Source organism: Plasticicumulans acidivorans, from assembly GCF_003182095.1.
GTDB lineage: Bacteria > Pseudomonadota > Gammaproteobacteria > Competibacterales > Competibacteraceae > Plasticicumulans > Plasticicumulans acidivorans.
The window spans coordinates 225,280-282,950 of record NZ_QGTJ01000006.1 but is presented as its reverse complement, the minus strand read 5'-3'; the positions used below and the strand labels follow the sequence as shown (position 1 = coordinate 282,950).

General features: G+C 70.7%; 47 protein-coding genes (1 of these 47 running past the window's edge). 36 read left to right on the top strand and 11 right to left on the bottom strand.

Translation table 11 applies throughout. The features are described from left to right. Positions 1-70: 70 nt before the first annotated feature. Complete coding sequence (locus tag C7443_RS12260) at positions 71-1,030, top strand: LysR family transcriptional regulator (RefSeq protein ID WP_110018907.1); 960 nt, start codon at positions 71-73, stop codon at positions 1,028-1,030. A gap of 28 nt (positions 1,031-1,058) precedes the next feature. Here C7443_RS12260 and paaK read toward each other — a convergent pair whose 3' ends face one another. From paaK to paaF, 6 genes are all read right to left on the bottom strand, one after another. Next, entirely contained in the window at positions 1,059-2,378 is a 1,320-nt protein-coding gene (paaK, locus tag C7443_RS12255) for a phenylacetate--CoA ligase PaaK (protein WP_110018906.1), read from the bottom strand. Between the two features lie 67 nt (positions 2,379-2,445). Further along, positions 2,446-3,651 carry a 3-oxoadipyl-CoA thiolase gene (gene pcaF / locus C7443_RS12250; protein ID WP_110018905.1) on the bottom strand — a complete coding sequence of 402 codons (1,206 nt, stop codon included), beginning with the start codon at positions 3,649-3,651 and terminating at the stop codon, positions 2,446-2,448. 67 nt (positions 3,652-3,718) lie between these two features. Continuing rightward, positions 3,719-4,195 carry a hydroxyphenylacetyl-CoA thioesterase PaaI gene (gene paaI / locus C7443_RS12245; RefSeq protein WP_110018904.1) on the bottom strand — a complete coding sequence of 159 codons (477 nt, stop codon included), beginning with the start codon at positions 4,193-4,195 and terminating at the stop codon, positions 3,719-3,721. After that, a complete protein-coding gene (paaH, locus tag C7443_RS12240) occupies positions 4,188-5,705 on the bottom strand; it encodes a 3-hydroxyacyl-CoA dehydrogenase PaaH (RefSeq protein ID WP_110018903.1) in 1,518 nt (505 codons plus the stop codon). The genes paaI and paaH overlap by 8 nt, the downstream gene beginning before the upstream one ends. Position 5,706: 1 nt before the next feature. Next, entirely contained in the window at positions 5,707-6,498 is a 792-nt protein-coding gene (gene paaG, locus C7443_RS12235) for a 2-(1,2-epoxy-1,2-dihydrophenyl)acetyl-CoA isomerase PaaG (RefSeq protein WP_110018902.1), read from the bottom strand. Between the two features lie 3 nt (positions 6,499-6,501). Beyond that, the gene (gene paaF, locus C7443_RS12230; RefSeq protein WP_110018901.1) at positions 6,502-7,323 is read right to left on the bottom strand and encodes a 2,3-dehydroadipyl-CoA hydratase PaaF; all 822 of its coding nucleotides are present in this window, start codon (positions 7,321-7,323) and stop codon (positions 6,502-6,504) included. Between the two features lie 274 nt (positions 7,324-7,597). On the opposite strand from paaF, the gene paaN reads away from it, so the two are divergent. The 8 genes from paaN to paaE all read left to right on the top strand — a co-directional run bounded on the left by paaN (position 7,598) and on the right by paaE (position 14,806). Then, positions 7,598-9,253 (top strand): phenylacetic acid degradation protein PaaN, encoded by a 1,656-nt coding sequence (paaN, locus tag C7443_RS12225; RefSeq protein ID WP_110018900.1) that lies wholly within the window; start codon positions 7,598-7,600, stop codon positions 9,251-9,253. 30 nt (positions 9,254-9,283) lie between these two features. After that, positions 9,284-9,913 carry a phenylacetic acid degradation protein PaaY gene (gene paaY, locus C7443_RS12220; RefSeq protein ID WP_110018899.1) on the top strand — a complete coding sequence of 210 codons (630 nt, stop codon included), beginning with the start codon at positions 9,284-9,286 and terminating at the stop codon, positions 9,911-9,913. 29 nt (positions 9,914-9,942) lie between these two features. Beyond that, positions 9,943-10,731: an enoyl-CoA hydratase-related protein gene (locus tag C7443_RS12215; RefSeq protein WP_281279407.1), complete on the top strand. Its 789-nt coding sequence runs from the start codon at positions 9,943-9,945 to the stop codon at positions 10,729-10,731. A gap of 223 nt (positions 10,732-10,954) precedes the next feature. Then, positions 10,955-11,953 (top strand): 1,2-phenylacetyl-CoA epoxidase subunit PaaA, encoded by a 999-nt coding sequence (gene paaA / locus C7443_RS12210; RefSeq protein WP_110018897.1) that lies wholly within the window; start codon positions 10,955-10,957, stop codon positions 11,951-11,953. Positions 11,954-11,993: 40 nt separating this feature from the next. Beyond that, complete coding sequence (paaB, locus tag C7443_RS12205; protein WP_110018896.1) at positions 11,994-12,275, top strand: 1,2-phenylacetyl-CoA epoxidase subunit PaaB; 282 nt, start codon at positions 11,994-11,996, stop codon at positions 12,273-12,275. 10 nt (positions 12,276-12,285) lie between these two features. Then, positions 12,286-13,041 (top strand): 1,2-phenylacetyl-CoA epoxidase subunit PaaC, encoded by a 756-nt coding sequence (gene paaC / locus C7443_RS12200; RefSeq protein WP_110018895.1) that lies wholly within the window; start codon positions 12,286-12,288, stop codon positions 13,039-13,041. 10 nt (positions 13,042-13,051) lie between these two features. After that, positions 13,052-13,567 carry a 1,2-phenylacetyl-CoA epoxidase subunit PaaD gene (paaD, locus tag C7443_RS12195; RefSeq protein WP_110018894.1) on the top strand — a complete coding sequence of 172 codons (516 nt, stop codon included), beginning with the start codon at positions 13,052-13,054 and terminating at the stop codon, positions 13,565-13,567. A 162-nt stretch (positions 13,568-13,729) separates the two neighbouring features. Beyond that, positions 13,730-14,806: a 1,2-phenylacetyl-CoA epoxidase subunit PaaE gene (gene paaE, locus C7443_RS12190; RefSeq protein WP_110018893.1), complete on the top strand. Its 1,077-nt coding sequence runs from the start codon at positions 13,730-13,732 to the stop codon at positions 14,804-14,806. Positions 14,807-14,813: 7 nt separating this feature from the next. Here paaE and paaX read toward each other — a convergent pair whose 3' ends face one another. Next, positions 14,814-15,758 carry a phenylacetic acid degradation operon negative regulatory protein PaaX gene (gene paaX / locus C7443_RS12185; protein WP_110018892.1) on the bottom strand — a complete coding sequence of 315 codons (945 nt, stop codon included), beginning with the start codon at positions 15,756-15,758 and terminating at the stop codon, positions 14,814-14,816. A 322-nt stretch (positions 15,759-16,080) separates the two neighbouring features. Between paaX and C7443_RS12180 the strand changes: the two genes are divergently transcribed. Genes C7443_RS12180 through C7443_RS12160 form a run of 5 tightly spaced genes read left to right on the top strand, consistent with a single transcriptional unit; the run spans position 16,081 to position 21,146 of the window. Continuing rightward, positions 16,081-17,220 carry an ABC transporter substrate-binding protein gene (locus C7443_RS12180; RefSeq protein WP_110018891.1) on the top strand — a complete coding sequence of 380 codons (1,140 nt, stop codon included), beginning with the start codon at positions 16,081-16,083 and terminating at the stop codon, positions 17,218-17,220. A gap of 35 nt (positions 17,221-17,255) precedes the next feature. Further along, complete coding sequence (locus C7443_RS12175; RefSeq protein WP_110018890.1) at positions 17,256-18,128, top strand: branched-chain amino acid ABC transporter permease; 873 nt, start codon at positions 17,256-17,258, stop codon at positions 18,126-18,128. Positions 18,129-18,130: 2 nt separating this feature from the next. Further along, the gene (locus C7443_RS12170) at positions 18,131-19,075 is read left to right on the top strand and encodes a branched-chain amino acid ABC transporter permease (RefSeq protein ID WP_110018889.1); all 945 of its coding nucleotides are present in this window, start codon (positions 18,131-18,133) and stop codon (positions 19,073-19,075) included. Further along, positions 19,075-19,836: an ABC transporter ATP-binding protein gene (locus C7443_RS12165; protein ID WP_110018888.1), complete on the top strand. Its 762-nt coding sequence runs from the start codon at positions 19,075-19,077 to the stop codon at positions 19,834-19,836. The genes C7443_RS12170 and C7443_RS12165 overlap by 1 nt, the downstream gene beginning before the upstream one ends. Then, positions 19,836-21,146, top strand: a complete 1,311-nt coding sequence (locus C7443_RS12160) for an ATP-binding cassette domain-containing protein (RefSeq protein WP_110018887.1) — start codon at positions 19,836-19,838, stop codon at positions 21,144-21,146. Before C7443_RS12165 ends, C7443_RS12160 begins: the two co-directional genes overlap by 1 nt. Here C7443_RS12160 and C7443_RS12155 read toward each other — a convergent pair. Then, positions 21,131-21,799 carry a TetR/AcrR family transcriptional regulator gene (locus C7443_RS12155; RefSeq protein ID WP_110018886.1) on the bottom strand — a complete coding sequence of 223 codons (669 nt, stop codon included), beginning with the start codon at positions 21,797-21,799 and terminating at the stop codon, positions 21,131-21,133. The two genes, C7443_RS12160 and C7443_RS12155, sit on opposite strands and share 16 nt — an antisense overlap. Before the next feature lie 216 nt (positions 21,800-22,015). On the opposite strand from C7443_RS12155, the gene C7443_RS12150 reads away from it, so the two are divergent. The 5 genes from C7443_RS12150 (at position 22,016) to C7443_RS12130 (ending at position 28,782) form a co-directional block, all read left to right on the top strand. Beyond that, on the top strand, positions 22,016-23,080 hold the full coding sequence (locus C7443_RS12150) for an HlyD family secretion protein (RefSeq protein WP_110018936.1): 1,065 nt from the start codon (positions 22,016-22,018) through the stop codon (positions 23,078-23,080). Then, on the top strand, positions 23,077-25,803 hold the full coding sequence (rbbA, locus tag C7443_RS12145; RefSeq protein WP_110018885.1) for a ribosome-associated ATPase/putative transporter RbbA: 2,727 nt from the start codon (positions 23,077-23,079) through the stop codon (positions 25,801-25,803). Before C7443_RS12150 ends, rbbA begins: the two co-directional genes overlap by 4 nt. A 13-nt stretch (positions 25,804-25,816) precedes the next feature. Next, a complete protein-coding gene (locus C7443_RS12140; RefSeq protein ID WP_110018884.1) occupies positions 25,817-26,953 on the top strand; it encodes an ABC transporter permease in 1,137 nt (378 codons plus the stop codon). A 67-nt stretch (positions 26,954-27,020) separates the two neighbouring features. Further along, on the top strand, positions 27,021-27,407 hold the full coding sequence (locus C7443_RS12135) for a hypothetical protein (protein ID WP_146213298.1): 387 nt from the start codon (positions 27,021-27,023) through the stop codon (positions 27,405-27,407). Between the two features lie 148 nt (positions 27,408-27,555). After that, positions 27,556-28,782, top strand: coding sequence for a Bcr/CflA family multidrug efflux MFS transporter (locus C7443_RS12130; RefSeq protein ID WP_110018935.1), 1,227 nt, complete (start codon positions 27,556-27,558; stop codon positions 28,780-28,782). A gap of 173 nt (positions 28,783-28,955) precedes the next feature. Here the strand turns inward: C7443_RS12130 and C7443_RS12125 are convergent, their stop codons facing one another. From C7443_RS12125 to C7443_RS20530, 3 genes are all read right to left on the bottom strand, one after another. Continuing rightward, positions 28,956-30,704, bottom strand: a complete 1,749-nt coding sequence (locus C7443_RS12125) for an asparagine synthetase B family protein (protein WP_246004642.1) — start codon at positions 30,702-30,704, stop codon at positions 28,956-28,958. A 350-nt stretch (positions 30,705-31,054) separates the two neighbouring features. Continuing rightward, complete coding sequence (locus C7443_RS12120) at positions 31,055-32,212, bottom strand: tyrosine-type recombinase/integrase (protein WP_110018881.1); 1,158 nt, start codon at positions 32,210-32,212, stop codon at positions 31,055-31,057. Next, on the bottom strand, positions 32,209-33,300 hold the full coding sequence (locus C7443_RS20530; RefSeq protein WP_110018880.1) for a coiled-coil domain-containing protein: 1,092 nt from the start codon (positions 33,298-33,300) through the stop codon (positions 32,209-32,211). The genes C7443_RS12120 and C7443_RS20530 overlap by 4 nt, the downstream gene beginning before the upstream one ends. 272 nt (positions 33,301-33,572) lie before the next feature. Between C7443_RS20530 and C7443_RS20575 the strand changes: the two genes are divergently transcribed. The 17 genes from C7443_RS20575 to C7443_RS12030 all read left to right on the top strand — a co-directional run. Continuing rightward, entirely contained in the window at positions 33,573-35,981 is a 2,409-nt protein-coding gene (locus tag C7443_RS20575) for a phage tail sheath family protein (RefSeq protein WP_110018879.1), read from the top strand. A 30-nt stretch (positions 35,982-36,011) separates the two neighbouring features. Continuing rightward, entirely contained in the window at positions 36,012-36,536 is a 525-nt protein-coding gene (locus C7443_RS12105) for a phage tail protein (RefSeq protein ID WP_110018878.1), read from the top strand. Positions 36,537-36,603: 67 nt separating this feature from the next. After that, a complete protein-coding gene (locus tag C7443_RS12100; protein WP_110018877.1) occupies positions 36,604-37,401 on the top strand; it encodes a hypothetical protein in 798 nt (265 codons plus the stop codon). Further along, complete coding sequence (locus C7443_RS12095) at positions 37,398-38,246, top strand: hypothetical protein (protein ID WP_110018876.1); 849 nt, start codon at positions 37,398-37,400, stop codon at positions 38,244-38,246. Before C7443_RS12100 ends, C7443_RS12095 begins: the two co-directional genes overlap by 4 nt. Positions 38,247-38,261: 15 nt before the next feature. Continuing rightward, positions 38,262-39,476: a Pvc16 family protein gene (locus tag C7443_RS12090; protein WP_110018875.1), complete on the top strand. Its 1,215-nt coding sequence runs from the start codon at positions 38,262-38,264 to the stop codon at positions 39,474-39,476. Further along, positions 39,473-41,581 (top strand): AAA family ATPase, encoded by a 2,109-nt coding sequence (locus C7443_RS12085; RefSeq protein WP_246004641.1) that lies wholly within the window; start codon positions 39,473-39,475, stop codon positions 41,579-41,581. The genes C7443_RS12090 and C7443_RS12085 overlap by 4 nt, the downstream gene beginning before the upstream one ends. Positions 41,582-41,590: 9 nt before the next feature. Then, positions 41,591-41,893 (top strand): hypothetical protein, encoded by a 303-nt coding sequence (locus C7443_RS12080; protein WP_110018873.1) that lies wholly within the window; start codon positions 41,591-41,593, stop codon positions 41,891-41,893. 4 nt (positions 41,894-41,897) lie between these two features. Next, entirely contained in the window at positions 41,898-42,563 is a 666-nt protein-coding gene (locus C7443_RS12075) for a hypothetical protein (protein ID WP_110018872.1), read from the top strand. A 34-nt stretch (positions 42,564-42,597) separates the two neighbouring features. After that, positions 42,598-42,876 carry a hypothetical protein gene (locus C7443_RS12070; RefSeq protein WP_110018871.1) on the top strand — a complete coding sequence of 93 codons (279 nt, stop codon included), beginning with the start codon at positions 42,598-42,600 and terminating at the stop codon, positions 42,874-42,876. Beyond that, a complete protein-coding gene (locus C7443_RS12065) occupies positions 42,876-44,015 on the top strand; it encodes a hypothetical protein (protein ID WP_110018870.1) in 1,140 nt (379 codons plus the stop codon). The genes C7443_RS12070 and C7443_RS12065 overlap by 1 nt, the downstream gene beginning before the upstream one ends. Positions 44,016-44,032: 17 nt before the next feature. Next, a complete protein-coding gene (locus tag C7443_RS12060; protein ID WP_246004640.1) occupies positions 44,033-44,608 on the top strand; it encodes a phage baseplate assembly protein V in 576 nt (191 codons plus the stop codon). A gap of 30 nt (positions 44,609-44,638) precedes the next feature. Then, positions 44,639-45,019, top strand: a complete 381-nt coding sequence (locus C7443_RS12055) for a GPW/gp25 family protein (RefSeq protein ID WP_110018869.1) — start codon at positions 44,639-44,641, stop codon at positions 45,017-45,019. Positions 45,020-45,028: 9 nt separating this feature from the next. Beyond that, positions 45,029-47,548 (top strand): baseplate J/gp47 family protein, encoded by a 2,520-nt coding sequence (locus C7443_RS12050; protein WP_110018868.1) that lies wholly within the window; start codon positions 45,029-45,031, stop codon positions 47,546-47,548. Positions 47,549-47,572: 24 nt separating this feature from the next. Further along, a complete protein-coding gene (locus C7443_RS12045; RefSeq protein WP_110018867.1) occupies positions 47,573-50,236 on the top strand; it encodes a baseplate J/gp47 family protein in 2,664 nt (887 codons plus the stop codon). Positions 50,237-50,270: 34 nt separating this feature from the next. Further along, the gene (locus tag C7443_RS12040; protein ID WP_110018866.1) at positions 50,271-52,655 is read left to right on the top strand and encodes a phage tail protein; all 2,385 of its coding nucleotides are present in this window, start codon (positions 50,271-50,273) and stop codon (positions 52,653-52,655) included. A gap of 91 nt (positions 52,656-52,746) precedes the next feature. Further along, positions 52,747-57,348, top strand: a complete 4,602-nt coding sequence (locus C7443_RS12035; RefSeq protein WP_110018865.1) for a helix-hairpin-helix domain-containing protein — start codon at positions 52,747-52,749, stop codon at positions 57,346-57,348. 31 nt (positions 57,349-57,379) lie between these two features. After that, on the top strand, positions 57,380-57,671 hold the 5' portion of the coding sequence (locus C7443_RS12030) for an eCIS core domain-containing protein (protein WP_170123601.1). Its footprint extends 1,184 nt past the window's final position; only the first 292 of its 1,476 coding nucleotides appear in the window; its start codon is at positions 57,380-57,382; its stop codon lies beyond the right edge, outside the window.

Sequence of the window (57,671 nt, the reverse complement as noted above, 5' to 3'; positions counted from 1 at the left end):
CGTATGCGGTATGAATCAGTGTCGTCGGTGCAGGCAGCATGAGTGATCGCCAACCTGACGGAGATCAAAGATGGACAAACTGGCTGCGATGGCGGCTTTCGTGCGTGTGGTCGAACGCGGCAGCTTTTCAGCGGTGGCGCGCGAGCTCAACACCAGTCAGCCCAATATCAGCCGCCAGGTGCGGGCACTGGAGCAGGATCTGGGCGGGCATCTGATCGAGCGCAGCACCCGGCAGCTGTCACTGACCGATGAGGGTCAGCGCTATTACCGCGAATGCCGGCGCATCCTCGAAGCGATCGACATCGCCGAGAACAGTTTCAAGACCGGGCAGGAGGTGGTCGCCGGCGTGCTGCGCGTGGCCGCGCCGGTGAGCTTCGGCCACCTGCAGATCGCGCCGCGGCTGGGACGCTTTCTGGCGCTGTTTCCGCAGCTGCGCGTCGAGCTGCACCTGAACAACGGCATCGAGGATCTGGTCGCCGCCGGCGTCGACGTGGCGCTGCGCCTCGGCGCGCTCGCCGACAGCGGCCTGATCGCCCGCCCGGTCGGCAGCACGCATCTGCTCACCGTGGCCGCCCCCGAATACCTGCGCCGCTGCGGCGAGCCGCACACGCCACAGGAGCTCAGCCAGCACAACTGCCTGGTGTTCGCCCCGGCCAGCGTGCACGACACCTGGACTTATCACCGCAACGGCGAGCGCCTGGCGGTGCCGGTCGCCGGCAATGTGCGCACCGACAACCTCGAAGCGATCCGTTCGATGGCGCTGAGCGGGCTCGGCGTCGCCCGCTCGGCGATCTGGCATTTCGGCGACGACGTGCGCAACGGCCGCCTGGTGCGGCTGCTGCGCGAATACGAAACCGACGCCGTGCCGATCCACGCGGTGTTTCCGGTCAGCCGCCGGCAGTCGGCGCGGGTGCGCGCCTTCGTCGATTTTCTCAGCAGCGAACTGGCGAACGATCCGGCGATGCTCTGTGACGGGCCCTGCTGCGCCGCGGCCGACACCCGCGCCGGCACGCTGCTGCTGCACACCTGAGCCGCACGGCCGCTGCGGCTCAGGCCACTCAGGACTTCGGCCGGCGGTCGACGACGCGCCGGGCCTTGCCGATCGAGCGCTCCAGCCGTCCCGGTTCGAGCAGGTGCACGCGCGTCGAGATGCCGATGTAGGTCTTGATCGCGTGCACCAGCTGCCGGGTGATGTCGGCAGCGGCCCGGTCGCCGATGCTGGCGGCGAGATCGGCGCGCGGCTCGACCAGCACATCGAGGCAGTCCATGTGGCCGTCGCGCGAAATCTCCAGCTGGTAGGTCGGCGCCAGCTGCGGGATCTTCAGGATCAGCTCCTCGACCTGCGACGGGAAGACGTTGACGCCGCGGATGATCAGCATGTCGTCGGAACGGCCGGTGATCTTGTCGATGCGGCGCATCGGCCGCGCCGTGCCCGGCAGCAGGCGGGTGAGGTCGCGCGTGCGATAGCGCACGATCGGCAGCGCCTCCTTGCTCAGCGAGGTGAACACCAGCTCGCCGTATTCACCGTCCGCCAGCGGCTCGCCGCTCTGCGGGTCGATGATCTCCGGGTAGAAATGATCCTCCCAGACGTGCGGGCCGTCCTTGTGCTCGATGCACTCGCTGGCCACGCCCGGGCCCATGACTTCCGACAGGCCGTAGATGTCGACGGCGTCGATGCCGAAGCGCGCCTCGATGTCGGCGCGCATCGCCCCGGTCCACGGCTCGGCGCCGAAGATGCCCAGGCGCAGCGAGGTCTCGGCCGGGTCGATGCCCTGGCGGATGAACTCCTCGGCGATGGTCAGCATGTACGAAGGCGTGACCATGATGATGTCGGGGCGGAAGTCCTGGATCAGCTGCACCTGCTTCTCGGTCTGGCCGCCGGACATCGGGATCACCGTGCAGCCCAGGCGCTCGGCGCCGTAATGCGCGCCGAGGCCGCCGGTGAACAGACCGTAGCCGTAGGCGATGTGGCATTTGTCGCCGGGGCGGCCACCGCCGGCGCGGATCGAGCGCGCCACCAGCCCGGCCCAGGTGTCGATGTCATTTTTGGTGTAGCCGACCACCGTCGGCTTGCCGGTGGTGCCGCTGGAGGCGTGGATGCGCGCCAGCTGCTCCTGCGGCACGGCGAACATGCCGAACGGATAGGTGTCGCGCAGATCCTTCTTCGAGGTGAAGGGGAAGCGGGCGAGATCGGCCAGCGTGTGCAGATCGTCCGGGTGGACGTGAGCGGCTTCGAACTGCGCGCGGTAGTGGGGCACGTTGTCGTAGGCGTGGCGCAGCGACCAGCGCAGGCGTTCGAGCTGGTGTGCGCGCAGCTCGTCGATGCTGGCGCGTTCGAGCGGATCGAGGCTTTCGGGACGGGGCGGCGTGTTGCGCATGACGGGCCTCCTCAGGCGGGTACGGCTTTTATCGGTATCGGTGCGGGGGAAAGCGAGTCGCGACGCTTCAGACGCGCTCGATGATCATCGCGATGCCCTGGCCGACGCCGATGCACATCGTGCACAGCGCGTAGCGGCCGCCGCGGCGCTGCAGCTCGTAGAGCGCCGTGGTCACCAGCCGCGCGCCGCTCATGCCGAGCGGGTGGCCGAGCGCGATCGCGCCACCGTTCGGGTTGACGTGGGCGGCATCGTCGGGCAAGCCGAGCTCGCGCAGCACGGCGAGTGCCTGTGCCGCGAAAGCTTCGTTGAGTTCGATGACGTCCATGTCCGCCAGGCGCAGCCCGGCCAGCGCCAGCACCTTGCGCGTTGCCGGCAGCGGGCCGATGCCCATGATGCGCGGCGCCACCCCGGCGGTCGCCATCGCCACGACGCGCGCCCGCGGCGTCAGGCCGTGGCGCGCCGCGGCCGCCTCGCTGGCCAGCAGCAGCGCGCAGGCGCCGTCGTTGACGCCGGAGGCATTGCCGGCGGTGACGCTCTTGTCGGCGCCGTTGACGCCGCGCAGCCGGGCCAGCTGCGCCAGCGTGGTGTCGGGGCGCGGGTGCTCGTCGACGCTGACACGGTGCGGCTCGCCTTTCTTCTGCGCGATCTCGACCGTCACCAGCTCATCGGCGAAGCGCCCGGCTTCCTGCGCCGCCGCCCAGCGCTGCTGTGAGCGCACGGCGAAGGCGTCCTGATCGGCGCGGGCAATGCCGAACTGCTCGGCGACGTTATCCGCGGTTTCCGGCATCGAATGCGTGTCGTACATCGCCTTCATGGCCGGGTTGACGAAGCGCCAGCCGATGGTGGTGTCGAAGATCTGCGCGTTGCGCGCATAGGCGCTGTCGGCCTTGCCGAGCACGAAGGGCGCGCGGCTCATGCTCTCGACGCCGCCGGCCAGCATCAGCTGCGCCTCGCCGGCGCGGATCGCGCGGGCCGCCAGGCCGACGGCGTCCATACCCGAGCCGCACAGGCGGTTGACGGTGGTGCCCGGCAGCTCGACCGGCAGCCCGGCGAGCAGCGCCGACATGCGCGCGACGTTGCGGTTGTCCTCGCCGGCCTGGTTGGCGCAGCCGTAGATGACGTCGTCGACGGCGCTGAAGTCGAGCTGCGGCTGGCGCTGGCGCAGCGCCCGCAGCGGCACGGCACCGAGATCGTCGGCGCGCAGCGCGGCGAGCGCGCCGCCGTAACGGCCGATCGGCGTGCGCACGGCGTCGCAGATGAAAGCATCGATCATGATGAATCTCCTCACGGGACTCTGCGGTCCCTGTCAGTGGCGGAAGTCTGGTGAATAGGGGGGCGGCTCAGTCGTCGGCCGCGACCAGGCCGGGCACGACCTCGCCCTGGATGCGATAGGCATTGCCGCGGAACAGCGCGATCAGCGTGCCGTCCTGGCGGCGCACGGTGATGTCGTAGACGCCGGTGCGCCCGGCCTGCGCGCGCTCCTCGGCCTCGGCGCTCAGCGTGTCGCCGAGGCGCGCCGGGGCGGCGAAGTCGATGCGGCAGCCGGAGGCGACGGTGACGCGATTGCCGCCGTTGCAGGCGTAGGCAAACGCGGTGTCGGCGAGCGTGAAGATCATGCCGCCGTGGCAAATGTCGTGGCCGTTGACCATGTCGCGGCGCACCGGCATGGTCATCCGCGCCCGGCCGGGCGCGACCTCGACCAGGCGGATGTCATGGGCCTGTGCGCACCAGTCGCGGGCGTACATCGCCTCGGCGCAGGCTTCGGCGAGCGCCTGGCGGTCGAGCGCGCGCACGCTCAGGGGCTTGGGATCAGTCATGGCAGGGTCTCCCGGCAAGGCAGAGGCGGCGCAGCAGCGGCGAGACGCGATAGCGGTCTTCGCCGTAGCCGGCTGCAAGGTGATCGAGCAGCGCGACGACCCAGGGCAGGCCGAGCGCATCGGCCCAGGCCAGCGGGCCGCGCGGGTAGTTGGTGCCAAGGCACATCGCGGTGTCGGCGTCGGCGGCGCTGCACACGCCCTGATTGACGGCATCGGCGGCCTCGTTGGCGAGCATCGCCACGCTGCGGGCAACGGCCAGCCCCGGCACGTCGGCGAGCGCCGAGCACTGGATGCCGGCGGCGGCGAACAGCCCGGCGGCGTCCGCCAGCGCCGTCGGCGCGGCCTGCGCCGCAGCCGCCAGCGCCAGGCGCGGCGTGCTGGCGTAGTCGCCGGCCAGATCGAACAGCACGTAGTCCGGCCGCTGCTCGGCGGCGGCCCGCGCGGTCGCCGTGCGGCCGTCGCTGAGCGCCAGCGTCAGCTCACCGCAGACCAGGCGGCCGGGGCCGGCGTCGCGCGTCAGGCTGATGCCGGCCGCTGCCAGCCGCGCCAGCAGCGGCTCGGCCGGACCGAGATCTCCTTCGACCCGCAGCGCGGCCGGGGCCGGCGCGGCCGCCAGCGTCTGTGGCTGCGGCCGGGTGGCGCCGGCGCGGTAGTCATAGAAGCCGATGCCGCTCTTGCGACCGAGGCGGCCGGCGTCGACCAGCTCCTTCTGCAGCAGGCTCGGCAGGAAGCGCGGATCGTTGTAGTAGGCGCTGAATACCGAGCAGGTCACCGCGTAGTTGACGTCGTGGCCGATCAGATCCATCAGCTCGAACGGCCCCATGCGAAAGCCGCCGGCCTCGCGGTAGAGCGCATCCAGCGTGGCGGCGTCGGCCGCGCCTTCGCCGAGCAGGCGCAGCGCCTCGGCGTAATAGGGACGGGCGACGCGGTTGACGATGAAGCCCGGCGTCGAACGCGCCCGCACCGGCGTCTTGCCCCAGGCGCGGCAGGTATCGACGATGCACGTCACGCAGTCGGCCTCGGTGGCCAGCCCACTGATCACCTCGACCAGACGCATCTGCGGCGCCGGATTGAAGAAGTGCATGCCGAGCAGCCGCTGCGGCCGCGCCAGCGCGGCGCCGATCGCCGTCAGTGAAATCGACGAGGTATTGCTGGCGAGGATCGCCGAGTCGGCGACGATCGCCTCCAGATCGCGAAACAGCGCCTGCTTGACCTCCAGCCGCTCGACGATAGCCTCGATCAGCAGGCCGGCCGGCGCCAGCTCGGTGAGGCTCGCCGCGGCGTGCAGCCGCGCAGCGGCGGCATCGGCCTCGGCGGCGCCGAGCCGGCCTTTGTCGACGAGCACGGCGAGCGCCTGGCGCAGCGCGCCGACGGCGCGTTCGGCGGCCTGCGGCGCCACATCGTAGAGCCGCACCGGATGACCGGCGAGGGCGGCGACCTGGGCGATGCCGGCGCCCATGGTGCCGGCACCGATGACGGCGACGAGACTGTCCCGTGGCAGCGCGCTCATCTCAGCGCCCCCGGAACTGCGGCGTGCGCTTGCTAAGGAAGGCGGCGACGCCCTCGCGGTAATCCTCGCTGCGCCCGGCCAGGCGCTGCAGATCGCGTTCGAGGTCGAGCTGCTGGTCGAGCGTGTGCGTGGCGGCGGCGTTGAGCGCGCGCTTGATCAGGCCGAGGCCGCGGGTCGGCTGCGTCGCCAGATGGCAGGCCGCGCTGAGCGCGGTGTCGAGCAGCGCGGCGTCGTCGACGCACTGCCAGATCATGCCCCAGGCCGCCGCCTGCTCGGCGCTGATCTTGTCGCCGAGCATCGTCAGCGCCGTGGCCCGCGCCTGACCGACCAGCCGCGGCAGGAACCAGGTGCCGCCGCTGTCCGGGATCAGGCCGATCTTGCAGAACGCCTGGATGAAGCTCGCCGAGCGCGCGGCAAAGACGATGTCGCAGGCCAGCGCCAGATTGGCGCCGGCGCCGGCGGCGACGCCGTTGACGGCGGCGATCACCGGCAGCTCCAGCCCGCGCAGCGTGCGCACCAGCGGGTTGTAGCCCTCGTCGATCGAGCGGCCGAGGTCGGGGGCCGGGCCGTCGGGGTCGATGTTGCGGTCGTTGAGATCCTGGCCGGCGCAGAAGCCGCGGCCGGCGCCGGTCAGCAGCAGCGCCCGCGCGCCGCCGCTGTGCACCTGTTGCAGCGCCGCGCGCAGCTCGGCGTGCATCTCGGCGTTGAAGCTGTTGAGCCGCTCCGGGCGGTTCAACGTGATGATGGCGACGGCGTCGTCGCGCTGTTCAAAGCGGATCGTCGTGAAGCTCATGGCTCAGGCTCCCAGGAAGTTCGGCTGGCGCTTGTCGAGGAAAGCGGCGATGCCTTCGCGGCGGTCGGCGCTGGCGGCGAGCAGCGCGAAGGCCTTGCGCTCGGCGTCGAGCGCGCCTTCCAGCGGCAGTTCGTAGCTCTTGAGCACGCATTCCTTGGCCAGGCGCAGCGCCAGCGGCGGCCGCGCGGCGAGGCTGCGTGCCAGCTCCAGCGTGCGTTCGAGCGTCAGCTCCGGCACCGTCACCTCGGCGACCAGGCCGGCGGCGAGCGCCGTCTGCGCATCGATCGGCTCGCCGCTCAGCACCATCTTCATCGCCAGCGACTTGCCGACGCTGCGCACCAGCCGCTGCGTGCCGCCGGCGCCGGGGAGGGTGCCGAGGCGGATTTCCGGCTGGCCGAAGCGGGCGTCCGCGCCGGCGATGATGATGTCGGCGTGCATCGCCAGCTCGCAGCCGCCGCCGAGCGCGTAACCGTTGACGGCGGCGAGCAGCGGCTTCGGAAAGTGGCGGATCGCCTGCCAGTACTGCGGCCGGCGGTCCTTGAGCACGCCGATGGCGTCGAGCTCGGCCAGCTCGCGGATGTCGGCGCCGGCGGCGAAGGCGCGGCGGTCGCCGCTCAGCACCACGCAGCGCACGGCCTCGTCGCCGGCGGCCTGCGTCAGCGCCGCCGCCAGCTCCGCGAGCAGCGCGCTGCGCAGCGCATTGAGCACTTCAGGGCGCTGCAGGGTGATCAGCAGGACGCCGTCGGACGGCGTCTGCAGGCGGATGTCGCGGTAGTTCTCCACGGTGTTCGGGGCCTCCGGGCGGTGGTCTGCAATGTGATACATAGATACGGTCTATGTTGCGATGCAATGTCGCGATACTGATTCGTTTTGTTGCCGTGTTGTCCGCATATGACTGAATTTTTCCTGTAAACCACTGCGGATTTCGTCGGCCTCAAAAGAGATACATTAATTTTGTTTGTATGCCGTATTTGAGTATCACGAATCCTGCGTTATGTTAGGCCCCGGAGTCAACACAGATCATTGACAGGTCGCTGCGCAGTCGTTCCGCCGTCCTGTCCGCCGCCACCGCGCACCACCACCGAAGGAAGTCCCCGCCATGACCCATCCCCTCTACGAACGCCACCGCGAAACCCTCGAACGCGCGCTGGCCGCCTGCCACAGCCGCGAGTACTGGAGCGCCTATGCGGAGATGCCGAGCGGCCGCCTCTACGGCGAGGACACCGCCGAGCAGGCGCGCGCCGCCTTCAACGCGCAGCTCGGCCAGCCCTTCGCGCTGGCGCAGGCCGGCAGCGTCGACTGGGTCGGCGAGGAGCGTTCGCCGTATGGCTTCGCGCTCGACATCCGCTATCCGCGCGCCGACCTCGACGTGCTGCTGCCGGCGATGCAGGCGGCAATGTCGGCTTGGCGCCGCGCCGGCGCCGATACCCGCGCCGGCGTCTGCCTGGAGATCCTGGCGCGGCTCAACCGCGCCAGCTTCGAGATCGCCGAGGCGGTGATGCACACCACCGGGCAGGCTTTCATGATGGCGTTCCAGGCCGGCGGCCCCCACGCACAGGACCGCGGCCTGGAGGCCGTCGCCTACGCCTGGCAGGCCATGCACGAGCAGGCCGGCAGCGCGCACTGGGTCAAGCCGCAGGGCAAGGCCGAGCCGCTGCAGCTCGACAAGACCTTTACGGTGATGCCGCGCGGCGTGGCGCTGGTCATCGGCTGCTGCACCTTCCCGACCTGGAACGGCTACCCGGGGCTGTTCGCCAGCCTGGTCACCGGCAACGCGGTGCTGGTCAAGCCGCACGCCGGCGCGGTGCTGCCGCTGGCGATCACCGTGCGCATCTGCCGTGAGGTGCTGGCCGAGGCCGGTTTCGATCCCGAGCTGGTCGCGCTCGCCGTCGGCACGCCGGGGGCGACGCTGGCGCTGCGCCCGGAAGTGCGCATCATCGATTTCACCGGCTCCTCGGCGAACGGCGAATGGCTGGAGCACAACGCCCGCCAGGCGCAGGTGTTCACCGAAAAAGCCGGCGTCAACAGCGTGGTCATCGATGCCACCGACGACTTCCGCGGCCTGGTGCGCAACCTGAGCTTCTCGCTCGCGCTGTACTCCGGGCAGATGTGCACGGCGCCGCAGAACTTCTATATCCCGCGCGACGGCATCGACACCGAGGACGGCCACAAGAGCTTCGACGAGGTGGCGCAGGCGCTGGCGGGCGGCGTGCAGAAGCTGCTGTCCGACCCGGCGCGCGCGGTCGAGGTGCTCGGCGCGATCCAGAACCGCGGCGTGCTCGAACGCCTGGAAGCGGCGCAGCAGCTCGGTGCCGTGGTGCTGGCCTCGCAAGCGATCGAACACCCGCGCTATGCCGACGCCTGCGTGCGCACGCCGCTGCTGCTCAAGCTCGACGCCGCGCGCGACGAGGCGGTGTTCAGCCATGAGCACTTCGGCCCGATCGCCTTCTGCATCGCCACCGACGACACCGCGCACTCGATCGCGCTGGCCAAGCGCCTGATCCAGAGCCACGGCGCGCTGACCGCGGCGGTGTATGCGCGCGACGCGGCCGTGCTGGAGGCGATGCGCGAAGCCATGCTGGAGGCGGGCGTCGCGCTGTCGGAGAACCTCACCGGCGGCGTCTTCGTCAACCAGTCGGCGGCGTTCTCGGACTTCCACGGCACCGGCGCCAACCCCGCCGCCAATGCCGCGCTGAGCGATTCCGCGTTCGTCGCCAGCCGTTTCCGCGTCGTGCAGTCGCGCCGTCCCGCCTGAGGCGGGCGGCCTCAGCCAAGGAGATTCGCCATGCCCTGTTACGAGATCGACGGCATCCGTCCGGTGGTCGATCCCAGCGCCTACGTGCACCCGAGCGCGGTGCTGATCGGCGATGTCATCGTCGGCCCGCGCTGCTACATCGGCCCCTGCGCCAGCCTGCGCGGCGACTTCGGCCGCCTGGTGCTGGAGGAAGGCGCCAACCTGCAGGACACCTGCGTGATGCACGGCTTCCCCGGCACCGACACGGTGGTCGGCGTCGACGGCCACATCGGCCACGGCGCCGTGCTGCACGGCTGCCGCATCGGCCGCAACGCCATGGTCGGCATGAACGCCGTGGTGATGGACGGCGCCGAGATCGGCGAGGCGGCGATCGTCGCGGCGATGGCCTTCGTCAAGGCACAGCAGCAGATCCCGCCGCGCAGCCTCGCCGTCGGCAGCCCGGCGCGGGTGCTGCGCACCTTGAGCGAGCAGGAGATCGCCTGGAAAAGCGAGGGCACGGCGACCTACCACGCGCTGGCGGTGCGCAGCCTGGCCTCGATGCGCGAGGTCGAGCCGCTGACGCAGGCCGATGCCGCGCGTCGCGCGGCGACCATGCCGGTCGGTGAGGTCGAGCCGCTGTACAAGCTCAAGCAGGCGGCGACGCCGGGCGGGGAGGGATGATGAACGAGTCCAATCCGGCAGCCGGCGCGCTGCCCGACTACGCGCACCTGCGCGTCGAGCGCCACGACGCCGTCGGCCTGATCACGCTGCACCGGCCGCAGGCGCTGAACGCGCTGTCGGCGGCGCTGCTGCGCGAGCTGGCCGCGGCGCTGCTCGCCTTCGAGCAGGAGCCGGCGATCGGCGCAATCGTGCTCACCGGCAGCGAGCGCGCCTTCGCCGCCGGCGCCGACATCCGCGAGCTGGAGGAAAAGGCCTACATCGACCTGTTCCTCAGTGATTTTCCCAACGTGCGCGGTGACGCCTGGGGGCTGCTCGGCACGCTGCGCAAGCCGCTGATCGCCGCGGTGGCCGGCCACTGCCTCGGCGGCGGCTGCGAGCTGGCGATGGCCTGCGACTTCATCCTCGCCGCCGACACGGCGCGCTTCGGCCAGCCGGAGATCGGCATCGGCACGATGCCCGGCGCCGGCGGCACGCAGCGCCTGACGCGTGCCATCGGCAAGGCCAAGGCGATGGAGATGTGCCTGAGCGGGCGCACGCTGGATGCCGCCGAAGCCGAGCGCGCCGGACTGGTCAGCCGCGTGCTGCCGGCCGCCGAGCTGCTCGACGAGGCGCTGCGCGTCGCCGCCCGCATCGCCGCGCAGTCGCAGCCGGTGGCCTGGGCGATCAAGGAGGCGGTCAACGTCGCCTTCGAAACCTCGCTGGCCGAGGGCCTGCGCTTCGAGCGGCGGCTGTTCCAGACCACCTTCGCGCTCGACGACCACCGCGAAGGCATGCGCGCCTTCGTCGCCAGACGGGCACCCCGTTTCAGCCATCGCTGAACGCCGGGCGGCGCCCTTCATAAGGCATCACATCACACGATAATCAGCCGTAAAACGCGATCATCGTGTGATTGATGTTTTATAAAATTTATAGACAAAAAACAATAAAATATAAAACTCAAAAGGCATCAAAACAGACTAAAGAGATACATAAAAAATCAATTGATTAAACTATTATGTATCATATAAAGTCAGTCACAGATGCCGAGGAGGACACAGAACCATGTACGCACAGATGGTCGACACCGGCGCCAGCCGGTTGCGCTCACGCGAGGAGATGGACGCCGACGAACAGGCCTTCCAGGCCCGCATCGACGACGGCCAGAAGATCGAGGCGCAGGACTGGATGCCGGAGGGCTACCGCCGCACGCTGGTGCGGCAAATTTCGCAGCACGCACATTCCGAGATCGTCGGCATGCTGCCGGAAGGCAACTGGATCACCCGCGCGCCGAGCCTCAAGCGCAAGGCGATCCTGCTCGCCAAGGTGCAGGACGAGGCCGGCCACGGCCTGTACCTGTACAGCGCCGCGGAAACGCTCGGCGTCTCGCGCGAGCAGCTGGTCGACGATCTGCACACCGGCCGGGCGAAGTATTCGAGCATCTTCAACTACCCGACGCTGACCTGGGCTGACATCGGCGCCATCGGCTGGCTGGTCGACGGCGCGGCGATCATGAATCAGATCCCGCTGTGCCGCTGCTCCTACGGTCCGTACTCGCGGGCGATGGTGCGCGTGTGCAAGGAAGAGAGCTTCCACCAGCGCCAGGGCTACGACCTGCTGCTCGCGCTGTGCCGCGGCAGCGAGGAGCAGAAGGCGATGGCGCAGGACGCGCTGGAGCGGTGGTGGTGGCCGGCGCTGATGATGTTCGGCCCGCCGGACGCCGACTCGGTGCACAGCGCGCAGTCGCAGGCCTGGAAGATCAAGCTGCTGAGCAACGACGAGCTGCGGCAGAAGTTCGTCGACCAGACCGTGCCGCAGGCCGAATACCTCGGCCTGCGCGTCCCCGACGCCGACCTGCGCTGGAACACCGAGCGCGGCCACTACGACTTCGGCGCGATCGACTGGTCCGAATTCCACGCCGTGCTCAAGGGCAACGGCCCGTGCAACCGCGAGCGCCTGCAGGCGCGCCGCGAGGCCTGGGCCGAGGGCGAGTGGGTGCGCGCCGCCGCGCTGGCCTACGCCGACAAACACGCCGCCGCAGAGCGGCATTCGCAGGCCGCCTGAGCCGGCCTGCCGCCAACCACCGCACGAAGGAGAGATCACGATGAAAGACTGGCCGCTGTGGGAAGTGTTCATCCGCAGCCAGCACGGGCTCGCGCACAAGCACGTCGGCAGCGTGCACGCGCCGGACGCCGCGCTGGCGCTGAAGAACGCGCGCGACGTCTACACCCGGCGCAACGAGGGCGTGAGCATCTGGGTGGTGCCCTCGGCGGCGATCACCGCCAGCGCCCCGGACGACAAAGCGGCGCTGTTCGAGCCGGCACAGGACAAGATCTACCGCCATCCGACCTTCTTCCCGGTGCCGGAAGAAGTGAAGCACATGTGAGGCGGCCGGCATGAACGACGCACGTTTCGAATGCCTGCTGCGCCTCGGCGACAACGCGCTGGTGCTGGCGCAGCGCCTGTGCGCCTGGATCGGCCACGGCCCGGTGATGGAAGAAGACATGGCGCAGGCCAACGTCGCCCTCGACCTGATCGGTCAGGCGCGGCTGTGGCTGGCCTACGCCGGCGAGCTCGAAGGCCGCGGCCGCGACGAGGACGCACTGGCCTACGGCCGCGACGCCGGCGCCTTCCGCAATGTGCTGCTGGTCGAGCAGCCCAACGGCGACTATGCGCAGACCATCGCCCGCCAGTTCCTGTTCGATGCCTGGCACCACGCCGAGCTGAGCGCACTGACCGCCTCCAGCGATGCGCGCATCGCCGCCATCGCCGCCAAGGCGCTGAAGGAAGTCAGCTATCACCTCGAACGCTCCAGCGACTGGATGCTGCGCCTGGGCGACGGCACCGCCGAGAGCCACGCCCGCCTGCAGGCGGCGCTGGAGCGGCTGTGGATGTACAGCGGCGAGCTGTTCGACGCCGATGCCCACGACGCCACGCTGGTCGAGCAGGGCATCGTGCCGGCCCCGCAGAGCCTGCGCGCCGGCTGGCTGCAGCAGGTCGGCGCGGTGTGCACCGCGGCGACGCTGACGATGCCCGACGCCGACGCCTGGATGCAGCACGGCGGCCGTCAGGGCCGGCACAGCGAGCACCTCGGCTATCTGCTCGCCGAGATGCAGTTCCTGCCGCGCGCCTATCCCGGCGTGCAGTGGTGAGGGCGCCGCGATGAACGCCCGGCCGACGCTGGAACAAGTGCGCGAATGGCTCGCCGCCGTGCCCGACCCGGAAATCCCGGTGGTGTCGGTGCTCGATCTCGGCATCGTCCGCGAGCTGGCCTGGGACGGCGACATCCTCGAAGTGACGGTGACGCCGACCTATTCCGGCTGCCCGGCGACCGAGGTCATCGCCGCCGACATCCGCAGCGCCCTGCAGGCCCGCGGCCTGGCCGCGGTGCACGTGGCCACGCGCCTGTCGCCGGCCTGGACCACCGACTGGCTGAGCGACGCGGGCCGCGAAAAGCTGCGTGCCTACGGCATCGCGCCGCCGGTCGGCCGCGCTGGCGAGGTGCACGTGCCGCTCAGCGCCATCGGCCGGCCGCGGGCGCCGACGCAGGGCGTGAGCTGCCCGCGCTGCGGCTCGCACAACACCCGCGAGACCAGCCGCTTCGGCTCGACGCCGTGCAAGGCGCTGTGGCGCTGCGCGGACTGCGGCGAGCCCTTCGATTATTTCAAATGCCACTGATGGCAAGTGCCACGACGGCGAGTGTCGCTGCAGGCAGACGCCACTGAAGCAGGCGCCGGCAGCGGCAGACATCACTGAGGGCCGCTGCCGCTGAGGCAGGTGCCACGAACGGCCTGTGCCGGCGCCCGTGCGCGGGTGTCGCGGCGAGGAGGAGAGACCCCGATGAACAAGTTCCACAGCCTGGCGGTGGCGCAGGTGCAGCGCGAGACGCGCGATGCGATCGCCGTGACCTTCACCGTGCCCGAGGCGCTGCGGGCGCAGTTTCGCTACACCCAGGGCCAGCACCTGACGCTGCGCGCCGACATCGACGGCGAGGAAGTCCGCCGCTCGTATTCGATCTGCTCGGCGGTGCAGGACGATCGCCTGCGCATCGCCATCAAGCGCGTGCCCGGCGGGCGTTTTTCCGGCTGGGCCAACGAGCATCTGGCGCCCGGCCAGCAGCTCGACGTGATGCCGCCGTCGGGCCACTTCAACCTGCCGCTCGACCCGGTGCAGGCGCGCCACTACGTCGCTTTCGCCGCCGGCAGCGGCATCACGCCGATCCTGTCGATCATCAAGACCACGCTGCTGAGCGAGCCGCACAGCCGCTTCACGCTGTTCTACGGCAACCGCGCCTCCGGCACGGTGCTGTTCAAGGAGGAGCTGGAGGATCTCAAGGACCGCTTCATGGAGCGCTTCAATCTGTGCTTCATCCTCAGCCGCGAGCAGCAGGACATCGAGCTGTTCAACGGCCGCATCGACGCCGCCAAGGTCGAGGCGCTGCTGACGCAGTGGATCGACCCGGCCGACATCGACGCCGCTTTCATCTGCGGCCCGCACGCGATGATGGAGGCAGTGCACAGCGCGCTGCGCGCCCACGGCATCGCCCCGGAGCGCATCCGTCGCGAGCTGTTCGCCACCAGCATTCCCGCGGCGGCCGCACCGCGCCATGACCACGAAGCGCCCGGTCAGCACGACTGCGAAGTGACGGTGATCCAGGACGGGCGCGTGCACAGCTTCTCGCTGGAGAAAAACCGCGACTCGCTGCTCGATGCCGCGCTGGCGCAGGGCGTCGAGCTGCCGTACTCGTGCAAGGGCGGGGTGTGCTCGACCTGCCGCTGCAAGCTGGTCGAGGGCGAAGTCGACATGGACGTCAACTTCGCGCTGGAGGACTACGAGGTCGCCCGCGGCTTCATCCTCACCTGCCAGAGCTTCCCGGTCAGCGACCGCCTGGTGCTCGACTTCGATCAGGAGACCTGAGCCGCGCTCAGTTCAGCGCGTCCGGCGGCTGGTCGAGGCCGCCGAAGCGGCTGAAGTAATACGGCGCGGCCTCCGGCAGCGGGCCGTCGGCGGTTTCCATCGTCGCCAGCAGGTGACGCTCGGCCGGCCCCTGCAGCAGGCGGTAGAGATTGCGGCAGAGCAGGCGTGCGGCGGTGCCGGCCCAGTCGGCCGGCATCAGCTCGTCGGGCAGCTGCGGATCGCGCAGCAGCAAGCGGCGGTATTCGTGGATCAGCAGGGTGCGCACCAGCAGGCATTCCTGCGGGTCGAGCGACTGGGCGTTGGCCAGCGCCCGCCACACCGCACGGAAGCGTTCGAGGAACTGCCCCCAGGACTCGGCCAGGTGTGCCATGTCCCAGCCGAGGTTGACCAGCTCGCGCAGCGGCTGCTCGCCGAGCACGCTGCCGCCGTCGGCATTCATCACCACCACCTTGTGCTGCGCGCCCTGTGCTTCCAGCGTCGGCTGGATTTCGGCGGCGTCGAGGCCGGGGTGGGCGAGCACGCCGGGCGCCAGGGTGCCGAAGCCCTGCCAGCCGAGCTCGCGCTGCAGCTGCTCGCGGCTGGCGGCATCGAGGCCGGGCAGGGCGGTGAACACCAGGCACCAGCGGCCGTTCCACTGCTGCGCCGGTTGCGCGTAGATGCGGCGGAAGGCGTTTTCGAAGCGGCGGCGACCGGAGTCGGTGAGGCTGTAGTAGCTGCGCCGGCCGACCTGCTGCGCGCTCAGCCAGCCTTCCTGCGCCAGGCGAAACACCGAGGTGCGCACCAGCCGCTGATTGATGCCGAAGTGTTCGAGCAGGTTGATCAGGCTGCCGAGCCAGACCGTGCCGCCGTGCGGAGCGATCGCGTCACCGTAGAGCGTGATGATCAGCGAGCCCGAACGCAGCGGCTTGCGCTCGCGGAAGGCTTCCAGCAGGCGGGTGACGGCTTCGGTCATCGGGTGCGGCTCCAAAGGGGCAGGGGACGCGAAATCGTAGTACACGCACCTGATACGAGAAAAGCCATTTTCTTGAATCATGAACGCAGGCCAATGCCCGTGTTTTGCCTGTCAAGGCAGAGAATAAGGCGATAAAAAGCGATACGTTAATCGTTGACAGTAAATATAAATACGTATCATATTTTGCCGGCGCCGGTTCCGCTGCGAACCGCCGCCAAGACCACGACACACCACACAACGAGATGCCCGGGCGCCCGTCGACCCGGACCGTCGCCGGCACGCCGGGCGTGCCCGCCGACACCACCAAAGGAGACACCCCACGATGAAGCGCATTTCGCTGACGCTGTCCGTCCTGCTCGGGCTCGGCCTCACCGCCGCGACGCAGGCCGCCGAACCGATCCGCATCGGCAGCGTGCTGTCGGTGAGCGGGCCGGCGGCTTTTCTCGGTGACCCGGAGCTGAAGACGCTGCAGCTCTACGTCGAGCGCCTCAACGCCGCCGGCGGCCTGCTCGGCCGGCCGCTGGAGCTGGTGCATTACGACGATGCCGGCGAGGCGGCCAAGGCCAATACCTTCGTCAAGCGCCTGATCGCCAGCGACAAGGTCGACGTCATTCTCGGCGGCACCACCACCGGCGCGACGATGGCCGCGGTGCCGTTGGTCGAGAAGGCGCAGCTGCCGTTCATCTCCTTCGCTGGCGCGGTGGTCATCGTCGATCCGGTCAAGCCCTGGGTGTTCAAGACACCGCACACCGACCGCATGGCCTGCGAAAAGGTATTCGCCGACATGCACAAGCGCGGCCTGCTCCGTGTCGCACTGCTGTCCGAGACCAGCGGCTTCGGCAAGTCGGGGCACGACCAGTGCGTCGATGTCGCACCCGCGCAAGGCGTGAGCATCGTCGTCGACGAGACCTACGGCGCCAAGGACACCGACATGAGCGCGCAGCTGACCAAGGTGCGCGGCAGCGACGCCCAGGCGGTGCTGGTGTTCGGCCTCGGCCAGAGCCCGGCGATCGTCACCAAGAACTACCGCCAGCTCGGCATCGAGCTGCCGCTGTATCAGTCGCACGGTGTCGCCTCGAAGGAATTCCTGGCGCTGGCCGGGGCCGCCGCCGAGGGCGTGCGCCTGCCGTCGCCGGCGCTGCTGGTCGCCGACAAGCTCGCCGACAGCGATCCGCAGAAAGCCGTAGTCACCGGCTACACCGCCGCCTACACGCAGAAGTTCGGCGGCGAGGTTTCGACCTTCGGCGGCTATGCCTACGACGGCCTGATGCTGTGGGCCGATGCGGTCAAGCGTGCCGGCAGCGTCGAGGCCGACAAGGTGCGCGCGGCGCTGGAGGCGACCCGCGGCTACGTCGGTGCCAGCGGCGTGGTCAACATGTCGCCGAGCGACCACATGGGCCTCGATGCCAGCGCCTTCCGCATGCTCGAAGTGCGTGACGGCGGCTGGACTCTGGTCGACTGAGCGCGCCTGCGCGGCCCACCTGCGGAGGCATCGCGATGTCCGCCGAAATGCAGTTTCTCGTCTCCGGCCTGACCATCGGCGCGATCTACGCGCTGGCGGCGCTGGGTTTCACGCTGATCTACAACGCCTCGGGCGTCATCAACTTCGCCCAGGGCGAATTCATCATGATCGGCGGCATGCTCACCGCCGTGCTCAGCGGACTGGGCCTGCCGCTGTGGCTGGCACTCGTGCTGGCGGTCGCCGGCGCGGCGCTGGTCGGCATGCTGTTGCAGCGCCTGGCGCTCGACCGCGCCCGCGGCGCGCCGGTGGTGTCGCTGGTCATCATCACCATCGGCGCCTCGATCTTTCTGCGCGGGCTGGCGCAGCTGCTGTGGGGCAAGCAGTTCCGCCCGCTGCCGGCCTTCTCCGGTGAGCAGCCGCTGCATCTGCTCGGCGCCACGCTGGTGCCGCAGACGCTGTGGGTGATGGGCGTCAGCGCCCTGCTGATGCTGGCGCTCGGGCTGTTCTTCAGCCGCACGCTGAGCGGCAAGGCGGTGCTGGCGACGGCGATCAACGCCGCCGCGGCCCGCCTGAGCGGCATCGACACCCGCAGCGTGCTGCTCGCCTGCTTTGCGCTGTCGGCGGCGCTCGGCGCCATCGGCGGCGCCCTGATCGCGCCGATCACCGCGGCCAGCTACGAGATGGGGCTGATGCTCGGCATCAAGGGCTTCGTCGCCGCGGTGCTCGGCGGCCTCGGCGTCAGCGCCGGTGCCGTCGCCGGCGGCCTGCTGCTCGGCGTCGCCGAGACGCTCGCCGCCGGTTATCTGTCTTCGGCCTACAAGGATGCAGTCGCCTTCGCTCTGATCTTCGTCGTGCTGTTCTTCCTGCCGAACGGGCTGTTCGGCCAGCGCGCCAGCGAACGGGTGTGACCATGAAGCTGCTCGATTCCCGATACGGCGGCCTGCTGCTGCTCGCCGCCGGCCTGCTGCTGCTGCCCTGGCTGGCCGGCAATGCCTACCTGCTCGATGTCGCCAACCGCATCGCCATCAACGCCATCATCGCCGTCGGCCTGAATCTGCTGATCGGCTACGCCGGGCAGATCAGCCTCGGCCACGCCGGTTTTCTCGGCCTCGGCGCCTATGCCTCGGCGATCCTCTGCGGCAGCTACGACTGGCCGGCCTGGCTGGCGCTGCTGAGCGCCGCCGCCGGCGTGGCCCTGCTCGCCTTCCTGGTCGCCCGGCCGATCCTGCGCCTGAAAGGGCATTACCTGGCGATGGCCACGCTCGGCCTGGGCATGATCGTCAGCCTGGTGCTCAGCAATGAGTCGGCGCTGACCGGCGGGCCCGACGGCATGGCGGTGCCGGGGCTGGTGCTGTTCGGCTGGGAGCCGCAGGGCGAGCGCGCCTGGTACTGGATCTTCGCTACGCTGCTGCTGCTGGCGATCTGGCTGGCGCAGAACCTGATCGATTCGCCGCTCGGCCGCGCGCTGCGCGCGGTGCACGGTTCGGAAGTCGCCGCCCGCGTCGCCGGCGTCGACACCACTGCCTGCAAGGTGCAGGTGTTCGTCATCTCGGCGGTGTTCGCCGCCATCGCCGGCAGCCTGTCGGCGCATTACACCGGCTTCGTCACGCCGGGGCAGGCGAGCTTCCTGCACTCGGTGGAACTGGTGACGATGGTGGTGATCGGCGGCATGGCCTCGACCTACGGCGCGGTGCTCGGCGCGGCGCTGATGACGCTGCTGCCGCAGCTGCTCTCCGGGCTCGAAGACTACGAGATGCTGGTGTTCGGCCTGATCCTGATGGTGTCGATGATCGTGCTGCCGCAGGGCCTGCTGCCCGGCCTGCGCGGCTGGCTGCAGACGCGGAGGGCGGCATGATGACGGCGCTGCTCGAACTGGAGCACCTGAGCAAGTCCTTCGGCGGCGTGCACGCGGTGCAGGATGTTTCATACCGCATCGAGGCCGGTGCGGTGCACGCGGTGATCGGCCCCAACGGCGCCGGCAAGACCACGCTGTTCAACCTGATCAGCGGCGTCTATACGCCGAGCCGCGGCCATATCCGCCTGCGCGGCGAGGAGGTCGGCGGGCTGCCGCCGAACCGCCTCGCCGAACGCGGCCTCAACCGCACGTTCCAGAACCTGCAGATCTGCATGAACCTGACGGCGCTGGAAAACGTCATGGTCGGCGCGCACCTGCAGCTCGACCGCCGCTTCCTGCCGGTGCTGCTGCGGCTGCCGGCGATCGGCCGCAGCGACCGGCGCGCCCGCGAGCGCGCCGCCGAGCTGATGAGCTTCGTCGGCTGCGGCGCCTACCTCGCGGCCGAAGCCGCGGCGATGCCCTACGGCGCGCTCAAGCGCCTGGAGATCGCCCGCGCGCTGGCCGCCGAGCCGCAGATCCTGTTCCTCGATGAGCCGGCCGCCGGCCTCAACGCCACCGAGACCGCCGAGCTCGAAGCGGTGATCCGCCGCATCGCCGAACGCGGCATCACCGTGGTGCTGGTCGAGCACGACATGAAGCTGGTGATGAACCTCGCCGAGCACATCCTGGTCCTCGACTACGGCCGCAAGCTCGCCGAGGGCAGCCCGGCCGAAGTGCGCGCCAATCCCGACGTGATCGCCGCCTATCTGGGAGCCGCGTGATGGCCGAAGCCCTGCGCATCATCCGCAACGAGCACGCCAGCATCGAGCGCGTGCTCAGCCTGCTCGAACACCTGTGCGAGCGCATCGCCGCCGGCGCCGCGCCGGAACCGGCGCTGTTCGCCGCGGTGTTCGACTACATGAACACCTTCGCCGACCGCCTGCACCACCCGAAGGAGGACGACTTCCTGTTCGCCCGCCTGCGCCAGCGCGACCCCGCGGCCGCGGCGCTGATCGAGCGCCTGGAGCAGGACCACCGCCACGGCCGCCGCGCGCTGGCCGAGCTGCAGCAGCGGCTGCAGGCGGCGCTTGCCGGCGGCGCGGCCGAACGCAGCGCGCTGCTCGCCGCGCTCGGCAGCTATGTGCAGCGCAACCGCGAGCACATGCAGCGCGAGGAACGCGAGCTGATGCCGCTCGCCGAGCAGCGCCTGAGCACCATCGACTGGGCGCAGATCGACGCCGCCTTCACCGACCATGACGATCCGCTGTTCGGTCCGCAGCTGCGCGCCGAGTACCGCGCGCTGCATGCCCGCCTGACCCAGCTGGCGCCGCAGCCCTGGGGCCTCGGTGGCCACGGCACACCGCCGGAGCCGCTGCGCCTGCCGCTGCCGCTGCTGCAGATCAGCGGCCTGCACAGCCATTACGGCCGCATCGAGGCGCTGCGCGGCGTCGAGCTGAGCATCCGTCCCGGGCAACTGGTCGCGCTGGTCGGTGCCAACGGTGCCGGCAAGACCACGCTGATGCGCTGCATCGCCGGGCTGCAGCCGGTTTCCGCCGGCAGCATCCGCTTCGACGGCCAGGACATCACCCGGCTGCCGGCGCACCGGCGCGTCGCCCTCGGCATCGCGCAGAGCCCGGAAGGGCGGCAGGTGTTCGGCCCGCTGTCGATCGAGGACAACCTGCGCCTCGGCGCCTGGAGCCGCAGCGGCGACGGCATCGCCGAGGATCTGGAGCGCGTCTACGCGCGCTTCCCGGTGCTGAAGGACAAGCGCCGGCTGCCGGCCGGCACGCTGTCCGGCGGTCAGCAGCAGATGCTGGCAATCGGCCGTGCACTGATGAGCCGGCCGCGCCTGCTGCTGCTCGACGAGCCGTCGATGGGGCTGGCACCGCTGCTGATCGAGGAGATCTTCGCCGTCGTCGAGGAACTGCGCGCGCAGGGCATGACCATCTTTCTGGTCGAGCAGAACGCCAGTGCGGCGCTGGCGATCGCCGATATCGGCTACGTCATCGAAACCGGCGAGATCGTGCTCAGCGACCACGGCCCGCGCCTGCTGGAAAACGAGCGCGTGCGCGCTGCCTACCTCGGCATGTGAGGTTCGGCCGCGCCGCGTGCGAAATGCGTGAACAGACTCTGGCAGAAGGCATCGCGCAGTGCCGCCGCGTCCGGCGGCGGATCGCTGAGCTGCGCCAGCATCGCCTGTGAGCCGAGCAGGAAGGCGACCGCGCCGACCAGGCCGGTGTGCAGCAGCGGCGGCGACAGCGGCGGGAACAGCCCGGCCTGCACCGCCTCCTGCCACAGCGGGGTGTAGTGCTGCATCACCGGGCGGATGACGTGCTCGACCAGGTAGTCGAGGCGCTCGCCCGGCTCGCTGGTCTCGCGCATGACGAAGCGCGCCATCGCCTCGGAGGCGGTGATGTGGTCGAACAGCAGGCCGATGGCACGCACCACGCGGCACTGCAGCGGTTCGCCGCGGGCCTGGCAGATGGCGTCGACCTGCGCCAGATTGATGTGCAGCTGCGGCAGCATCGAATCGACCACCGCCCGCCACAGCGCGGCCTTCGAGCCGAAATGGTGAGCGACCATCGATACATCGCAATCGGCCTGCGCGGCGATCGCCCGCAGCCCGACCGCGTCGAAGCCCTGGGCGGCAAACAGCGTGACGGCGGCATCGAGCAGCCGCTGCTGGCCGTCCGCTTCCTCGCGGCGCGGCCGACCGGGACCGCGGCGCGCTCTTGCTTGCGTCATCCTCAGGGCTCCTCTCTCAGCACGGCGCGACGCCCGCGCCGGCCACCGGGTCGCGCATCGTAACGCTTGGCGCACACCGGTACCCGCCCGCTGTACGCGCCCGCCGGCTGCAGCGGCGGCAGTGACTGGAAACTTAGTCGATGCCCGCCCATAATCCAACAATCGTTGGTTAATACCCAGCAGGCCGCAATGGCCCGCGAGCGCCGGGAGTCGCGCATGAACGCCGCAACGAAGAAGGGGCTGGTCGGAGTCGTCCTGCTGGTGCTGCTGGGCGGCGGCGGGGCGCTGTGGTGGCTGCGGGCGCCGGTCGATGACGGCAGCTTCGTGCGCGGCAACGGCCGTATCGAGGCCACCGAGCTGGATGTGGCGGCAAAGACCGCCGGCCGCGTCGCCGAAATCCTGGTCAACGAAGGCGACTTCGTACAGGCCGGGCAGGTGGTGGCACGCATGGACCTGCGCACCACCCAGGCGCAGTTCGCCCAGGCGCGTGCCGAGGTTGCCAATGCCGAGAGTGCCAAGCAGACCGCGCTGGCGCAGATCGCCGAGCGCAAGGCCGACGTGACCATGGCCGAGGCGGTGCTGGTGCAGCGCCAGGCCGAGGCCGACCTCGCCCAGCGCACCAGCTCGCGCTCGGGCAGCCTGCTGGCGCGCCAGGCCATCTCGGCACAGACCGTCGATGAGGATGCCGCCCGCGCCCGCACCGCGGCCGCCAACGTCAACGTCGCCCGCGCGCAGATCACTGCCGCGCAGGCGGCCGTGACCGCCGCCGAGGCCGCCGTCGAACAGCGGCAGGCGGCGATCGACGCCGCCCGCGCCGTCGTCGAGCGGCTGCAGGCCGAACTCGAAGACGGCGTGCTGCGCGCACCGCGCGGCGGGCGCGTGCAGTACCGCATCGTGCAGCCGGGCGAGGTGGTCGCCGCCGGCGGCAAGATCGTCAGCCTGGTCGACATCGGCGACGTCTACATGACCTTTTTCCTGCCGGAGATGGCGGCCGGCCGCGTCGCGCTCGGCAGCGAGGTGCGCATCGTCCTCGATGCCGCCCGCCAGTACGTGATCCCGGCGCAGATCTCCTATGTCGCCAGCGTCGCGCAGTTCACACCGAAGACCGTGGAAACCCAGAGCGAGCGGCAGAAGATGGTGTTCCGCGTCAAGGCGCGCATCGATCCCGAGCTGCTGCGCCAGTACCCGCAGCAGGTCAAGACCGGCCTGCCGGGCATGGCCCACGTGCGCCTGCGCAGCGAGGCCGCCTGGCCGCAGGCACTGCAGGTGCATCTGCCATGAACGCCGGCGTGGTCGCACGCCTGAGCGGGCTGCGCCACCGCTACGGCGAACGTCTGGCTGCCGACGGCGTCGACCTGGAGATTCCGGCCGGCTGCATGGTCGGCTTCATCGGCCCGGACGGTGTCGGCAAGTCGACCTGGCTCGGCCTGATCGCCGGCGCCCGCCGCATCCAGCAGGGGCGGGTGGAGGTGCTCGACGGCGACATGGCCTCGCGCCGCCACCGCGAAGCGGTGTGTCCGCGCATCGCCTACATGCCGCAGGGCCTCGGTAAGAATCTCTACCCGACGCTGTCGGTGTTCGAAAACATCGACTTTTTCGGCCGCCTGTTCGGCCAGTCGCGCGCCGAGCGCGAGCGGCGCATCAGCGAACTGCTGGCCAGCACCGGGCTGACGGCCTTCGCCGGGCGCCCGGCGCAGAAGCTCTCCGGCGGCATGAAGCAAAAGCTCGGCCTGTGCTGCGCGCTGATCCACGATCCCGACCTGCTGATCCTCGATGAGCCGACCACCGGCGTCGATCCGCTATCGCGGCGCCAGTTCTGGGAGCTGATCGCGCGCATCCGCGCCGGCCGGCCGGGCATGAGTGTGCTGGTCGCCACCGCTTATATGGAGGAGGCCGAGCAGTACGACTGGCTGGTCGCGGTCGACAGCGGCCGCGTGCTCGCCACCGGCACGCCGGCCGAGCTGCGCGCACGCACCGGCAGCGAGACGCTGGAGGCGGCGTTTCTGGCGCTGCTGCCACCGGTGCGCCGGCGCGGCCACCACGCGCTGACGATCCCGCCGCTCGAAGCCGGTGAGGTGGTCATCGACGCCCGCGGTCTGCAGATGCGCTTCGGCGATTTCATCGCCGTCGACGACGTCAGCCTGCAGGTGCGCCGCGGCGAGATTTTCGGCTTTCTCGGCTCCAACGGCTGCGGCAAGTCGACGACGATGAAAATGCTGACCGGCCTGCTCAAGCCGACGCACGGCGAGGCGCGGCTGCTCGGCCAGGTGCTCGACGCCCGCAACCTCGATACCCGCCGCCGCGTCGGCTACATGTCGCAGTCGTTTTCGCTGTACGCCGAGCTGACGGTGCGCGGCAATCTGGCGCTGCACGCGCAGCTGTTCGATCTGCCGCCGGTGGACGCCGCCGCGCGCATCGACGAGCTGGTGCAGCGCTTCGATCTCGGCCCGGTGCTGGATGCGCTGCCGGATACGCTGCCGCTCGGCATCCGCCAGCGCCTGCAGCTGGCAGTCGCCGTGCTGCACCGACCCGACGTGCTGATCCTCGACGAGCCGACCTCGGGCGTCGACCCGGTGGCGCGCGACGGCTTCTGGGAGCTGATCATCGATCTGTCGCGCCAGGATGGCGTGACCATCTTCATCACCACGCATTTCATGAACGAGGCGCAGCGCTGCGACCGCATCTCGCTGATGCATGCCGGACGCATCCTCGACAGCGATGCTCCGGCGGCGCTGGTCGCCCGCCACGACGCAAGCAGTCTGGAAGACGCCTTCATCCGCTGCCTGGAGGCGGCGGGCGCCGAAGCGCCGCTGGCCGAGGCGACACCGGCGGCAGCGAGCACGGCGCCGGTGCCGACGGCGAGCGCGGCGCGCATCGCCCGCTTCAGCCTGGCGCGGCTGCTCAGCTTCAGCGCCCGCGAGGCACTGGAACTGCGCCGCGATCCGGTGCGGCTGACACTGGCACTGCTCGGCAGCGTCGTGCTGCTGCTGGTGATGGGCTACGGCATCAGCCTCGACGTCGAGAACCTGCGCTACGCCGTGCTCGACCAGGACCAGAGCATCGCCAGCCATGACTACACGCTGCGCATCGCCGGCTCGCGCTATTTCAGCGAGCAGCCGGCGCTGCACAGCCATGACGAACTCGACACCCGCATGCGCCACGGCGAGCTGGCGATGGCGGTGGAGATCCCGCCGAACTTCGGCCGCGATCTGGCGCGCGGCACGCCGACGCAGGTCAGCGTCTGGCTCGACGGCTCGATGCCGACGCGCGCCGAGATCGCCCGCAGCTACGTCACTGGCATGCACGCGCAGACGCTCGCCGAGGGGCTGCTGCTCAGCAGCGGCAATGCCAGCCAGGCGCCCGCCAGCATCGAGATGCGCTACCGCTACAACCCGGACATGCGCAGCATCGTGGCGATGGTGCCGGCGGTGATGCCGCTGATGCTGGTGTTCATCCCGGCGATGCTGACCGCGCTCGGCGTGGTGCGTGAAAAAGAGCTCGGCTCGATCCTCAACGTCTACACCACGCCGGTGACCAAGCTCGAATTCCTGCTCGGCAAGCAGCTGCCGTACATCGGGCTGTCGATGCTGAGCTTCGCGCTGATGTTCCTGATCGCCATCGGCCTGTTCCAGGTGCCGTTCAAGGGCAGCCTGCTGACGCTGGTCGGCGGCGCGCTGCTCTACGTCACCGCCACCACCTCGCTCGGCATCCTCGCCTCGACGATGACGTCGAGCCAGATCGCGGCGATCGCCGGCACCGCGATCGGCACGCTGCTGCCAGCGATCCAGTTCTCCGGGCTGCTCGATCCGGTGTCCTCGCTGCAGGGCGCCGGTGCGGCGATCGGCGCGGTCTACCCGACGGCGCATTTCCTGATCATCAGCAGCGGCACGTTTTCAAAAGCGCTCGGCCTGACCGATCTGACCGGCTCGTTCCTGCCGCTGCTGCTGACGCCGCCGCTGCTGACGCTGGTCTCGGCGCTGCTGCTGCGCAAGCAGGGGCGCTGAGCGAGGAGGGAAGATGCCGCGTCGTCTGTCTTTACGTCACATCGGCCAGCTCGGCTTCAAGGAATTCCGCAGCCTGTCCGGCGATATGGCGATGATGTTTCTGGTGGTGTTCATGTTCACCGGCTCGGTGTATTCGGAGTCGACGGCCAAGCCCGAGTCGCTGAACCGCGCCACCATCGCCGTCGTCGACGAGGATCGCTCGCAGCTGTCGACGCGCATCATCGCCGCGCTGCATCCGCCGCAGTTCATTGATCCGCAGTATGTCGATCTGGCCGAGATGGACCGCGGCATGGATGCCGGCCGCCATACCTTCGTGCTGGATATTCCGCCGAACTTCGAGCGCGACGTGCTCGCCGGGCGCGCGCCGGCGCTGCAGCTCAACGTCGACGCCACCCGCCTGAGCCAAGCGCAGACCGGCACCGGCTATGTGCAGAACATCGTCGGCAACGAGGTGCAGGCCTTCGTGCAGCGCAGTCAGGACAGCGTCGCCGCACCGCTGGAACTGGTGTCGCGGTCGGCCTTCAACCCCAATCTGCAGGCTTCGTGGTTTACCGCGATCACCGCGATCATCAACAACGTCACCATGCTCGGCATCCTGCTCACCGGCGCGGCACTGATCCGCGAGCGCGAGCACGGCACGCTCGAACACCTGCTGGTGATGCCGGTGACACCACTGGAAATCATGCTCTCCAAGATCTGGTCGATGGGCGTGGTGGTGGTGCTGGCCTCGTCGCTGTCGCTGCAGGTGATGGTCAAGGGCCTGCTCGGCATCAGCGTGGTCGGCTCGGCGACGCTGTTCGGCTTCAGCACGCTGCTGTACCTGTTCGCCGCGGCCTCGATCGGCATCTACATGGGCACGCTCGCCCGCAGCATGCCGCAGTTCGGGCTGATGTCGATCCTGGTGCTGCTGCCGCTGGAGATCCTCTCCGGCGCCACCACGCCGCGCGAAAGCATGCCCGAGCAGATCCAGTACCTGATGTCGTTCGCGCCGACCACGCATTACGTGGCGCTGGCGCAATCGATCCTGTTCCGCGGCGCCGGCCTGAGCGTGGTCTGGCCGCAACTGCTGATGGTCGCGGCCATCGGTGCCGTGTTCTTCGCTCTGGCGCTGCGTCGGCTGCGTCGCACCATCGGCGCGATGCAAAGCTGAAAGCAGCGTCCGGGCACAACCGTGCCGGAGTGCGGAGCACACCGGCCAAATGCTGGAGGTCATGAAAATGGCAAGCGAACTCGGCGAATACCTGCAACGCAGCCTGGAGGCACAGCGCAGGGTCTGGGACAGCTGGGCGGACATCGTGCCGGCACGACTGCGCGGAGACTGGCCGATACGCTTCGAGGGCAGCCTCAATCCGCTCGATCTGCTGGCCGCCCAGCGCGCCTGGCTGATCGACTGGAGTGCGATCTGGAGCCGCCACCTGGAAGCGATGAACGCCAGCCTGTGCAGCGCGCAACGCGAACGGCTGCTGGCCCGCGAGGCGCTGGGCGTGGCGATCTTCGATGCCGGTCTGGCCTGCCTCGATGAGCTGGCGCGCCTCGAAGCCTCGCAGGCACCTCAGCCCGAGACTCAGGCTCAGACATCCGAGTCTGCCGCCCCCCAGGCCTGAGCGCAGCGGCCGTCAGGCCCGCGAGCCATGCGTTTGCGCAAGCGCTGGTAAACCCCGCCCGTTGCCGCGAAACCGCAGGTTATAGTCGCCGACCCTGCCTGTGCAGCGGTCGGCAGACCGCATGCACCTCGCCGATGAGCGCTCGCCCATGAACACGCGGCCCGACCTGCCTCCGCTGCCACCCCGTTTCCTGCTGATCCTGCTGCTCGCCGCGCTGGCGGCCTTCGGGCCGCTGTCGATCGATCTGTATCTGCCGGCGCTGCCGGCAATCGCGCGCAGCCTGGCGACGGCGATCGAGCAGGTGCAGCTCACCGTCACCGTCTCGCTCGGCGGTTTCTGCGTCGGCATGCTGATCTACGGCCCGCTGGCCGATCACTTCGGCCGCCGGCCGGTGCTGCTCGGCGGCATTGCGCTGTTCACGCTGGCGAGCCTCGCCTGCATGCTCGCCGACAACGTCGACATGCTGCTCGCCGCGCGCTTCGTGCAGGCGCTCGGTGGCGGTGCAGCCTCGGTGCTGGCGCGGGTGGTGGCGCGCGACATTTACTCGCCGACCGAGGCCATCCGCATGATGTCGCTGATGGGCATGGTGACTTCGATGGCACCGCTGGTCGCGCCGCTGCTCGGCAGCGCCATCCTGCTGTGGGGCGACTGGCGCACGATCTTCGCCGCGCTGCTCGGCTGGGGCACGCTGGCGCTGCTGGCCAGCGGTCGCTGGCTGCCGGAAACCCTGCCGCGCGAGCGCGCCGGCGGCGGCGGCGCAGTGCTGGCCTTCGCCGCCTACGGCCGCCTGCTGCGCGATCCGGCGGCGCTCGGCCTGCTGCTCGCCGGCGGCATGTCGTTCGCGGCGATGTTCGCCTACATCACTGCCGGGCCGTTTTACTTCATCGAGCTGAGCGACCTGTCGCCGCAGGCCTACGGCGGCCTGTTCGCCGTCAACGCCTTCGGCATCTTCCTCGCCAATTACGCCAACAGCCGCCTGGTGCGCCGACTCGGCCCGCAGCGCCTGGCCGGCATCGGCTGCCTGATCACGCTGCTCGCCGGCCTGGCGCTGCCGCTGCTGCAGACGCACGTCGGCGTGATCGGCGTAGCGGGGGCACTGTTTGCGATGGTCGGCATGACCGGCCTGCTCGGCGCCAACTGCATCGGCCTGCTGATGCACGGCTACCCGCGCAACGCCGGCGTCGCCGCGGCGCTGTTCGGCGCCAGCCAGTTCGGTTTCGGCATGCTGGCGAGCGCCGCCGTCGGTTACTTTCACGACGGCAGCGGCGCACCGATGGCCTGGGTCATGCTCAGCGCCGCAGTGCTCTCGGCACTCGGCTTCCTGCTGTACCGGGCCTGCGCCGACGAGCGCTTCGAGCTGCAGCGCGGGCGATGAAGCGCGCCGCAGCCATCCGTTCGTTGCATGGCGGCGGATGGCTGTCGATACGCCGCATCGAAAACGCCCCCATGCAGGGTCTGAGGCCCGATTGAATCGCAAAGCTCAGGCGTCGATGCCGCTTTGGACGACTCGCTGCGAAAGCTGTTACGCCCCGGCCCGGGCACGGCTCATCAGACGTGATGGGCTTCCAGCCATTGCTCCAGCATCACCAGTATCCAGACGAGTTCGCCGTAGTAGGAGCTGTGCGCCGTATTGTGCAGTTTCAGCACTTCGTCGATGAATTCGGCACGAATCCAGCCGCGCTGCGCCAGCTGTCCCAAACTCTCGCAGGCCATCGCGCGCAAGGCCGGATGTTCTTTCATCCAGATACCGAAGGGCAGGCCGAAACCGTGTTTCTTTTTGCGCAGGATCTCAACCGGCAGAAAGTCCTGGGTCGCCTGCTTGTAGAAATAGCGCAGCCGATGGCCCGGCAGTTTCATGCGTGATGGAACACGGCAGGAAAACTCGACCAGTTCATCATCGAGCAGCGGATAAACGACATCGACACCCGCCAGCTCGCAGGTCCGCTGTACCTTGCGTAAATCGTTATCGGCCAGCGTGCGCTGCCAGTCGAGATACATCATGCGATTGAGCGAGGAGGCATCGGCCGGACGCCGGTAAATATCACGCATCAATTCTTCCGGCGCGTGTTGATCGACCTGCTGCAAAAAGTCCGGCGTGAACATCGTCGCCGCATCGATTCGGTGCAGGAAATTATAGCTTTCGAGGCGATCCGGCAGCGGAACACTGGCCTGCTCGACATAACTGCGTGCTTTACGCAGCAGTGCCGGAGTCTGCGGCAAAGCGGCGAGGGTGGAGCGAATGCCGGTCTTTAACACCCCCGGCAGATTGGCATACAGCTCAAAGACTTTCTGTTTCGCATAACGCTCGTTGCCGGCAAATATTTCGTCGCCGCCGTCACCGGCCAGCAGGCGCTCTATGCCGCATTCGCGCGCCATCTTCGCGCAATAATAAGCGGGCAGGGCGGAAGAATTTCCAAACGGCTCATCATAGTGTTCAGCGATCTGCGGAATCGATGCGACGACATCTTCCGGAGTAACGTAGTATTCATGGCGCTGCGTATTGAAATGCTGCACGGCAATGCGCGCATAGGAAATTTCGTCATAGCCGGCGACATCGAAGCCGATGGAAAAGGTATCGGCATTAGGCCTGATCTCGGAGAGCACGCCCGCAACCGTTGAAGAATCCAGCCCGCCCGAAAGAAACGCGCCGACAGCGGCATTGTCGGCCAATCGACCCACTGACTTGCGGATGATGCCCATCATCTCCGCACCCAGTGTTTTCATGTCCGCGTGGCTGTCTTCGGTGAACTGCGGCTGCCACCAGCAGCGCACCGTGACTTTGCCCCGCTGCCAATCAAATACATGAGCTCCGGGCAGCTTCGAAATACCGCGGAAGATCGACAGCGGACTCGGCACCATATGGAAATACAGATACGAATAAATAGCCTGCTCCGACAAGTGGCTGTCGATCCAGGCGATATCTTTCAAATATCCGGCATTGGTCGAACACGCGACCTGCTCCTGCGTGTGCGCATAAAACAATGGCCAGCGACCGATACGGTCGGTTGCCGCGAACACGCGCCCGGCCGCTTCATCGATGATCAGTAACGCAAAATCCCCGGCCAGCAAATCGAGAATGCCATCACCGCGCTGACGCCAGGCGGCCATCAGGGCCGCAGAATTACCTTGACTTTGCGCCAGTTCTTTTAAAGCAGAGTCTCGCCATTGCGGGTGTCCGCAGAAAACGGCATGCAGACCAGCGGAATCGCGGGAAAAACTTCCGGCATCCGCGTCGATACTCGCGGCACATGCGTCGCCGGATGACGGGCTTTGCTCGGACGCGTCCGTGTTGCGCAAGTGATAACTACCGCGAAATCCATACATGGGTATTGCAGCCTCGTGTGCCTGAATTATCGGTCCCGATCGCTTGAGCGGACACCGACAGATGAATGCTGAATGAAATGCCGGCCGCAGATGCACCGTCCAGACGTTTGTCAGCGGATTTTTCGATTTTTAACCTTATGCAAAACAGCGCTCTACCAAGTATGACAGGCGAACCATTTTGCCGGATTTCCCCATCATTTAATTCTCTTGTGCGCGGATGACAGCCGCGCAGTCATGCACGCGATGCATTGACGGGCACCGTCGAGCAGAAATGACGACGCGAGCGCGGATCTTCGCCGCCCGCGCCGACACGGCCGCGGAGCTTAGCGTTTGCGCCGATTCATCTCCCGCGCCAGTGCCAGTTTGTCGACACCGGTGTAGCGCGTGGTGGTCTGGATGCTGGCGTGGCCGAGCTGCTTCTGCACGATGTCGAGGCGGGCACCGGCATCGACGGTGGCGGTGGCGAAGCTGTGGCGCAGGCGATGCGGGGTGGCTTCGCGCAGACGCTCGGCACCGTCCGGGTCGCTCGTCTCCAGGCGCTCGGCGGCACGGGCATAGGCCGACTGCACGATGCGGTAGACGGTGTTTTCCGAACAGCCGCGGCGCTCCAGTTCGCCGCGCGTGGAAAACGCCGCCAACAGCCGGCCGCGCGGTTCATTGAGGCCGTTGCGCTGCATGTACTGCTGCCAGCGCCGCCAGGCGGCCAGCGCATCGCTGTTGAGGGCGACGTCGCGCGTCTTGCGGCCCTTGCCGGTGATGCGCAGGTACCAGTAGCGCGTGCCGTCGGCCGGATCGTCCTCGTAATGCAGCTCCTGACTGGTCGCGCTGGCGAATTCGCCGCGGCGCAGGCCGAGGTTGGCGAGGAACTGGATCGCGAACAGCTCACGCTCGACCAGGTGCCGCGGCGGGCCGTCATCGAGCGCATCGGCCTCGGCAGCGAGCAGGGCGATGACGTCTTCGAGCAGATCCCACTTCAGCGCGCGCATGCGCCACTGCGCGGAATTGTCGACCGGCGCACGCTCGCGCGCGACCGTGAACGGATTGTGCTCGACGTGCTGCGTGCGCTGCAGGTAGCCGTAAAACCCGCCGAGAATCAGCACCATCTGCCGCAGGCCGGCGGGCGTGAGGCCGTTGACGAAGGGCGCGCCGTCGTGGCTGCCGCGGCGACCGCGCCAGTTCGCCGGTGGATTTTTGGCGAAGGTCTTGTAGGCGACCACGTCCTCGCGCGTCGCCGCGGCCAGCGGCTTGCCCTGGTATTCGCGCAGCCAGCGCTGATAGCGCAGCACTTCGCGGGCGTAGGCCCGCTGGGTGTTCGGCCGCTCGCTGAATTCGAGCAGATAAGCCTGCACGGCGGCCTCATCCGAGCTGAAACCGCGCACCGGCGCGGCACGCGGAAGGAGGGTGCCTTCGAGCGCCGTCTCGGCAGGCGGCAGGTGTCCAGCAACGGGCGCGAGCCCCTTGTCGTCAGCTTTGCGGTTCATGCCTCGGCTCCGGATGCTCCGGGGGTGGCCGGCTTTATCGCATGCGCCCGGGCGCGTCGCCACAAACGCCACAGGCGCCGGGCGAGGACTTCGCGGCGGCGCAGCCGCGTGCGCAGCTGACGCTGCTCGGCTTCGACCGATTCCAGCCGCGCGCCGAGTTCGCTGACGTGCTGCGCGCGGGTTTCGAGCAGTGCCCGCGTCGCTGTCAGCGCCTCCTCAAGACTGCCGGCCCGCAGCTCGGCGGCCTGCGTGCGCGCCGTCTGCGCCGTCATTTCCGCGCGCTGGCTGGCGAGATTTTCATCAAGTGCGCGCTGGGTCCGCACAGCGTCTTCGAGGCGCTCGCTGAGCTGCTCGCGGGCTTTCTCCGCTTGTGCACGCTCGGTTTGCTGCGCCTTGCGCTGCGCCGCCAGTTCGGTGCGCAGACGATCGATTTCCAGCAAACGTTCGCCGTCGAGCCGGCTGGCCGCCTCGCGCTGGGCAGCGAGTTCCTCGGTGGCGGCACGGCGTTCGCTGTCGAGCTGCGCGCGCAGCTGGGCGCCGGCACTGGCTTCCTGCGTCAGCGCCGCCTGCAGGTTGTCGAGGCGTGCTTCCAGCGCCGTGCGTTCGGCCTGGCGTTCGCGCTCGCTGCGGGCGGTGGCTTCGCGGGCTTCGGCGAGCAGCACCTGCTGCTGGGCGAGCTGGGTGGCGAGCTCGCCGGCACGGCTGGCCGCGGCTTCGGCGGCGAGCTGGGCATCGTGCACGCGGGCGGCGGCAAGCGCCTCGGTTTCCTGCAGTTGCGCGTGGAAGCGTTCGCGTTCGGCGTCGAACGCCGCGGCCGCCTGCAGGGCGAGTTTGCCGCGCAACTGGGCGACGAGTTCGAGCACGTCGGGTTCGAGCTCGATCAGCTGCGTGTGCGCCGCCAGTCGTGAAGGGAGTCGGTCCCAGCAGCTTTTGACCTGGGCGGCGATGGCGTTGTTGTTGCGCCGGCCGTAGTCGTGGCGTTCGAGCCAGTCCTGCACGGCTTCGATCGTCGGCTTGCGGCCTTCATGCAGCAGCAGATGAACGACGGCTTCGTCGACGAGGTCCTGCAGCGCGGCACGGGTGGTCATTTCGGGCGGGTCCGGCAAAAGTGATTGAATAAAAAATATCACAAATACGGTTTAAATACATATCAACCCTACCCAATATGAGTGGCAAGTATAATTATCACTCATAAATACTGTGTGCAGAAATCTCACTCGAACAAGCGCTTGATTGCCCCCCGCCCATTGCTAGCCTCCGGCATACCCGGTCGATCGCGCGCCCTGCGCCACGATGTCGCGGGCGGATTCGGTCGACGAAGGCGCCGATCCGGAGCCTTCCTGCCACAGGGAGAGCACGCATGGTTCAGGTCAGCTATCCGGGCGTCTACATCCAGGAAAAATCGAGCGGCGTGCGCACGATCACCGGCGTCGCGACGTCCATCGCCGCCTTCTTCGGCCGCGCCACCACCGGCCCGCTGCGCAGCGCGGTGCGCTGCCTCGGTTATCCGGATTTCGTGCGGACCTTCGGCGCTCCGCACCCGCAGAGCGAACTCGCCTGGGCGGTACGCCAGTTCTTCGACAACGGCGGCACCGACTGCTACGTCGTGCGCCTGGCCAATGCCGCGGCACGCCGCGCTGAAGTCACGCTCGGCAACGATGCCGGCACGCCGGTGCTGCGCGCGCGCGCCAAAGTCGAAGGCCTGTGGGGCAACGGCCTGCGCCTGGAGGTGGACTACGCCACACCGAATCCCGGCGAGACCTTCAATCTGCGCGTACTGCTCGAAACCGGCGGCACCGTCACCGCCAGCGAAACCCACGTCAACCTGAGCATGGACCCGGCCGCCGCGCGCTTTGCGCCGAGTTTCGTCAGCCAAGGCTCGACGCTGATCGACATCGAGCTCGACGCCGGCCTCGATCTCAACGCCGGACTGATGGCCGCCGGCTATTCCGAGGCGCGCCGCCCGCTCGGCGGCAACGACGCAGCGGTACAGACCGTCTTCGATGACCTGATCAACCCGGCCGCCGGCACGCGCCGGCACAGCTTCGAGCTCAGCGTCGACGGCTCGGCCTGGGCGCTGGTCAACCTGAGCACGCTGGCCGCGGTGCCGGCAACGGCCGCGGCAATCGCTACCGAGCTGCAGACACGGATCAACGCTGCCGTCGGCGCGCTGGTGCCGGCGCGCCAGGTGGCGGTCGCGATCACTCAGGATGCCGCGGCCGACAACCAGTTCTTCCTGCGCATCACCGCCAATACCGCCGGCGGCGACAACGCCGCGGTGCGCGTGCGTCGTGCCGCCAGCAATGATCTGGCCGCCAGCCTGCTGCTCGGGGCCGACAACGGCGGCGTCGAGATCGCCCGGCGCAGCGAATTCCGCCCGGTGCCAAGCGGCTCGCTGCTGCGCTTCGAGGACGGTGCCGGCGGCCTCGCCCGCCTCAACGACTTCACCGGGCTGGCGCAGGACGCCATCACCCAGATCACCATCGGCGCCGAGCCACCGCTGGCGCTGAACCTGCAGACCACCGCGGCGCCGACCGACCTCTGGTACCTCGATGCCCGCCCCGGCGACAGCCCGAGCGGCCACCTCGACGGCGTGCGTGAAAAACTGCAGCGCATCGCCAGCGCGATCAGCGCCGCGCCCGGTTCGCGCTATCGCGCCGAGCTCCAGGGCAGCTATCAGCTGGCGATCCTGGCCAAGGACGGCACGCTCAACGAAACGCCCGCCGCGATCGCCTTCAGCGGCGCCGGCGCGGCGACGCTGAACGCCGCGCTGCAGCTCAACACCCGCCAGTACGCGCTCGGCACCGCCGGCACCAGTACTTTTGCCAGCGGCGGTCAGGACGGCAATGACGGTGGCATGCCCGACTTCGCTGATTACGTCGGCGATCCGGTGCAGAAGACCGGATTCTTCGCGCTCGACACCGTCGACATCTTCAACCTGATGATTCTGCCCGCCGATCTGGAGATGCCGGATGCCACGCGCCAGCAGCTCTGGGGACCGGCGAGCATCTATTGCGCGGCACGGCGCGCTTTTCTATTGATCGATCCGCCGGCCAACTGGGTCGACGCCGCAGGACTCCCGGCGATCGTGCAGAACTCCTCGCAGGTCAATGACCTGCGTGCGACCGTGGTCAAGGATCACGCGGCGGTGTTCTTCCCGCGCCTGCGCTTCAACGACCGCGGCACGATCCGCAGCGCCGGCCCCACCGGCGCCATCGCCGGGCTGATCGCGCGCACCGATGCCAGCCGCGGCGTGTGGAAGGCGCCGGCCGGCACCGAGGCCGATCTGCGCGGCATCGCCGGCCTCGAAGTCAAGCTCACCGACCTCGAAAACGGCGTGCTCAACAAGCTCGGCGCGAACTGCCTGCGGGTGTTCCCCAGCGGCTTCGTCAACTGGGGCGCACGCACGCTCGACGGCTCCGATGACCTCGGTTCGGAGTGGAAATACATCCCCATCCGCCGCCTCGCGCTGTTCATCGAGGAATCGCTGTTCCGCGGCACGCAGTGGGTGGTGTTCGAGCCGAACGACGAGCCGCTGTGGGCCAAGATCCGCCTCAATGTCGGCGTGTTCATGAACGGCCTGTTTCGCCAGGGCGCCTTTCAGGGCAGCACGCCGGACCAGGCCTACTTCGTCAAATGCGACGCGGAAACCACCACGCAGGCCGATCGCAACCTCGGCATCGTCAACATCGAGGTCGGCTTTGCGCCGCTGAAACCGGCGGAGTTCGTCGTCATCACGATCCAGCAGATTGCCGGCGATCTGCAGTAAGCCGCCAGCCCCTGAACGGAGATCGCCCTCATGGCCAAAGGCTTCGTGACCAACGCGCACCGCATCGATCCGTACAAGAACTTCAAGTTCCGGGTGCTGTGGGACGGCCGTACGGTGCTCGGCGTCAGCAAGGCCGGCGCCCTCAAACGCACCACCGAGGTGGTCAAGCACCGCGACGGCGGCGACAACAGCTTCGAGCACAAATCGCCCGGCCGCACCAGCTACGAGGCGCTGACGCTCGAACGCGGCATCACCCACGACCCGGAGTTCGAGAACTGGGCGAACCTGGTGCACCAGTTCGCCGGCGACCCGGCGATGGACCTGGTCAATTACAAAAAGGAACTGACGCTGGAGGTGCTCAACGAAAAAGGCCACGTCGCCAAGCGCTACTTCCTGCACCGCTGCTGGGTCAGCGAGTACACCGCCGTGCCCGATCTCGACGCCAACGCCAATGCGATTGCCATCGAAAGCCTGAAGATCGAGCTGGAAGGCTGGGAGCGCGACGTCGAGACCAAGGAACCCGACGAACGCTCACCGGTGCCGGCGGCGCCGTGAGCGCCGGGCGTGAGCCGCGACCGGCCGCCGTGCCGGCCGCGACCCGTGCCGTTGCTGGATCGCGACCATGCCCTCCGCCCGCCCCGACCTCGTCCCCGCCGCCGCACCGCCGCTGCACTGGCGCGCCTACGGCCGTGCTGCCGACCTCGACCTGTGCCTCGACGCCGATGCCCGTACGCGCAACGCTGCGGTCAGCGCCCTGCTCGCCGCGCTGCTCGACGGCGCGGCGGCCGATCGCCTGGCGATCGTCAGCGGCCTGACCCTGGCCGGGCGCATCGGTGCCCTGCTGGCGATCGTCGGCCGCAGCGAAGGCTGCGAGCAGCTGACGCTGGCCCTGCGTTGCCGACAGGCCGGCTGCGACACGATCTTCGAAGTCGAGCTGGCACTGGCCGCCCTGCTGGAGCTGGCCCAGGCCGCGGAAAGCGAACCGCTGCTGACCATCGCCGACGTGCGCCTGCGGCGGCCGACCGGCGATGACCAGCGCCGCTGGCAGGCCGCGGCTCCGCCCCCCGGGCAGGCCGCCGCCGTGCTGCTCGGCACGCTGATCGTCGACCCGGCGCAGCGCGACCGCGCCGTCGATGCGCACTGGCGCGCGCGCGCCGGCGAGCAGCTCGAAGTCCTCGATCCGCTGCCCTGTTTCACGCTGAGCTGCCGCTGTCCCGACTGCGCCGGCGAAGCCGACTACCCGCTCGACCTGGAAGCGCAGGCCCTCGCCCGCCTCGGCGCCCTGCGCCGCCGCCTGCTGCGCGAGGTGCACCGGCTCGCCAGCCGCTACGGCTGGGACGAAGCCCGCATCCTCGACCTGCCACCGGCGCGCCGGTGCGAGTACCTGGCGCTGATCGACGCCGAGGAGCCGCGGCCATGAGCTACTTCGAGCAACTCGCCGAACGCAGCGGCCTGCTGCCGGCCAGTGCCACCGGCGCGGCCGAGTGGACAGCCGCGACGCCGGCGGCGGCGGCCGGCGATCTGCAGGAAATCAGCCTCGAAACACCGGCCGCGCCGGCGCCCGCCCCCGGCCTCAGCCACGTTGCACCAAGTACCGTGCCCGCCGCGTCGGCACCGCAGACAGCCCCGCTGACGGCCGCTGCACCGGCGCAGCAGGTGACGGTGTTATCCACCGTTGAGAAAAACTCCTGCGAAGCCGCCCCGCGCACGCCCGCGCCGGCCGTCGCAGCGCCGCTCGAAACACCGGCAGCGAGCAGCGACGAGCGCGCGCCGAGTCCTGCGTTCGCACCACTCGCGAATCCCATCGAGGCCACGGCGGCGATGGCAACACCCGCCGTGCAGCCGCCGTCAGCTGCCGAGCCGGTGCAGCCGGTGTTACGACAGGTGCTCGCCTGGATCGCCGCCGATCCGGCGCCGGCCGCGGCGGCAACGCCGGCAGCCTCGGAACCCGCCGCGCCACAGCGTGAGTCCGCAATCATCATCGAGGCCGATACGCCCGACGCGGTCGAGCCGAGCCCGCCGGCCGCTGCCGAACCCCGCGCGCCGAGCCCCGTGCCGTCGTCACCGGCGCGGACCGGTGCACCGCCTGCTGTGATCGAGGAACGTGTCGAGCTGCACATCGGCACCATCAGCGTGCGCATCGAAGCCCCGGCACCGGCACCCGCTCCGGCCGCTGTGCGACGCGAAGCGGCGCCGGTGCAAGCCGCCGCGCCACGCCCGGCCGCCAGCACGCCACGGCTGCGGCGCCACTTTCTGCGGCCCTGAGCGAGGTGCACGGCGATGGCTCTGGCAGATTCGGGACGGGCGATCGGTGCAACCACGCGGCTGCTGCGCGAGCACCTGACGCGGCTCGGCCACGAGGTCAGCATCAACCACCCTGAGCTGGCGGCGAGCGCCGGTTCCGACCCCAAGCTCAACCTGTTCCTGTTCGAAGTCAGCTTCGATGCCAGCCTGCGCAACGTGGCGCTCGCCGACGACCAGCCGCCGCCGCTGTGGCTGTGCCTGCATTACCTGCTGACCGCCTATGACGAAGGCGCGGTCAGCGACAGCATGGCCGCCCACGAGCTGCTCGGCCGCGGCCTCGGCGCACTGCAGGAACTCAACTTCCTGCGCCTCGACGCGATGCTCGACGCCAACATCCGTCAGGCGCTGGAGAACAACCCGGAGCCGCTGAAAGTCACCTTCGACGAAACCTCCTCGGAGCTGCTGTCACGGCTGATGCAGGGCCCGGACGAGCGCTACCGCCTGTCGGTGGCTTTTCAGGTGCGGCCGGTGATGATCGCGCCGGCTGAGCCGCCAGCCTTTGCCGGCATCGTCGGCATCGACACCACGCAGGCGCCGCCGGCGGTGATCGGCCTCGCCGGCCGGGCGCTGTCGGTGCTCGCCTCGCTCGGCCCGCAGCCGGAGGCGCTGAGCCCGGCCGCCGTCGAGCCCGGCGCCGAATTCGAACTCAGCGGCGAGGATCTGCAGCTGACCGGGCTCGAATGCCGGCTCGGCGGCGTGGCGCTGGCGATCGTCGCCCAGCGTCCCGAGCGGCTGCGCCTGCGCGCCGACGGCGAGATCCCCGCCGGTGCCGGCGCCGGCCCGATCGCCGCCGGCGGCACGCTGTCGGCCGGCTTGCAGACGCTCGACGTCGGCATCGTGCTGCCCGGCGGCCGCTGGCGCAGCGGCGGCCTGCTCAGCCTAGCGCTGCTGCCGGTGGTCGAGACCGTCGCCGTCGTCGCCGGCACGCTCAGCGTCAGCGGCACGCTGCTCGGCACCTGGAACGACGACATCCTCATCGCGCTGGTGCAGGACGGGCGCATCGCCCGCCTGCTCGAACCCGGCCTGCCGCCGCCGGCGATCCCGCCGGCCGGCAGCATCGTGCCCGGCCCGGCGCAGAACAGCCTGAGCGTCACCGCCTTCGCCGCCGGGCTGCCGGCCGGCGAATACCGCGTGGTCGTCCGCGTCAACGGCCAGCAGGCGCGGCGCACGCCAGCGGTGCTGCTGCCGTGAGCGCCGCGCCGCGGATGCTGCCGCCGAGCTTCGAGCCGGCCCTGCGCGTCGACGATGTGCTGGCCGCGCACTGGCTGCGCCAGGTCACGTTGCGTCTGCGCCGCGAGGTCTGCTGGCTGTGGCACGAACACGGCCTGCTCGCCGGGACCGAAGCCGACACGGCCGCCGGCGGCCTGCTGCCGCCACCCGGCGATGCCCTCGCCGCCGCGCTCGACCTGACGCGCTGGGAGGCCGAGAAGCGCCGTTTCCACGCCGGCGACGCCACCGCCCGCTACCTCAGCGAGCTGATCGCCGTAGCGGCGCCGGACGGCCACGGCGCGCCGCCACCGCCGCGCGGCGGCTTCGGCTGGGTGGTGCGTGAACTGGCGCTGACGCCGTTCGAATGCTTCGTGCTGGCGCTGGCGCTGGCACCGAGCGTCGATGCCGCCTGCGGCAGCGTCATCGCCGCCTGCCTGCATCAGGACGGGCGCGCCTTGCCAACGCCGGCGCTCGCGCAACGCCTGTGGGAGAGCCCCGAGGACGCGCTGGCGCTGCTCGATGCCGCGCAGCGCCTGGCCCGCTACGGCCTGCTCGCGCCGCCGCAGGACTGGGACACGCCGCTGCGCGTGCCGCCGCTGCTCGCCCGCGAGCTGCTCTACCCCGGCGGCGCGCTGCCCGATGCGCTGGAAGCCGTCACCGCCGTCACCGAACCGCTCCCCGATACCGCAACGCTCGCGCTGTGCGCCGCGCGGCTGCGCAGCGCCGGACAGCAGCGCCGCCGACTGCTACCGCTGTGCGGCGCCAGCGGCGCCCCGCTGGCCGGCGTCGCCGCGCGCATCGCCGCCGAACTCGGCGAAGGCTGCGTGCAGCCGCGCGCCGGTGCGCCGGAAAATGCGCTCGCAGCGCTGATGAGCCTGTGCTGGCTGCGCGGCCTGGCGCTGGTGCTGCCGGCCCCGGCCACCGACGAGCATGCCGAGGCCGCCGCCCTGCCGCTGCCGGCCCTGCCGCTGACGCTGTTCGTGCTCAGTGCCGACCGTCGCAGCGCCGCGCGCCTGCCGCAGGCGCTGCCGGCGCTGGAGCTGGCGCCGGCCGACTGGCAGGCGCGGCTCGCCGCCTGGGATGCCGGCCTGCCGCTGGCCGGCCGCGATGCCGAACTGCAGGCGGCGATGGCCGACTGCGCGCGGCGTTTTCGCTACGAGCGCAGCCACATCGACACGCTCTGCGCCACGCTGCGCGCGCTCGGCCGGCCGCCGCGCGCCGCCGATCTCTACGCCGCCTGCCGCGCCGACGTCGACCTCGGTGAGCTGGCGCGCCCGGTGACGCCGCGCTTCACGCTCGATGAACTGATGCTGCCGCCGCGGCAGAGCGCGCAGATCAGCGAGCTGGTGCAGGCCGCGCGGGCGCTGACCCGCGTGCATCACGACTGGGGCACCGCCCGCGCCTGGAATGAATGCGGGCTGTCGGCGCTGTTCGCCGGCCCGCCCGGCACCGGCAAGACCATGGCGGCCGAGGCGCTGGCGCGCGCGCTGGCCATGCCGCTGTATCGCATCGACCTGTCGCAGGTGGTCGACAAATACATCGGCGAGACCGAGAAGAACCTCAAGCGCGTGTTCGACGCCGCCGACGCCGCCGACGTCATCCTGTTCTTCGACGAGGCCGACGCGCTGTTCGGCAAGCGCACCGAGGTGCGCGACGCCCATGACCGCTACGCCAATCTGGAGATCAGCTACCTGCTCGAACGCATGGAGCGCTTCCGCGGCCTGGCGATCCTCGCCAGCAACCGGCGCAAGGATCTCGACGAGGCGTTCATGCGCCGGCTGCGTTTCCTCATCGAGTTTCCGCAACCGGGCGCCGAGGAGCGCCTGCGCATCTGGCGCGCGGTGCTGCCGCCGGCGGCCGACGCCAGCGCGCTCGACCTCGAATTCCTCGCCCAGCGCTTCGCCCTCGCCGGCGGCCACATCCGCTCGGTGGTGTTCCAGGCCTGTCTGCTCAGCGCCGGAGCCGGCGCGCCGCGGCGTCTGGAAATGCCAGCACTGGTGCGCGCGCTGCGCCGCGAGCTCGACAAGCTCGGCCGCACCGTCAGCCTCGATCAGTTCGGGCCGTATGCGGCCCACCTCGGCGATTAGGAGGCCGCCATGCAACAGCCCGGTACTACGCGCCCCACGGCAGCCGACCTGAGCCCACCCGGCACGACGGCCGCGGACAGCGCCGCGGCGGCCCCGCGCGCCGCGCCACGTCGCATCGTCATCGACCGCCTCGACCTCGATCTGCGCGGCTACCCGCCGGGCGTCGCCGAGGCCGCGGTGCAGGCGCTGCCGGCGCAGCTCCTCGCCAGCCTCAGCGGCCCCGCGGGGCAGACCGCCGGCGCCGCGACGCTGGCGCAGACGCTCGCCGAGCGCATCGCGCAGCAGATCGCGGCGCGGCGCGGCGGAGCCTGAGATCATGGCCGTGCTGCTGCGCGGGGCGCTGATCGAATACGGGGCCGGGCTGATCGGGCCGATCCCCAATGTGGTGATCTTCCAGTTCAACCCGGAAAAGCTCACGCGCACGCTGCGCATTCCCGAGCGGCCGACCGGCGTCAACGCCCGCGAGCGCACCCAGGCCGGCGACAAGACCTTCGAGAGCGTGTCGCTGACTGCGCACTTCAGCGCCGCCGACCTGCTCAAGGACGACAAGCTCCTCGCCCGCACCTTCGGCATCGGCCCGCAGCTGTGCGCGCTGGAAAAACTGGTGCAGCCGGCCGGCAAGATCGAGGGCCTGATCGGCGCCGCGCTCGATGCCATCGGCGGCGCGCTCGGCGGCGGCGCGGCACCGGCGCAGGCGATCCCGCGCGAGCAGTTCCCGAAGACGCTGTTCATCTGGGGGCTGACGCGGGTGCTGCCGGTGACCATCGACTCGATGAGCATCACCGAACTCGAATACGACCACCTGCTCAACCCGCTGCGCGCCGAGGTCGAAATCGGCCTGACGGTGATCGCCGTCGACGACTGCGACGACGACTGGCTGGCCAAGGGTGCCCTCGAATACACCACGATCGCCAAGGAAGCCCAGGCGATCGCCAACCTCGCCAACACCGCCGAACAGGTGGTCGAGCTGATCCCGCTGTGAGCGGTGTGGCCGCCCGGCGGATACGGAGGATGCGATGTTTCTCGACGCTTCCCGCTACGCGAAGGTGATGCAGGAGACGGTGACGCTGGCCGACGGCCGCGTGGTCAGCGCGCTGCGCCTGCGCCCGCTGCCGCCGAGCGCGGGCACGGCGCACGCGGTGCAGGACAACGACCGCCTCGACCTGCTGGCGCAGGCCGGCTACGCCGACGGCACCCGCTTCTGGCACATCGCCGACGCCAACAGTGCGCTCGACGCCGCCCGCGAGCTGTGCGCCGAGACCGGCGCCACGCTGACGCTGCCGGACGAGCGCTGATGCCGGCGGCAGCGTTTCGCCTCTACTTCGGCGAGCGGCCGGCGACGGCCGAGGAGCTCGCCCGCGTCGACGAGATCACCGTCGAGCAGGAGGCGGACATGGCCTGGGAGGCGCGCATCCGCATGACGCTGTGCACCGCGCCCGACGGGCGCTGGCAGCACCGCCCGGATCAGCTGGCCGCGCCGTTCTCGCGCGTGCGCATCGAGCTGCAGCTCGGCAGCGCCGGGTTCGTGGCGCTGATCGATGGCCCGGTCGCCGCCTTCGAGCACGCCCTCGACAGCCTGCCCGGGCGCAGCAGCGCGACGCTGGTGGTGCGCGACGACAGCGTGCTGATGAACCGCAGCGAAGCGGTCGAGACCTTCGAGAACCGCAGCGACGAGGCCATCGCCCGCGAGCTGTTCGGCCGCTTCGCCTTCATCGCCAGCACCCGCATCGAGGCCGCCGGCAGCGCCCGCGCCGCGGTGGTGCGCCGCGGCAGCGAGATCGCCTTCCTGCGCCGGCTGGCGCGGGCCCACGGCCGCCATGCCTACGTGCTGCCCGGCAGCACGCGCGGCCAGAGCGTCGGCTGCTTCCTGCCCGACCCGAGCCGCAGCGACGGTCTGCCGCCGCTGGTGCTGCTCGGCAGCGGGCGCAACCTCACCGAGCTCGAACTGCACGAGGACTCCGAAGCCCCCGGCAGCAGCAGCGGGCGCACGCTGCACATCGTCGACGGCCAGATCCAGAGCGCGCAGAGCGGCCCGCGCGACCTCACGCTGCTGCGCCCGCTGCCGCCGCTCGCCGGTGCCAGCGGCGCCAGCCGCCTGCTGCGCCCCGAGGACGACGACCGCGACGACCCCGGCGAACGCACCATCGGCGATGCCCGCCAGTCGGCCTGGGCCTACCGCGCCAGCGGCAAGCTGGTCGCCGGCTGCTACGCCGGCGTGCTCGCGCCCTACCGGCGCGTGCCGGTCGAGGCCGGCGACCTGCCGCTGTCCGGCGAATGGCTGATCGCCAAGGTCACGCACCACATCACACCGTCGGTCTACACCCAGCAGTTCGAGGCGCTGGCCGACTCGCTCAACGAGCCCGGCGCGCCGGCGCCGGACGGCGGCGCCGGCGGGCTGTCGGTGTCGCTGTCGGCCAGCCTGTCGATTTTCTGAAAGTGCGCGGAGGCAGCATGACGATGGGAGCGGAAATGGAGCAGTCGCTGGTCGGCCTCGCCGAGTTCCAGCGCGATCATCACTTCGGCAAGTACCGCGGCCTGGTCAGCGACATCGGCGACCCGGACGGCATGGGCCGCATCCGCGCCACGGTGCCGGCGGTGTATGGCGAGATCGACTCGCCGTGGGCGCTGCCGGCGCTGCCCTTCGCCGGCGCCGGTCACGGCCTGGTGCTGCTGCCGGAAGTCGGCGACGGCGTGTGGATCGAGTTCGAGGCCGGCGACATCGCCCGGCCGATCTGGAGCGGCGGCTGGTGGCAGCGCGACCAGCGCCCCGACCCCAAGGGCGACACCGTGCGCCTGCTGAGCACGAGCGGCGGCCATCAGCTGATGCTCGACGAGGCCGCTGACGAAATCCGCCTCAAGCACCCCGGCGGCGCCGAGATCGTGCTCGCCGCCGACGGCATCACGCTGAGCTTCGGCAGCTGCACGCTGCAGATCAGCCGCAGCGAGATCGACCTCAATCACGGCATGGTCAAGGTGACGACGGCCGGCGCGAGCCTCGTCAACGACGCCATGAAAATCGGCGCCTGAGCGCCGGCGCACCCGAGGAGGCACGCGACGATGAACGACGTTCCCGGCCGACACCTCGCCTTTCCGTTTCACATCGGCAACGACGGCCGCAGCGCCGCGCCCGCCTCCGAAGTCGAGCACGTGCGCGATGAGCTGCTGCAGCTGCTGCTGACCGCCCCCGGCGAGCGGCCGTTCGTCACCGAGTTCGGCGCCGGCGTGCGCAAGCTGGTGTTCGAGCCCGGTTCCGAGGTGCTCGAAGGCGTCACCCGCGCGCGCATCACCCAGGCGGTGTCGCGCTGGCTGGCGCAGCGGCTGACGCTGGAGGCGCTGGTGGTCGAGTTCGCCGGCGAGCGTATCGACATCGAGGTGCGCTACCGCCCGGCCGGCAGCGCCGACTCGCGCGTGCTGCGCTTCCAGCGGCAGGGGCAGTGAGGGGGCACGATGAGTGCGATCCAGGACAGCGACGCCATCGACGAGCGCGCCCGCGACCTCGCGGCGCTCGATCTCAACGGCCTGGCGGCGGTGCTGGTGGCGCTGACGCCGCCGGCGCCGCCCGGCAGCGCCTGGCTGGAGCTGCATTTCGTCAACGACCGCCACGTCGCCGCGATCCTCGCCGCGGTGGCGCTGCCCGGCGCGGCGACGGCGCTGTTCCCGATCCGCGGCGGCCACCGCCTGCCGGCCGGGCCGGCCGCCGGCCAGGTGCGCTGCACCGCGGTCGCCGCCGGCCCCGATGCCGCCAGCCTGCGCCTGAGCGTCGAGCCGGTCGGCGACTACTCGACCTATACGCTGGAGCTGGTGTGGGACGCCGCCGAGCTCGACCCGTTCTTCGCCGCGCTGGCGTTCCGCTTCCGCCCCGGCTGCTTCACCAATGACTGCGCCGCGGCCGCCGCCGGCAACCGGGCGGCCGCCGCCGTGCCGGCGATCGACTATCTGGCGAAGGACTACGACAGCTTCCGCCACCTGCTGATGAGCGCGATGGCGGCGCGCGTGCCGGCCTGGCAACCGACCAGCGAAGCCGATCTCGATCAGGTGCTGATCGACCTGTTCGCCGCCGCCGCCGACGAGCTCTCCGACTATCAGGACCGCACGCTGGCCGAAGCGACGCTGGCCAGCGCGCGCAAGCGCGTCTCGCTGGTGCGCCATGCGCGGCTGATGGACTACCAGGTGCATCAGGGCAATCAGGCGAGCACCTGGCTGGCGCTGCTGCTCGACCCGCTGGCGATCCCGCCGGCGCTGCTGCCGCTGCAGCTCGACAGCGAGCTGCAGGTATGGGCCGGCCATGCCGACGACGTCGACGCTCAGGTCTGGTTCGCCAGCCGCGAAACCCGCCTGCCGCCGGCGGCACGCCGCGAGCTCGATCCGCTGCTCAACGTGCTGCGCGTGCACACCTGGGCCGACGCGCAACCGGCGCTGGCCGCCGGCTCGACCAGCGCCGACCTGCTGCCCGTGCTCGCCGGCGGCGCGACGCAGGCGCATTCGCTCGACCTGGCGGCGCGCATCAACAGCGGCCGCCTGCCGCAACTGCTGATCGAGGAAAAACTCAACCCGCACACCGGCCGCGCCGCCGGCCGCGACCCGCGCAAGCGCCAGCTGCTGACCCTGCTGCCCGATGCCCGCGTGCTGCGCGATCCGGTCGCCGATGCCTGGCCGCTGCGCGTGCACTGGGCGGATACCGATGCGCTGCGCTACGACTACGCGGTGCTGAGCTACTGCGGTGCCGGCGGCGCGCGCATCGACGACATCTCGCTGCTGCACGGCAACCTGCTGCCGGTGCATCAGGGCCGGCTGGCACGCACGCATTTCCATGAGGCCGGCAGCGACCTGCCGCTCGACCAGCCCGGCGAGCGCCACCGCCACTACCGCCGCCGCTACCTCTACGGCGAGCCGCGCGGCGTGCTCTGCGCGCTGCCCGACGCCCCGCTCGCCTGGCTGCCGACGCCACCCGGCGGTGAAGTCGCACCGCGCTCGACGCTGCAGCTCAGTGTCGAGGCCGGCGGCCTCAGCGAACCCTGGGACGAAGTCACCGAACTGGTGCACAGCGACGACAGCGCCGAGGAAGGTGACCACTACGTCGTCGAGACCGACGAGCTCGGCCGCAGCACGCTGCGCTTCGGCGACGGCATCAACGGCCGCTGGCTGGCCGACGGCGCCATCGTCCACACCGACTATCAGGTGCTGGCGGCGGGCGGCGGCCTCGCCGGCAATGTCGGCGCGCAGACGCTGGTGCACCTGCAACCACCGCCGAGCCTGCCGGCCGGCGCCATCGCCAGCGTGTGGAATCCGTTCGACGTGACTGACGGCCGCGCGCCGGAGCCGCCGGAAAAGATCCTGCGCAACGCCCCCGAGGCCTACCGCGCCCGCCAGCTGCGCGCGATCACGCTGGCCGACTACGTGCAGCGCGCCGAGGAAGTCCCCGGCGTCGCCCGCGCCGTCGCCCGCTACGCCTGGACCGGCAGCTGGCGCTGCGTGCGTCTGTGCCTCGACCCGCTCGGCAGCACCGAGCTGACGCCGGCGCTGCGCGCGGCGGTGGCCGCGCACCTGGAGGCGGTGCGCCTGATTGGTGAAGATCTCGAACTGCGCCCGCCGCGCTTCGTGCCGCTCAGTATCGACATCGAGCTGTGCCTGCAGCCCGACTACTGGGTCGAGGACCTGCGCTACGTCATCGAGCAGGAACTGTCGGACGGCTGGACCGCCGACGGTCGTCGCGGCTTCTTCCACCCCGACGCCTGGACCTTCGGCCAGAGCCTGCACCGCAGCGAGCTCGAAGGCCGGCTGCACGCGATCCCCGGCGTCGAGCACCTGATCGCCATCCGCATGCGCCGCTTCGATGCAGCGACGCCGGGAACGGCCGACCCCGAGGTGCTCGAAGCCGGCTTCGACGAGATCTTCCTGGTCCGCAACGACCCCGACCACCTCGAACTCGGCAGCCTGCAGCTGACGCTGCGCGGGGGCCGGCAATGAACGCGCAGCGCGGAGACCGCCGCCATGGCCGATGAATGCCGGGCTTTCATCAGCGACCCGTTCGTCTTTCCGCGCCAGCCGGACAACCGCCCGGCGCTGCCGGCGATCGACTACCGCATCGGCGATTACGCGAGCTTTCGCGAGCGGCTGCTGCGCGACATCGACGCCGCCGTCGAGCTCGCTGCCTGGACCCACCGCGACGCCGACGACCCCGGCATCGCGCTGCTCGAAGGCGCGGCGCTGCTCGGCGACGTGCTGAGCTTCTACCAGCAGCGCTACGCCAACGAGTGCTTCCTGCGCACCGCGCGCTGGCGCGAGAGCGTCGCCGCGCTGGTGCGCCTGCTCGGCTACCGTCTGGCGCCCGGCATCGCCGGCCGCGCGACCTTTGCGCTGGAGGTGCGCCGCCGGCTCAGCGTGCCGGCCGGCTTTGCGCTCAAGGCCGAGCTCGACGCCCTCGCCGACCCGGCCGAGTTCCAGACTGCCGTCGAGCTGCTCGCCGAGCCGCAGCTGTCGCGCTTTCACCTCTACCGCGCGCGCCATTACGCCACCGCGCTGGCCGCCGGCGTGGCGCGCTGCGAGCTGGCCGCGGTCGACGGCGCCAGCGACGCCGCCAGCCTCGATGCCGCGCTCAGGCCGGGCGACCGCATCGTGCTGATTCCGCCGGAACCGGCATGGACCCTCAGCGCCGTCGCGCTCGGCCCGCAGAGCGCGCCGCAGCTGCTCAAGGTCAAGGCGGTGCGTCGCGTGCTCGAACGCCGCATCGTCGAATTCGACAACCCGCCGCCGGCCGACTGGCCGCTGCCGGTGCTGGCCTACCGCCTCGGCCGCAGCTTCCGCCACTTCGGCCACGCCGCACCGCCGACGCGCAGCGTCAGCCGCAAGGACGCCGCCGGCGTCATCACCGGCGCCTATGAATACGCCACCGACTACGAGCGCCACCTCAAGCCCAACCACGCCTGCGGCCTCACCGACTGCTCGATCACGCTGCCGGCCACGCTGCTGCCGCTCGACGGCGAGGTGCCGGAGCTGGTCGCCGGCAGCCGCGTGCTGGTGGAAACCCTGGTGCGCGAGGATGCCGACAGTGACGTGCACTACCCGCTCGCCGCCGTGCGCCGCATCAGCGCAGCGCGCTTCGGCACGCTCGGCTTCGGCACGCTGAACGGCTCGGCGACGCTGCTGACGCTGACGCAGCCGCTGCTGCGCCACGACGGCTTCCCCGACCTGCGCGCCGACGTGCGCGACTTCCGCATCCAGGACATCTCCGGCCCGGCCCTGCAGCTGCGCCCCTGCGCCGAGTTCGACGACGGTGCCTTCGCCAGTGCCGAGGCCGCGCTCTACTTTTTCGGCAGCGCCGCCGAGGCCGCGCCGCTCGCCGCCCGCTCGCTGCTGCTGCTGCATGCCGACGGCCGTCAGGCCGCGCTCGCCTGCACCAATGTGCCGGCGGACTTCAGCGCCGGAGCCGATGAGGCGCCACGGCTGTGGCCGCTGTCCTTCGCCAGCCCGCCGCCGTTCCCGCGCGAGGACTTCGACGAGACGCAGCCGCACGTCGAGGTGCTCGGCAATCTGGTCGAGGCCACGCAGGGCCGCGCCGAGGCCGAGGTCGCGCTCGGCAACGGCGACGGCCGCGCGCGCTTCCAGACCTTCCGCGTGCCGAAGACGCCGCTCACCTATCTGCTCGCCGCCGGGGCGACGCCGCCGCAGCGCCCGCAGCTGGAAGTGCGCGTCGACGGCCGGCTGTGGACGCAGGTCGAGTCGCTGTTCGGCCGCGGCCCGCTGGAGGAGGTCTACCTGGTGCGCGAGGACAGCGACGGCAACAGCTGGGTGCAGTTCGGCGACGGCGAGACCGGCGCACGGCTGCCGAGCGGCGTCGGCAACGTCCGCGCCCGCTACCGCAGCGGCAACGGCGCCCACGGCGTGCTCAAGACCGGCACCACGCCGTCAGCCGGCCAGCGCCTCGACGGGCTCGACAAGGTGCTGCTGCCGGGCGTGGTCGGCGGCGGTGCCGAGCCGGAAGCGGCCGAGCGCGCGCGCAGCAACGCCCCCGGCCGCGTGCAGGGCCTCGGTCGCCTGGTCAGCCTCGCCGACTACGAGACCGAGCTGCGCAGCCTCCCCGGCGTCACCGCGGCGCGCGCCAGCTGGGGGCTCGCCGACGGCGTGCCGGCGCTGACGCTGCAGGTGCTGCTGGCCGCCGGGCGCGAGGCGGAATTCGCCCAGGTGCGCGCCAGCATCGCGCAGTACCAGCACTGCCGCGGCCCCGACCGCTACCCGACCCTGGTGCAGCAGGCGCGCCTGCGCTACGTGCAGCTCGACCTGCGCTGGGCCGGCGATGCGCGGCTGGATGCCGCCGACATCGAGGCGCGCATCCGCAGCGCACTCGGCCTCGCCGACGATGAGGCCAGTGCCTACAGCGGGCTGTTCGGCCTCTACCGCCGCCGGCTCGGCGAAGGCGAGTACGCCAGCCGCATCGAGGGCTGCGTGCAGCAGGTCGCGGGCGTGCTGTGGTGCCGCGTGCTGGCGCTCGGCCTGCTCGCCGCCGGGATCGATGCGCCGGCGGCCGTGCCGCTGCCGGCGAGTCCGCGGCCCCTTGCCGAGCGCCTGAGCTGCACCGACACCGAACTGCTGGCGCTGCATCCGGCCCAGCTGGTGCTGCTGCAGGCACCGGCACCGAACCTGGAGGTCTGCGCATGAACACCGTGTTGCGCCGCGGCCGGCGGTGGTCGCCATGAGCACGCCGCGCGTCCCGCTGTATCAGCGGCTGCCAGAGATCTACCGCATCCGCGATGCCGAGCAGCGCCCGCCGGGGCAGCTGCGTGCCTACCTGGCGGCGGTCGAGGACGCCTTCAGCGCGCTGCACGAGAACATCGAGGCGCTGTACGACGATTTCTTCATCGACAGCTGCGCGCCCTGGGTGATCCCCTACCTCGCCGACCTGCTCGGCAGCAGCCACCTCGCCGGCGAGGTGCGCACGCTGCGCGCCGACGTCGCCGACACCATCGCGCTGCGTCGGCGCAAGGGCACGCTGGGCGCGATCGAGCGCCTCGCCGCCGACCTCAGCGGCTGGCCCTGCCGCGCCGTCGAGCTGTTCCCCAACCTGGCCTGGAGCCAGCACCTCAACCATCAGCGCCCCGACGCCGGCGGCCTGCCGCCCTACGGCGAGGCGATGCTGCCGGCGGCGGACCGCTTCACGCCGCGCCGCGGTGGCTGTGTGCCGATCCGCGACCCGGCGGCGCTGAGCCTGCTGGCGACGCCGTTCGACCCCTATGCCTACACGCCGGACTGCAAGCGCGCCGACGACGGCGCCCGCCACATCAACCTGCCGAACCTGGCGATCTGGCTGTGGCGGCTGGCGCCCTACCGCGTACCGGCGCTGCGGCCGCTGCTCAAGGGCGCCGTCGCGCTCGGCGCAGCGCCGCCCGGCAGCGACGCCGCGGCCTTCGCGCTGCGCCTCGACCTCGATCCGCTCGACCGGCCGCTGCGCCTGTTCAACACCTACCGCCGGCCGCCGCTCGACGCCAGCGGCGCGACGCAGACACTGACCGCCGCCGACGCCGTGCCCGGCCCGCTGCCGCCGGCGCGGCTGAACAGCGGCGCGGCGGACGGCCGGCCGCAGGACTACATCGGCATCGACACCTTCGACGCCACGCAGGCGCCGCCGCGCGGGCTCGACCTCGGCGACAACGGCCTGCAGTTCTACCTGCCGGTCGACCCGAATGACGCCCTCGACCCGATCGCCGGCATCGACTGGCGCTTTCGCGGCGACAACCTCTGCGCCTGGGAAAGCGGCCTGCGCCGACCGCTGGCCGCGCACGAGATCGTCGTCGACCCGACGCTCGGCCGTGTGCTGATCGGCCTGGCGAGCGCCGCCGAGAGCGGCGCGCTGAGCGAGCCGGACGGCGTCGGCGGCCTGCGCGCCCGCCTCTACTGCGGCTACACCTACGCCGCGCCCGGTGCCGTCGGCGCCCATCCGCAATCGCGCGCCGCGGCGCCGACGCAGTTCGGCGACAGCGGCGCCGGTGAGCCGACGCTGCTGCGCACGGTCGGCGGCGACAGTGGCAACACGCTGCAGGCGGCCTTCGACAACCTCGACACCGCGGCGCTGCCGGTGGTCATCGAGATCGGCGACAGCTTCGAGCACCCGCTCGACCTCGCCGCCGTCGCCGGTGTGCACCTCGCCGACGGCGCGCCGGCGCTGGCGCTCAACCGCTCGCTGATCGTGCGTGCGGCGAGCGGGCAGCGGCCGCTGATCCGCCTGATGCAGCCGCTGCGCCTGCGCCCGCTCGACGCCGGCGCCGGCTCGGTCGCCGGCCTGACGGTGCGTCTGGAGGGCCTGTACCTGAGCCGCGGCGCGGGCTTTCCGGCCGGCGCGGCGCTGATCGCCCGCGCCGCCGTCGCCCGCCTCGAATGCCTGTCCTGCACGCTCGATGCGCAGGGCCACAGCCAGCGCGACGGCAGCCGTGCACCGACGCTGCCGTCGATCAACCTCGCCGACGGCTACGGCTTTGCCGACGCCGGCGAGGCCGATGCCTTCGCGCCGACGCCGGACGTGCTGCTGTCGCACAGCCTCAGCGGCCCGCTCGGCATCGATCCCGGCTACCGGGTGACGCTGGCGGCGAGCATCGTCGATGCCGGCCGCGGCCCCGACGAGGACGCCAGCGGCGACTTCGCCTACAGCGCCGCCAGTGCCCCGGCGAGCGGCTGGGGCGCCGCGCTGGCGATCGACGGTGTCACCGTGTTCGGCCGCGTGCGGGCCCGCGCGGGGCTCGGCTCCGGCGGCGTGTTCTGTCACCGCCTGGAGCTCTGGGACAACCAGCACGGCTGCCTGCGCTTCTGCCGCTTCAGCGGCGACGGCGACCGCCTGCCGGCGCACCACGCCTGCGTCAGCGGCGCCGGGGCACGGCTCGCCTTCACCGCGATCCGCGTCAACGAGCCGGGTTATGCGCAGCTGGCCGCCGGCAGCGACTGGCGCATCCGCACGCGCGGCCCCGGCGACGATGAGATGGGCGCCTACGGTTTTCTGTTGAACGCGCACCGCACTACCAACCTCGGCATCCGCCTGCGCGAGTTCATGCCGGTCGGGGTGCGGCCGCTGCTGCTGTACGTGACGTGATTCGGCCCCTGCCCGCGGGCAGGCCCAGGAAGTCGAAACGGTTCACCCGCGTTCGCCAGCGGCGGCGCGCAGCCCGACCCGGAGACTGACCATGAACGGCGATTTCTCCCAGTGGCCCCGCGATCCCTCGTCGACCGACCAGGGCGTACTGTTCCAGCAGGGGCGCGTGATCAGCGATGCCGACCTCACGGCCGGCGAGCGCATCGCGCTCGGCTGGCGCCTGCACGCGGCGCAGGACGTGATCGGCGCCGGCGTTGCCGCGGTGCCGGCGGCAGCGGCCGGCGGCTTTCACATCGAGGCGGCCTTCGTCGCCGGCGGCGTGGTGCACCTGCGGGTGGCAGCGGGACGGCTGTGGGCCGACGGCATCGCGCTCGAACTGCCGGGCGAGCCGGGCCAGCCGCTCGAACGCATCGCCCCCTATCTGGAACCGCCGGCCAACCCGCCGGGCACCGACGCCAGCCAGCTCGGCGACGGCGTGCGCGATGCGGTGATCCTCGAAGTCGCGCTGGAGGCCTTCAACGGCTTTCAGGCGCCGGCGCGGCTGATCGAGCCGGCGCTCGGCGGCCCCGATACCGCCGAGCGCATCGTCGCCCGCTACGGCTTCCGCCTGCTGCGCCTCGGTGCCGGCGAGGACTGCCGCAACATCGGCGCCCGCCTCGCCGACGGCCCGGCCGGCAAGGGCCGGCTGACGGTGACGCTGCAGCCGACCGTGGTGGTACCCGGCGAATGCCCGGTGGTCGCCGGCGGCGGTTACACCGGCTTCGAGCACAACCTCTACCGCATCGAGATCGCCGCCTGCAGCGACGGCGTCGCCCGCTTCAAGTGGTCGCCGTTCAACGGCGGGCTGGTCGGCCGCGGCGTGTTCGATGCCAGCGGCGCGCCGCGGCGCGTGCAGATCACCGCCAACCGCACGGCGATCCTCAGCTGCGGGCAGGACGCCTTCTACCTCGAAGCGCTGCAGCTCGATCCGGCGCTCGGCCACTGGCGCGTGGTCTACGGCGCCTTCGCCACGCTCGACGCCGCGCAGGACCTGGTGCTCGGCGAGCCGCCGGTGTTCGGCAGCTTCCCGGCGGTGGCGAATCCCGGCGACAGCGTGTTCTTCCGCCTCTGGCACGGCCTCGAAGCGGTCGCCGACTACCCCGCGGCGGGCAGCCCGGTCGAGCTGCGCGACGGCATCCGCCTGCAGTTCGACACGCCCGGCGCCACGGCCGGCTACCGGCCGGGTGATGCCTGGAGCTTCAGCGTGCGCGCCGGCGAGATCGCCAACCCGCAGACGCTGATCGACACCGCGCCGCCGCAGGAGCTGACGCTGCACCGCGTGCCGCTGGCGGAAATCGGCTGGAGCGCGCGGCTGGATACGCGCCTGTCCGGCACGCTGGAGGACTGCCGGCGCCGCTTCCGGCCGCTGGTCGAGCAGCGCGTGTGCTGCACCTGGCTGGTCGGCGACGGCCTCACCAGCTTCGGCGACTTCAACTCGCTGGAGGAAGCCGCCGCGCACCTGCCGGCCGCCGGCGGCGAACTGTGCCTGCTGCCGGGCACGCATTTCGCCAACCTGGCGCTGAGCGGCGCGCGCAACCTGCGCATCCACGGCTGCCCGCGGCAGACCCGCGTGCTGGCGCGGCCGGCGAGCGTCACCGCGCCGATCCTCAGCTTCAGCGACTGCAGCGCGATCGCCGTCAGCGGCCTCGACCTGATCGCGCTCGGCGGCGATGCGCTGCTGGCCGCCGGCAGCCAGCCCGGCGCGCTGCACGGCCTGTCGCTGTGCGACTGCCGGGTGCTGGCGCACGACTACGGCGTGCGCGTCGACAACGCCCGCGACGTCAGCCTCGCCGACAACCGCATCTGGGTGCTCGACACCAGCGCCGGGCGCTGCGCGATCTCGCTGCGCGCCGAGGAGGCCCGCATCGAGCGCAACCGCCTCGGCGTCTGGCCGTTCTCGGTGCGCCCGCCGGGCGGCGATGGCGGTGACGGCGGCTCGCCGGACCCGACCGATCCCTGCGCCAGCCCGGAGCGGCTCTACGCCCGCCTGCCGCGGCTGCTGACCTATGCCGAATTCATCTGGGCCGGCGTGCGGGTAGCGGCGATCGAGCCGCCGTATCGCGCGCTCGGCGGCATCCACCTGCGCGGCGCCTGCGACGGCGTACACGTGCTGGAGAACGACATCGACGGCGGCGCCGGCCACGGCATCACCCTCGGCGGCCTGCTGCCGGGCGAGGCCGTGCCCGCGACCGACAACGACAACCAGCCGCTGCCGAGCGTGACGCTGACGCAGCGCGTGTTCCGCGCGCTGGTGCAGGACGGCGACGGCCAGCCACTGGCCGGCGTCGACGTATTCCTCGGCAATGCCGCGGCGATCGTCGCCCAGGACAGCAGCGACGCGCAGGGCCTGGTGGAGATGATCGTGCCGGCGGCGAGCTATCGGCTCGCCGTGGCGCCGGCCTGGCGCATCGCCGAGCTGCGCGAGAGCAGCGCCGGCGGCGACGGTGAAGTGCCGTTCTTCGTGCTGGTGCTGCGCGCGGCGGTGGTGCAGACGCCGGCCGACCGCGCCTTCCTCTACCGCCTGCTGATCGAGGGCAACACCATCCACCGCATGGCGCTGTCCGGCATCGGTTTTCGGCCGTTCGCCGAGCTCGCCGAGACGCCGCCGGCCGAGGCCGCCGATACGCCGGCGCTGCTGGCGGCACTGCTGGCGGCGCTGGCGCCGCGCGAGCTGATCGGCCGCTGCAACGTGGTCCACGAGCTGCTGATCCGCGGCAACCGCATCGAGGGCAATCTGCGCGCGGTGTTCGACGCGGCGCTGCTCAGCGCGGCGCGCAGCGTCGGTCAGGGCGGCATCTCGCTGGCGCTGGTCGAGCGGGTGACGATCGCCGACAACCGCATCCACGACAACGGCCGCAGCGCCAACGATCCGGTGTGCGGCGTGTTCATCGGCTTCGGCGAAGACATCGAGCTGAGCGGCAACCACATCGCCGACAACGGCGCGCTCGGCGCCGACTACGCGCAGGCACGCCAGCCCGGCCTGCGCGGCGGTGTCGTCGTGCGTCTGGCCGCCGCCTCGCTGAGCGGCGGCAGCGCCGATGTCGGCGCTGCGCCGGCGCTGCGCGTGCGCGACAACCGCATCGACCAGCCGGCCGGGCGCGCGCTGAGTGCGCTGGCCTTCGGCCCGCTGGCGGTGCTCGGCAATTCCCTCAACAGCGAGGCCGAGGGCCGGCTGAACAGCCTCGATACGCTGGTCGGCAGCGTGCTGCTGATCGATGTCGGCGGCCTGCACCGCCAGCTCGGTCTGGCACCGTCGCTCGGCAGCGCCCCGGTCGCCGAGCTCGACAATGCGGCGGCGACGGTCAGTTTGAGCAGTGCCGGCAGCTTCGTCGACCGCGCCCGCCTCGAACAAGCGCTGCCGGGCGGTGAACTGCTGTTCGACGACAATCAGGTGCGCATGGGCCCGCGCAGCCGTGCCGCGCTGTCGCTGGTGCTGGCCAGCCTTGATGACGTCGGCTGCGGCGGCAATCAGAGCTCGGTGTTCCGCCCCGACCTGCTGTTCGCCAACGGCCTGCTGTTCGGCTACACGCTGCGCGCCAGCGCCGGCCGCTGGCGCGAGGCGGCGCGTGCCTGCTGGTTCTCGCTGCTCAGCTACGCCGCCGGACTCAACAGCGCGGCCAACGCCTTCTGCATGAACACCACCGCCCACAACCAGGGCGATCACTGCATCGTCGCCGCCAGTGCCGGCAGCGCCAGCGGCCTGCCGGTGATCGACGACGGCAACCTCGAAGCCAACCGCGGCTTCTGCCGGCGCATCGCCGCCGAACCGGCGAGCCTGCTGCGCTACCTGCTGCAGGGCCTGGTCGCCGTGCTGGCACAGCAGCAGAGCAACGCCAGCAACAGCCGCGGCAACGTGCTGCAGAGCGGCACGCTGCAGACGGTCGGTGGCGTGCAGAGCGCCTACACCCAGCTGCAGTACGCGCGCAGCCTCGAAACCGCACGCCTGAGCGCGCGCTACGGCGCCAGTGATGCCCGCGTGCAGGCCGCCACCACCCGTCTGGCGCAGGCGCGCAGCACGCTGAACCTGCTCGACGTGCAGCAGGAGCTGGCGACGATCACGCCGGCGGCGGTGCCGGATGCCGGCCTGCTGCTCGACGGCCGCATCGCCGATACCGCCGGCCGTGGCCGCGAGGGCCTGAGCGTGCAGCTGGTGCGGGCCGACGGCAGCGTGCTCGACGGCTTCAGCGCCCGCACCGACGCCAGCGGCTACTACGCGATGACGCTGGACGCCGGGCAGGCGGCGCAGCTGCGCGCCGACAGCGGCCTGCGCCTGCAGGTCGCCGATGCGCAGAACCGGGTGCTGGCGCGCAGCGAGCAGGTGCTCAGCGCCGGCAGCGACCCGGCACTGCGCGCCTCGTTGAGCCTGCCGAAGTCGGCGCTGAGCCGCGCCGACGCCAACACGGCGACAGTGATCTTCGAGGGCACGGCGCCGACGCCGCACGGCCTGCGCCTGGAGGACATCCGCGGCATCGGCCCGGTGATCGCCGCGCGGCTGCGCGCCGCCGGCATCGCCGACGTCGATGCGCTGCTGCAGACCGACACGGCGACGCTGGTGCGTCTCGCCGGGCTCGATGCCGAAGTGCTGCGTCGCGAGGCGGCGCGCGCGCAGGCCGCGAGCACGACGCCGCAGTCCTCGCGCAGCAAGAAGCGCTGAGCCGGCCCGAGCGGCCAGCGGAGGAACGACGATGTTCACGATCAGCCGGGCACGGACGCCGCGTGAAGCCTCCAGGGCCGGCACCCGCCGCCCGGCACAGCCGCCTCCGGCGCCCGCCGCGGCGCTGCGCCGGGCCCCGGGCTGTGCCTGCGGCGGCAGCTGCCCGCGCTGCCGCGCGGCGCAGCAGACCGCCCGCGCCGAGCCGGTGGCACTCGAACGCGAAGCCGACGCCCTCGCCGCGCGCAGCCTCGCCGCCGGTGCGCTGCCGGCGGTCAGTGCCAGCCCGCCGCCGGACGGCGGCCGGCCGCTGCCGGCGGCACTGG

Excerpts from the sequence above, each read along its gene's own strand:
- C7443_RS12260 (WP_110018907.1), top strand. The coding sequence starts at position 71 with ATGGACAAACTGGCTGCGATGGCGGCTTTCGTGCGTGTGGTCGAACGC.
- paaK (WP_110018906.1), bottom strand. The coding sequence starts at position 2,378 with ATGCGCAACACGCCGCCCCGTCCCGAAAGCCTCGATCCGCTCGAACGC.
- pcaF (WP_110018905.1), bottom strand. The coding sequence starts at position 3,651 with ATGATCGATGCTTTCATCTGCGACGCCGTGCGCACGCCGATCGGCCGT.
- paaI (WP_110018904.1), bottom strand. The coding sequence starts at position 4,195 with ATGACTGATCCCAAGCCCCTGAGCGTGCGCGCGCTCGACCGCCAGGCG.
- paaH (WP_110018903.1), bottom strand. The coding sequence starts at position 5,705 with ATGAGCGCGCTGCCACGGGACAGTCTCGTCGCCGTCATCGGTGCCGGC.
- paaG (WP_110018902.1), bottom strand. The coding sequence starts at position 6,498 with ATGAGCTTCACGACGATCCGCTTTGAACAGCGCGACGACGCCGTCGCC.
- paaF (WP_110018901.1), bottom strand. The coding sequence starts at position 7,323 with ATGTATCACATTGCAGACCACCGCCCGGAGGCCCCGAACACCGTGGAG.
- paaN (WP_110018900.1), top strand. The coding sequence starts at position 7,598 with ATGACCCATCCCCTCTACGAACGCCACCGCGAAACCCTCGAACGCGCG.
- paaY (WP_110018899.1), top strand. The coding sequence starts at position 9,284 with ATGCCCTGTTACGAGATCGACGGCATCCGTCCGGTGGTCGATCCCAGC.
- paaA (WP_110018897.1), top strand. The coding sequence starts at position 10,955 with ATGTACGCACAGATGGTCGACACCGGCGCCAGCCGGTTGCGCTCACGC.
- paaB (WP_110018896.1), top strand. The coding sequence starts at position 11,994 with ATGAAAGACTGGCCGCTGTGGGAAGTGTTCATCCGCAGCCAGCACGGG.
- paaC (WP_110018895.1), top strand. The coding sequence starts at position 12,286 with ATGAACGACGCACGTTTCGAATGCCTGCTGCGCCTCGGCGACAACGCG.
- paaD (WP_110018894.1), top strand. The coding sequence starts at position 13,052 with ATGAACGCCCGGCCGACGCTGGAACAAGTGCGCGAATGGCTCGCCGCC.
- paaE (WP_110018893.1), top strand. The coding sequence starts at position 13,730 with ATGAACAAGTTCCACAGCCTGGCGGTGGCGCAGGTGCAGCGCGAGACG.
- paaX (WP_110018892.1), bottom strand. The coding sequence starts at position 15,758 with ATGACCGAAGCCGTCACCCGCCTGCTGGAAGCCTTCCGCGAGCGCAAG.
- C7443_RS12180 (WP_110018891.1), top strand. The coding sequence starts at position 16,081 with ATGAAGCGCATTTCGCTGACGCTGTCCGTCCTGCTCGGGCTCGGCCTC.
- C7443_RS12175 (WP_110018890.1), top strand. The coding sequence starts at position 17,256 with ATGTCCGCCGAAATGCAGTTTCTCGTCTCCGGCCTGACCATCGGCGCG.
- C7443_RS12170 (WP_110018889.1), top strand. The coding sequence starts at position 18,131 with ATGAAGCTGCTCGATTCCCGATACGGCGGCCTGCTGCTGCTCGCCGCC.
- C7443_RS12165 (WP_110018888.1), top strand. The coding sequence starts at position 19,075 with ATGACGGCGCTGCTCGAACTGGAGCACCTGAGCAAGTCCTTCGGCGGC.
- C7443_RS12160 (WP_110018887.1), top strand. The coding sequence starts at position 19,836 with ATGGCCGAAGCCCTGCGCATCATCCGCAACGAGCACGCCAGCATCGAG.
- C7443_RS12155 (WP_110018886.1), bottom strand. The coding sequence starts at position 21,799 with ATGACGCAAGCAAGAGCGCGCCGCGGTCCCGGTCGGCCGCGCCGCGAG.
- C7443_RS12150 (WP_110018936.1), top strand. The coding sequence starts at position 22,016 with ATGAACGCCGCAACGAAGAAGGGGCTGGTCGGAGTCGTCCTGCTGGTG.
- rbbA (WP_110018885.1), top strand. The coding sequence starts at position 23,077 with ATGAACGCCGGCGTGGTCGCACGCCTGAGCGGGCTGCGCCACCGCTAC.
- C7443_RS12140 (WP_110018884.1), top strand. The coding sequence starts at position 25,817 with ATGCCGCGTCGTCTGTCTTTACGTCACATCGGCCAGCTCGGCTTCAAG.
- C7443_RS12135 (WP_146213298.1), top strand. The coding sequence starts at position 27,021 with ATGGCAAGCGAACTCGGCGAATACCTGCAACGCAGCCTGGAGGCACAG.
- C7443_RS12130 (WP_110018935.1), top strand. The coding sequence starts at position 27,556 with ATGAACACGCGGCCCGACCTGCCTCCGCTGCCACCCCGTTTCCTGCTG.
- C7443_RS12120 (WP_110018881.1), bottom strand. The coding sequence starts at position 32,212 with ATGAACCGCAAAGCTGACGACAAGGGGCTCGCGCCCGTTGCTGGACAC.
- C7443_RS20530 (WP_110018880.1), bottom strand. The coding sequence starts at position 33,300 with ATGACCACCCGTGCCGCGCTGCAGGACCTCGTCGACGAAGCCGTCGTT.
- C7443_RS20575 (WP_110018879.1), top strand. The coding sequence starts at position 33,573 with ATGGTTCAGGTCAGCTATCCGGGCGTCTACATCCAGGAAAAATCGAGC.
- C7443_RS12105 (WP_110018878.1), top strand. The coding sequence starts at position 36,012 with ATGGCCAAAGGCTTCGTGACCAACGCGCACCGCATCGATCCGTACAAG.
- C7443_RS12100 (WP_110018877.1), top strand. The coding sequence starts at position 36,604 with ATGCCCTCCGCCCGCCCCGACCTCGTCCCCGCCGCCGCACCGCCGCTG.
- C7443_RS12095 (WP_110018876.1), top strand. The coding sequence starts at position 37,398 with ATGAGCTACTTCGAGCAACTCGCCGAACGCAGCGGCCTGCTGCCGGCC.
- C7443_RS12090 (WP_110018875.1), top strand. The coding sequence starts at position 38,262 with ATGGCTCTGGCAGATTCGGGACGGGCGATCGGTGCAACCACGCGGCTG.
- C7443_RS12080 (WP_110018873.1), top strand. The coding sequence starts at position 41,591 with ATGCAACAGCCCGGTACTACGCGCCCCACGGCAGCCGACCTGAGCCCA.
- C7443_RS12075 (WP_110018872.1), top strand. The coding sequence starts at position 41,898 with ATGGCCGTGCTGCTGCGCGGGGCGCTGATCGAATACGGGGCCGGGCTG.
- C7443_RS12070 (WP_110018871.1), top strand. The coding sequence starts at position 42,598 with ATGTTTCTCGACGCTTCCCGCTACGCGAAGGTGATGCAGGAGACGGTG.
- C7443_RS12065 (WP_110018870.1), top strand. The coding sequence starts at position 42,876 with ATGCCGGCGGCAGCGTTTCGCCTCTACTTCGGCGAGCGGCCGGCGACG.
- C7443_RS12060 (WP_246004640.1), top strand. The coding sequence starts at position 44,033 with ATGACGATGGGAGCGGAAATGGAGCAGTCGCTGGTCGGCCTCGCCGAG.
- C7443_RS12055 (WP_110018869.1), top strand. The coding sequence starts at position 44,639 with ATGAACGACGTTCCCGGCCGACACCTCGCCTTTCCGTTTCACATCGGC.
- C7443_RS12050 (WP_110018868.1), top strand. The coding sequence starts at position 45,029 with ATGAGTGCGATCCAGGACAGCGACGCCATCGACGAGCGCGCCCGCGAC.
- C7443_RS12045 (WP_110018867.1), top strand. The coding sequence starts at position 47,573 with ATGGCCGATGAATGCCGGGCTTTCATCAGCGACCCGTTCGTCTTTCCG.
- C7443_RS12040 (WP_110018866.1), top strand. The coding sequence starts at position 50,271 with ATGAGCACGCCGCGCGTCCCGCTGTATCAGCGGCTGCCAGAGATCTAC.
- C7443_RS12035 (WP_110018865.1), top strand. The coding sequence starts at position 52,747 with ATGAACGGCGATTTCTCCCAGTGGCCCCGCGATCCCTCGTCGACCGAC.